The sequence below is a fragment of the Sandaracinobacter sp. genome (assembly GCF_041909755.1).
Classification (GTDB): domain Bacteria; phylum Pseudomonadota; class Alphaproteobacteria; order Sphingomonadales; family Sphingomonadaceae; genus Sandaracinobacteroides.
In genome coordinates this window covers 18,540-63,734 of sequence record NZ_JAYRCW010000001.1, presented here as the reverse complement: position 1 = coordinate 63,734, position 45,195 = coordinate 18,540, and the positions used below count along the sequence as shown (strand labels likewise).

The window sequence follows — 45,195 nt, the reverse complement described above, 5'->3', positions numbered from 1 at the left end:
CGAAGCGGTGGAGCGCGCCATCGCAATGGCCCGGGAAGCAACCGAGGACAGGTTCGCGGGCCTTGCCCCCGGCGACCTGCTGGCAAGCGGCCCCTTCGCGGATTTCGACCTGTTCGACCCCGCCACCGAGGCACTCAGCCCCGAAACGCTGAAGGCCATGGCGCTGGAGGCAGAAGATGCAGCCCGCGCGATCAAGGGCATCACCAACAGCGAGGGCGGATCGGCCAGCGCTGGCCTCAGCGTCTCGGCGCTCGCCACATCGCACGGCTTCCGGGGGGCAGCACGCGGCACGTCTGTCTCTACCTCGGCGGTGGTGATCGCCGGCGAAGGGGCAGACAAGCAGCGGGACTATGAATGGCATCAGGCCCGCCACCTTTCCGATCTCGAATCGCCCGCCGCCGTCGGCCGCCGCGCCGCCGAACGCACCCTGGCCCGGCTGAATCCGGGCAAGGCCCCGAACGGGCAGATGACGGTGGTGTTCGATCCCCGCGTCTCGGCCAGCCTGATCGGCCATCTGCTGGGCGCCATCACCGGCAGCAGCATCGCCCGCAAGACCAGCTTCGTGCTGGGGCATGAAAGCCAGCCCCTGTTCGGCCCCGGCATCACCATTCGCGATGATCCGCACCGGTCGCGCGGTCTGCGATCCCGCGCCTTCGATGGCGAAGGGCTGCGCACCGCGCCGCGCGCCATCGTCGACAAGGGGATGCTGACGGGCTGGCTGGTGGACAGCGCGTCCGGCCGTCAGCTTGGCCTTGCGCCCACCGGCCACGCCAGCCGGGGCAGCAGCGGCCCGCCCGGCGTCTCCACCTCGAACCTGTGGCTGGAACCGGGCAGCAGCACACCCGTTCAGCTGATGTCAGATATAAAGGACGGCCTCTATATCAATGAATTGATTGGAATTGGCGTCAATCTGCTGACCGGTGATTACAGCCGCGGCGCAGGCGGATTCCGCATCCGCAACGGCCAGCTCGCAGAGCCGGTGACGGAAGCGACCATTGCCGGCCACCTGCGCGACATGTTCAAGGCGCTGATCCCCGCCAACGATCTGCGATTCCGCCACGCCACCGACGCGCCGACGATCCGCGTGGATGGAATGACCGTCGCGGGGCAGTAGGATCAGCGGCTCAAAGCGTCAGCTGAGTGGCGATCCGCGCCGCGACTGTATCCAGACCTGCGGCAATCGAGCCGGTCTCGATCGGCGTCCCCGCATCGGAAGCGGCGACCACGGCCGGGTCCAGCGGCAGGCTTGCGATGGTGTCCGCCCCCAGCCCGGCGTCGGCCGGCGCTTCACCAAAGGGGTGAACAACCTGCCCGTCCGGCATCACCATCCCCGCCATGTTCATCACCACGCCCAGCACGGGCACCTTCAACTGCTCGAAGAAGGCGACTGCGCGGCGGGCGTCTGCGCGGGCCAGCGCCTGCGGCGTGGTGACGACCAGCGCGCCGGACGGGGTCAGTTTCTGCGCGAGAGACAGGTGGATATCGCCGGTGCCGGGCGGCAGATCCACCACCAGCACGTCCAGTTCGCCCCAATCGGCGACCGTCGCCATCTGCACCATGGCCCCCGCCACCATCGGGCCGCGCCAGGCGACCGCCTTGTCCGGATCGGCCATCACGCCCATGCCCAGCATCTTCAGACCATGGCATTCCAGCGGAATCAGCCGCTTGTCCGCCGTGGCCCGCGCCCGTTCCCGGATGCCCAGCAGGATATGCGCGGACGGCCCCTGAATATCCGCATCCAGCAGGCCCACCTTCAACCCGCGCCGTTTCAGCGCCAGCGCCAGCCCAACGGCGACGGTGGATTTGCCCACCCCGCCCTTCCCGGCGCCGACGCCGATGATGTGGCGAACCCCCGGAACGGTGGCGCCCTGCGGCCGGGGCGCATCGCCGCGCTCCGCCGTCTGGATGACGCGGACAGAGGTAAATCCGGCCAGCTTCAGCGCCCTGTCGATCCGGCCTTCCAGCGCCTGGGCGGCCGCCTTCGCCAGATCGTCGACTGCCAGCACAAGGCCCGCCGCCTGCTCATCGCGCACCACCAGGCCGGAAACCCGTCCGCTTTCCAGCAGGTTGCCGGGGCGAACCGGATCCTCGATCGCCTGCAATGCGCGTTCCGCAGCGTCTCTGCCTGGCATGCTCGCCCCTCGCTTTCCTTGAAGGCTGCCCCTATATCCCCTTCAAGAGCTGCTGCAATCTGGTAACAATTCCTGCGGCAATGCGTGCAGAACATGGGGACGGAAAGGCCTACATGCCCTGGCAGAACAACGAGGACGGCGAAGGTTCAGGTGACAAGGGCGGCGGTGGCCGTCGGAATCCCTGGGGCGGCGCCAGTGGCGGACCTTCGAACCAGGGCAAGGATGGCCCCCGGAACCCCTGGGGGGATGCCCCCCGCCCAAAGGGGGGAGACGACCGCCCGCGCGGCAACGGCACCCCCGATTTCGATGAATTCATCCGTCGCAGCCAGGAACGGCTGCGCGGCCTGGGCGGCGGCCAGGGCGGCGGCGGCAACCGCGGCACCGGCCGCGGCATGCCCGACATCCCCTGGGGCCTTGTGGCCGGCGGCCTCGCGCTGGTGCTGATCGGCATGACGTCGGCCTATCGCGTGGATGCCGGCGAGCGGGCCGTGGTGACGCGGTTCGGGCAATATTCCTCCACCAGCGGCCCCGGCTTCCACATGAAGCTGCCGGCCCCGATCGACCAGGTCACCAAGGTCCAGTTCGAGGATATCCGCACGGATCTGATCGGCGCCACCGACGGGGATGCGGAAAATCTGATGATCACGGGCGACGGCAATGTGATCAACATCGCCTATGCCGTGCGCTGGCGCGTGAAGAATGCGGAAGATTTCCTGTTCCAGATCGCCGATCCCAACGCGACCGTGCGCGACGCAACGGAAAGCGCCATGCGCGAGATCGTCGGCCGCTCCACGCTGAACAACGCCATCGGCCCGGAACGCGCGGCAATCGCGGAACAGGTGCGCGAACGGGTGCAGGAAATCCTCGATTCCTATGGCTCCGGCGTGCTGATCCAGGGTGTGGACATCAACAAGGCCGACCCGCCCGCAGCGGTGGACGAAGCGTTCAAGGACGTGTCCGCCGCCCAGCAGGACGCGCAGCAGTTCCTGAACCAGGCCCGCGCCTATGCGCAGCAGGTGCAGGCGCAGGCCGCCGGCGCCACCGCCGCGTTCGACAAGGTCTATGAGCAATATCGCCTAGCCCCAGAGGTGACCCGCAAGCGCATGTATCTGGAAACGATGGAATCCGTGCTCGGCAAGGTGGACACCACCGTGATCGAGGCGCCGGGCGTGCAGGCCTATCTGCCGCTGCCCGAAGTGCAGCGCCGCAACCGCCAGGCGCAGGAGGCGCAGCAATGATCAGTCAGCGCGCCCTCCTCACCGGCGGCATCGGGCTCGCCGCGCTCGCCGTCCTGGCGGCCGTCTCCGTCGTCCGCGTGCCAGAGGATCAGCAGGCGATCATCCTGCAGCTCGGCCGCCCCGTGGCGACCGTGAACACCTATCAGCCGAACCAGAAGTTCGGGCAGACCGGCGCCGGCCTCGTCCTGAAGACGCCGTTCGTCCAGAACACGGTGTTCGTGGACAAGCGGATCATGTCGCTCGACATTCCGCCACAGACGGTGCTGTCGACAGACCAGCTGCGGCTGGTGGTCGACGCCTTCGCCCGCTTCCGCATCGTCAACCCCGTCCGCATGTACCAGACGGTGGGCAGCGAGGAACGGCTGCAGCAGGAACTGTCGCGCATCCTTTCGTCGCGGATCCGCAACGAACTGGGCAAGCAGCGCTTCGACGCCATGCTGTCGCCCGAACGCGGGCAATCGATGGATGCGATCCAGCTGGCGGTGAACCGCTCGGCGCTCGCCTATGGCGCGGAAATCATCGACGTCCGCATCAAGCGCGCCGACCTGCCGCCAGGAAGCCCGCTGGAAGCCGCCTTCGAACGGATGCGAACCGCCCGCCAGCAGGAGGCGCTGACAATCCGCGCGCAAGGGGCGAAGAACGCGCAGATCATCCGCGCCGAAGCGGATGCGGAAGCGGCGCGTGTCTATGCCGAAAGCTTCGGCAAGGATCCCGATTTCTATACCTTCTATCGCTCGATGGAGGCTTATCGGAAGAGTTTCGCGCAAGGGAACAGCAATGTCGTCCTCAGCCCCAGCAATGAATTCCTGCGGGAATTCCAGGGCCGGCGCGGCGGTTGATTTCGGTTCGGCGGCAATATTGAACAGTTCAGCCACCATTCAATCGCCGCACCGTTAGAACCGGGCGTGAGAGGACCCTTTGGAGTAACACACGTGCAAGACAGCTCGAACAAGAGCCGCTTCCTGACTGCCGGTCTTTCGGCCGGCATTGCCGCTGTCGTCGCAACCGCCATTCCGGTGCTGGCACAGGCCCCGGCCGTGCAGGCGCCGGCCATGCAGGCGCCCGCAGCCCCGGCAACCGCAGGCCCCGTGCAGGCGCTTCCCCCGCGCGGTGCGCCCGTCAGCTTCGCGGACCTGACGGCCCGGCTGCAGCCGGCCGTGGTGAACATCTCCACCACCCAGCGCGTGGAAGTGGGCCGTTTCCCCCGCTTCGGCCCCGGCACCAACCTCGAGGATCTGTTCCGCCGCTTCCAGGAGCAGCAGACAGAGGACGGCCAGCCCGTCACGCGGGAGGCAACCTCGCTCGGCTCCGGCTTCGTCATCTCGCCGGATGGCTATATCGTCACCAACAACCATGTGATTTCCGGTCGTGACGGGCAGAAGCTCGTCGACACAATCACCGTCACGCTGTCCGACCGGCGCGAATATACCGCCCGCGTGATCGGCCGCGATCCGCTTTCGGATCTCGCGCTGCTGAAGATCGACGGCGAGAACCTGCCCTATGTGCAGTTCGGCAATTCCGAAGGCACCCGCGTGGGCGACTGGGCGATCGCCATCGGCAATCCCTTCGGCCTGGGCGGCACCGTTACCGCGGGCATCGTTTCGGCCCTGCATCGCGGCATCCAGGGCGGCGGCGCCTATGATCGCTATATCCAGACAGACGCGTCCATCAACCAGGGCAACTCCGGCGGCCCGCTGTTCGACCTGAACGGCAATGTTATCGGCGTGAACACCGCCATCTTCTCGCCCACGGGCGGCAATGTCGGCGTGGGCTTCGCGATCCCGTCGGAATTGGCGAAGCCCGTGATCGATCAGCTGCGCGCCACCGGCAAGGTGAAGCGCGGCTATCTGGGCGTGCAGATCCAGAACATGACGCCCGCGATCGCCTCGTCCCTGGGCCTGCCCAAGGACAGGGGTGAAATCGTCGCCTCGGTCGAGCCGTCCGGCCCGGCCCGCGCTGCCGGCGTGCAACAGGGCGACGTGGTGGTGAAGGTGGCCGGGCAGGAGGTGTCGCCCGATACCAGCCTGTCCTACATCGTCGCCAACACGCCTATCGGATCCCGCGTGCCGATCGAGGTGATTCGCGGCGGCAAGCGCCTGACGCTGACGGCAACGATCAGCGAGCGTCCCTCGGAAGCTTCGCTTCTGGGTCAGCCCGAGCAGGCCGACAGCACCGACAAGGAAGAGGGCGACCAGCCCGGCGCCGAAGCCGCCCGGAAGTCGCTGGGCCTGACGCTGCAGGCGCTCAGCCCGGAAATCCGCCAGCAGCTGCGCCTGCCCGATACCGTGCAGGGCGTCGTCGTCGCGAAGGTGAACCCGTCGTCCAACGCGGCCGAGGAAGGGCTGCAACGCGGGGACATCATCGTCTCGGTGAACCAGCAACCGGTGAAGACGCCGCAGGAAGCCGCCGATGCGGTGGCCGCCGCGCGCAAGGCCGGGCGCGACACCGTTCTGCTGTTCGTGCAGCGCGGCAACACGCCGGGCCGCTTCGTGGGCGTGAAGGTCCAGTAAGCGATATGAGGCACCTGCCGGGCCATTATCCGGGCAGGTGCCTCGCACTGAAGTAGTTAACAGTCCGGAAAAATTCGTGAACTTCCTTGTCCCCCAGTCAATGGGCTGTTAGGCTGCATCAGTTCATTATTGGGGGATAATTACATGATTGGTTCGTCCGCGCGTTTCGCGGCTGTGGCTGCCGCAGCCAGCCTTGCATCTGCCAGCTTTGCGGGAACACTGGTCGCATCGGGCGATGAATGGCAGTTGTCGAACCACGCCTATGAGGCACCATACGCCGCCGGCACCATGCAGTTCGTGAACAGCCTTGCCGCAACTTTCGGCGGGTCCAACTATCTGCTTCTGACTGGTAACGGAAATGTTTCCCAGTCGATGCTAAGCTTGGCTACGGCGCAGTTCCAGTCTCTTGGCAAGACCGTCAGCTACGCCACCACTTTTGATTTGGCCAGCGCATCGGCCTATGATGCCGTCTTCCATTTCGGGCAGAGCGTGAACACGGCAGACTTCGCGGCCTATGTGAGTGGCGGCGGTAACGCCTATGTCTCACTGGGTGCGGGCTGGTGGGGTACAGCGGCCGCGGAGGCTGCGGTGTGGAACCCTGTGCTCGCGCAGTTTGGTCTGGTTGCCGGCAGCGAATGGTTCCCGGTCGCTGGCTTCGCGAAGGCAGATGTAACCGTCGGGCCATCGGATTCGCTGCTCTGGGGTTATGGCCAGTCCATCGAGAAGCTTACCCCCCAATCCTCCAGCCAATCCTATGTGCGCGGCACATTCTTCGGCGGCCCGGAAATCGGGCTGATCGGTTCAAGCGCGGTCTTGGGCGGCGGTGTTTCAGGCGTACCGGAACCGGCCACCTGGGCGCTGATGATCGCCGGCTTCGGGCTTGTCGGGGCAGCAACCCGCCGGAGGCGTCCCATCGCCTGCTGAACCGGGCGGTTCAAGGATTCAGCCATTTCACTGGTTGCGCGATTTGCTCTACCGATAGGATAACATCCGGGAATCAGGGGCTATCGGGAAATGGCTGACATCTTCATCGGCGCGCAATCGGGCGGAACGAACCAGCAGATGCTGGTTCTGAAGCGCGCAAACCGCCACGGCCTGATCGCTGGCGCCACCGGCACCGGAAAGACCATCACGCTTCAGGTCATGGCGGAAGGCTTCAGTCGCGCCGGCGTGCCCGTGTTCCTGTCCGATGTGAAGGGCGATCTCGCTGGCATGGCCCTGCCCGGCTCCGCCACATCGAAACTGCACGAGCCCTTCCAGACCCGCGCGGCCGACATCGGCCTTGGCGCCTATGCCTATGCCGACACGCCCACCGTCTTCTGGGATCTGTTCGGGGAACAGGGCCACCCTGTCCGCACCACCGTTACCGAAATGGGGCCGCTGCTGCTCGCGCGTTTGCTGGGCCTCAATGAAACGCAGGAAGGCGTCCTCGCCATCGCCTTCAAGGTCGCCGACGATCAGGGGATGCTGCTGCTGGATCTCAAGGATCTGAAGCAGATGCTGGCCTGGTGCGCCGACAATGCCAAGGACCTCGCCACCCGCTACGGCAATGTCACCTCGGCCTCCATCGGCGCGATCCAGCGCCAGCTGCTCTCGCTCGAATCGCAGGGCGGGGACCGCTTCTTCGGGGAACCGGCGCTGGCGATGACGGACATGATCAAGGTGGGCGAGGACGGACGCGGGCAGGTGAACATCCTGGCCGCCGACAAGCTGATCTCCAGCCCCAAGCTTTATGCCACCTTCCTGCTGTGGATGCTCTCCGAACTGTTCGAGGAGCTTCCCGAAGTGGGTGACCCGGACAAGCCGAAGCTCGTCTTCTTCTTCGATGAAGCCCATCTGCTGTTCGATGAGGCTCCGAAGGCCCTGCTGGACAAGGTGGAACAGGTTGTCCGGCTGATCCGTTCGAAGGGCGTCGGCGTCTATTTCATCACCCAGAACCCCATCGACGTGCCCGACGCGATCGCCGGGCAGCTGGGGAACCGGGTGCAGCATGCCCTGCGCGCCTTCACCCCGCGCGACCAGAAGGCCGTGAAGGCCGCCGCCACCACCTTCCGCCAGAACCCGGCCGTCAATGTGGAAACCGCCATCCTGGAGCTGAAGACCGGCGAGGCGCTCGTTTCGCTGCTGATGGCCGATGGCGCGCCCTCCCCCGTCGAGCGCGTCTTCATCCGCCCGCCCGCATCCCGCGTGGGCCCGCTGGAGCCGGGCGAGCGCAAGGTGATCCTCTCCAGCTCCCCGGTTGCGGGGAAATATGAGGAAGCGGTGGACCGGGAATCTGCCTTCGAGATCCTGTCCGCCAAGGTCGCCGCGCAGGCAGACGCCCAGTCGGCCGAAAAGGAAGCCGCCGCCGCAAAGAAGGCCGCCGCGCTGGAGGCGAAGGAAAAGGCCGCCGCCGAGCGCGCCTATCGCAACTCCACCATGGGCAAGATGGAAAAGGTTGCCGTCGCCACCGCAACGGCCGTCGCCGTGCAGGCCGGCCGCAGCCTGGTGCGCGGGATCCTGGGCGGGTTGTTCAAGAAGCGCTGATGGAGATCGAAGGGGCGCCGCTCCTTCACCCCGGCAGGGCGCCGTGCGCCCTGCACCCACATCCAAAGCCTGCTCAACAGATTGCGCAGGCGGCAGAACCTTTACCCCCCGCTCAGGCTGAGCCTGTCGAAGCCCCATCAAGCAGGCCACAACCTCCGCAATGCACTTTCAAATTCCGCGCTTCGGCAAGCTCAGCCCGAGCGGGTGAAAGCAAGGCGGGCAACGCCTGTTTGCAAAGCAGATATTTGCCAGATCATGTCCCTGCCTGCCGGTGGCACATGCCACGGCTGGCCTGATCAGGCCCCCGGAACGGTCACCTTCGCGATGTCCGCGTTGCGGGTGCCGGCGGGCGCGTCCAGCAGTTCGCGCAGGAAGGTGCCTTTGTCCACCGTCTGCGTGCCGGGCTGGCCCGGCATGTCGGCGACCGTGCTGCGGATGGACGAATCCACCCGGGCGGCCTTCGCGTCAGACAGCAGCTGGCTTTCGATCTGGGATTTGGGCGGCAGCTGCACGCCGGGGCCGAACAGGGCTTCCAGCGCCTGTTGCTGGCTGTCTGCGCCGATCGGGCGAGGCGCGCCGGGGCGCGGCGGGGCCATGCTGTAATCGGGCGGGATCACCAGCGGGGCCTGCTTGCCGATGGCGAACTCGTCCGGGCGCTTGCGGTCGGCGATGTCGTTGCCGCCACAGGCCGCAAGAAGGAGCGAGGGGGCGACGACGAGGATCAGGCTACGCATTGGGAAGTCTTTCCGAGCTGGCGTCTGAACGGCCGATGAGCGCGCGAAACAGCAGGATGACAACCCCCGCCGTGATCGCCGCATCGGCAATGTTGAACACATAGAAGGACCAGGGGCCCCAGTGCAAATGCACGAAGTCCACGACATAGCCGAAGCGCACCCGATCCACGATATTGCCCAGCGCCCCGCCCAGGATCAGGCCCAGCGCCAGCGATTCCGGCCAATGCCGCTCGCGGCGGATCCACACCGCGACGACCGTTGCGATCACCCCGGTCAGGCCCACCAGCAGCCAGCGGCCCACATCCGTGTCCGCCGTCAGCATCCCCATGGAAACGCCCCGGTTTTCCACCCAGGTAAGCGAAAAGAAGGGCAGCACCGGCACGCTGACCTTCTGTTCCAGCTCCACCACATGGATGATCCAGTATTTCACCAGCTGGTCGGCCAGGAACACGATCGCGGCCAGCGCATAGGCAAGGCGCCTCATTCGTCCATCTCCGCCACCACCTCGTCGCAGCGTCCGCACAGGTCGGTATCGGCCGAAACGTCGGGCAGGTGCCGCCAGCAACGGGCGCAGCGCGCCTTGTCGCTTGCGGCGGCCGCCACGCGGGCCTCTCCCTCCGCCACCAGCACGTCCACCGATGAAACGATGCAAAGCTCGGCAAAGTTCAGGGAGTCGACCAGCGCCTTGTCTGCGGCGGGCGCATGGATCGTCACCGCCACTTCGTTGGACGATCCCACCACCTTCTCGCGCCGCATCGGCTCGATCGCCTGCGTCACCAGCGCGCGCAGCTCCCGCAGCCGCTCGAACCGCGCATCCAGCGCCTCGTCGCGCCAGCTCGCGGGAATGTCGGCATAGGTACCATGGTGCACCGAGGTGCCGTCGCCATGGCGCTGCTCATGCGCTTCCTCGGTGGTGAACACCAGCACGGGGGCCAGCCAGTGGTTCAGCGCGTCGAACAGCGTCGCCAGCACCGTGCGATAGGCCCGGCGCTTGGGCGCGAACGCCGCATCGCAATAGAGGCTGTCCTTGCGCACATCGAAGAAGAAGGCGGACAGGTCCACGTTCACGAAGCTGAAGATCGCCGCCATCATCCGCGCATAGGCATGCTGCTCCAGCGCGGCGCGGATTTCGGCATCGAGGCCGGCGAGGCGGGAGAGGATATAGCGCTCCAGCTCCGGCATTTCGGCCACCGGAACCGCTTCCTCCGCGCTGTACCCTTTCAGCGCACCCAGCAGATAGCGCAGCGTGTTCCGAAGCTTGCGGTAATTGTCCACGCTGGTCTGCATGGAAAGCTTGCCGAAGCGCTGGTCTTCCGAGGTGTCGGTGGAGGCGACCCACAGCCGCAGCACGTCCACCCCGGATTCGCCGATGATCTTCTGCGGATCGACCACATTGCCCAGCGACTTGGACATCTTGCGACCCTTGTCGTCCAGCGTGAAGCCGTGCGTCAGCACGCCCTTGTAGGGCGCCCGCCCCCGCGTGCCGCAGGATTCGAGCAGCGAGGACTGGAACCAGCCCCGGTGCTGGTCCGAGCCTTCCAGATAGAGGTCGGCCTGTTCGGCGCGCAGCCGCGCTTCGGTGACGAAGGCGTGGGTGGAGCCGCTGTCGAACCAGACATCCAGGATGTCCGTCACCTGCTCATAATCCTCGGCCTTGTAGGCACTGCCGAGGAACTCCTGCGGGTCGCGCGTCCACCAGGCGTCTGCGCCGTCGGTTTCGAAGGCGGTCTTGATACGGGCGTTCACCTCTGCGTCAACCAGATAGTCGCCCGTGCCCTTCTGCACGAACAGGGTGATGGGCACGCCCCATGCGCGCTGGCGGGAAAGCACCCAGTCCGGGCGGCCCTCCACCATGGCGCGGATGCGGTTTTCGCCTTGCGCGGGGAACCAGCGGGTATCGCCGATCGCTGTCAGCGCCCGGCCGCGCAGCGTGGTGCCGTCGCCAAGGTCGCGGTCCATCGCCACGAACCATTGCGGCGTGCAGCGGTAGATCAGCTTCGCCTTGGAGCGCCATGAGTGCGGATAGCTGTGCTTGTAATCGGCGGTTGCCGCCAGCAGCGCGCCCGCTTCCCTCAGCGCAGCGCAGACGGGACCATCGGGCGCGTTCACCTTATAGACGTGCATCCCGCCAACAACGGGCCAATCCGCCTGATAGGTGCCATCGGGGCCGACAACGAACTTCGGATCAACGCCATGCGCCTTGCAGAGATAGAAATCGTCCTCGCCATGATCGGGGGCCATGTGGACGAGGCCGGTGCCCGCATCGGTGGTGACGAAATCGCCAGCGAGCAGTGGGCGGGGTTCAGCGAAGAAACCGCCCAGCGCGTGCCACGGGTGGCGGGCGATGGCGCCTGAAAGAAGCGAGCCCTTAAACAGCTTCCCTTCAGTTTCCCATTTTTCAGGAACATGTTGATCTTGATAGACCCCGTCGATCTTCTCGTAGGCCACTCGAAGCCAAAACTCATGGAGCAGTGGTCTGGCTACGATAAACGTGCGCGCCTTCCAAGTGAGCGCAACATACTCAACGTCCTCTCCATACGCCAAAGCCCGGTTCACGGGCAGCGTCCAGGGCGTCGTCGTCCAGATCACCGCATAGGCGCCAACCAGGTCCGGAGCGTTCGGCGCCTCAACAATCTCGAACGCCACATCCACCTGCGTGGAGGTGATGTCCTCATACTCCACTTCCGCCTCGGCCAGCGCGGTCTGCTCCACCGGGGACCACATCACCGGCTTGGCGCCTCGATACAGCTGGCCGCTCTCGGCGAACTTCATCAGTTCTGACGCAATCACAGCTTCTGACGAGAAATCCATGGTAAGATAGGGATTTTCCCAATCTCCCCAGATGCCCAGCCGCTTCAACTGCTCGCGCTGCACCCCCACCCAATGCCCGGCATAGTCCCGGCATTGCTGGCGGAAGGCGATGAAATCCATCTCGCCCTTCTTGATGCCTTTTTCGCGGTTCAATTCCTCCACTCGCCATTCGATGGGCAGACCGTGGCAATCCCAGCCGGGGATATAGGGGCTGTCGAACCCCATCTGCGTGCGGCTGCGGACCACGAAATCCTTCAGGATGTGGTTCAGTGCATGGCCAAGGTGCATGTCCCCGTTGGCATATGGTGGGCCGTCATGCAGGATCCAGCGCGCCGCGCCGGTGCGGAGTTCGCGCAATTTCGCATGCGCGCCCTCCTCCGCCCAGCGCGCCAGCAGGCGCGGCTCGGTCTGGGCAAGGCCAGCCTTCATGGGGAAGCCCGTTTCGGGCAGGAACACGGTGTGGCGGTAATCTGCCGCCCTGGATTGCTCTGTCATGGCGGGCGAAGGCTTTAGAGCATCGGGGCGGCCATGCAACCCTTTGCCGGGCTGCGAATGCTGGGCAAATTCGTTTGCAACTAAATATCTGGATTTGTTTGACTTTTATCAATGACGCCTGTAGACAGCCCCTGATTCCCGAACAGAATGAGGCTGCCATGAAGGGCGACAAGAAGGTCATCGACTATCTGAACCAGGCGCTGAAGGGCGAACTGACGGCCATCAACCAGTATTTCCTGCACTATCGCATGCTGGACAACTGGGGCGTGAAGAAGCTCGCCGATTATGAATATCATGAGTCGATCGACGAGATGAAGCATGCCGACAAGCTGATCGAGCGCATCCTGTTCCTGGATGGCCTGCCCAACCTGCAAACGCTGAACCGCCTGCGCATCGGCGAAAATGTGCCCGAAATCCTGCAGGCGGATCTGGATCTCGAATATGAGGCGCTGGCCCTGCTGAAGGAAGCCATCCCCCATTGCGAGAGCGTGCGTGACTTCGGCACCCGCGAGCTGCTGGTCGAGATCCTGGAGGCCGAGGAGGAGCATGTCGACTTCATCGAGAAGCAGCAGCAGATGATCCGCGACCAGGGGCTGCAGAACTATATCCAGCTCCAGTCGGAAGCAGCTGGATCGTAGGCGGCCAGGATCAGGGCAAAGCCGGGACTGACGGCTTTGCCTGACACCACCCCGGAAGCCCCCATTGCAGCCCCGCGCACGGCAGCCTATCTTTCGCCCGTGCATATGACCCTGTCCGAGACCCGCTGAAGCCTCACCCCGCGGGGTGAGGCGCCAGACATGAGCCCCCTGCCCGCCCCTTTGGCGCGCAGGGCCGTTTGGCTTGGGCCGCCCCTCGCGGCCCGCTGCACCGGACAAAATCCATGGATATCTCCCGATCCGAACAACGGATCCTCCACCTGCTCGCACAGGGCGGCTCGATCGCGCCCGTCAAGGATGCGCGCGGCCGCATCATCGGCGCGGAATGCTTCACCCGCGAAGGGTGGCGGCTGTCCGCCTTTGATCTGCCGCTGTTCCGGAAACTGAAGCGCCGCCGGGCCATCTCGTCGGCCGGCAGCCAGCCCTACCGCATCACCCGGCGCGGGCTGGAGCTGGTTCGAAGCCAGCCCGACAACCGGTGAACCGAAAGCGGAGGCGGGGCGGAGCTGCGCCCCGCCTCAATCCTCGCCGAACTTGCCCTGCACCAGCTCGACCAGCGCCGTCAGCGCCTCGCCGGCCTGCGGGCCGTCTGCGCGCACTTCGATGCTCTCGCCCATCCCGGCCGCCAGCATCATCAGCCCCATGATGGAGGTGCCAAGCACGTCGGAGCCATCCTTGGAAACGGTGACGGTCGCGTCATACTGGCTGGCCAGCGTCACGAACTTGGCGCTGGCCCGCGCATGCAGGCCGCGCCTGTTGGTGATCGGAACAGAAACCGGCCCGGCGCTCACCCGTTAAGACCGTCAGGCAGCTTCGCCAAGCAGGCGACTGGCAACGCTGATATATTTGCGTCCAGCTTCCTGCGCCATATCGACGGCTTCGCCTACCGTCTTCGCCTTGCGCACGCTGGCCAGCTTGATCAGCATGGGCAGGTTCACGCCTGCAATCACCTCCAGATTGGGCCGGCCCAGCAGCGAAATCGCAAGGTTGGAGGGGGTGCCGCCGAACATGTCCGTCAACAGGATCACGCCGGCGCCCTTGTCCACTTCGGCAGCGGCTCTGGCGATGTCGGCCCGCCGCTCTTCCATGTCGTCATTGGCTTCGATGCAGATCGCCTGGCACTGCGCCTGCGGCCCGACGACATGCTCCATCGCCGCCACGAATTCGGCAGCCAGACGGCCATGCGTCACCAGAACCAACCCGATCATTCCAGACCTTTCCTTTCGCCTTCGGCCGATACCGCCTCCGGCAAATCCTCTTCAGCGCCGATCGCCCTGTCCCGGTGGACGACCGCGTTGGGCCAGCCCGCCTCCACCAGCGCCGCAGATGCCGCCTCCGCCACCGCGACGGACCGGTGCTTGCCACCGGTGCAGCCGAACGCAACCGTCAGATAGGCCCTGCCCTCCTTCGCATAGCCGGGCAACAGCAGGGTTAGAAGCCCCACGATTGTCTCAAAGGCTGACGCATAGGCCGGATCGGACTTCACATGATCGCTCACCGCCCTGTCCAGCCCGGTCAGCGGCCGCAACTCGGGCACCCAATGCGGATTCTTCAGGAAGCGCATGTCGAACACCAGATCGGCATCGCGCGGAACGCCGCGGGAATAGCCGAAGCTCATCAGTGTCAGCGTCAGGGATTTGTGGCCCGCCGCGCCAAAGCGCATTGAAACCGCCCGCCGCAGGTCGTTGGTGGAAAAGTCGCTGGTGTCGATCACCACGTCTGCCACGCGGCGCAGTTCCGACAGCAGCTCCCGCTCCATCGCGATCCCGTCGCCGGCGGGCCTGTCCAGCGCCAGCGGATGCCGTCGCCGCGTTTCCGAAAAGCGGCGCACCAGTTCATGCCCGCTGCAATCCAGATAGAGGATGCGGATCGGCCGTTCGGGCGTCGCATGTTCCGCCATCGCCTGCAGCACCAGCTCCGGGCTGAAGGCCCGCGTCCGCGCGTCGATCCCGATTGCCAGCCGGTGCCCGCCCGGCACCGCCAGCAACGGCCCCAGCAGCGAAAGCGGCAGATTGTCGACCGCCTCATAGCCCAGATCCTCCAGCACCTTCAGCGCCGTGGACTTGCCCGCACCCGACAGGCCCGTCACCAGCAGCACGGGGGCCGGCGGTTCATCCTTCACCTGCAGATCATCGGGCATGGGCTGTCTCTAATCGCTCGGCAGCCCGTGCGCCACCGCCAGTTCAACCTTGATCGGCGCCGAAGCCTCGAACGGCGCCAGGCGCAACAGCGGCACGCGCGCCTCCCCCACCTGCAGCGTCGCCGGCAGCGGCAGACGGTCGGGCGCGGCGGACAGGTCCACCGCCAGCCGCGCCGGCACGCCATCCGCATGCGGCATCGGCAACAGCCCCACGCCGCGCACCTCCATCCGCCCGGCGATCGCCGCCGGGGCCGACAGCAGCGCCGGGTCACCGCCGGAAACCGCCACCCGGTCGTCCGCGATCAGCACGGCGCCCCTGTCGATCAGCCTGAGCGCCAGATCGGATTTGCCGCTGCCGGGCGGCCCCAGCAGCAGCACCCCCTGCCCCCGGATCGAAACGGCGGTCGCGTGGATCGTCGGTGTCCCGGCGCGGGTCGGCGTCACAGCGCGGGCAGGCTCACGCGGAACAGCGCACCGGGCTTCCCGTCCGCCCGGTCCTCCACCCGGATCTGGCCATCCATTGCCTCCACAATGGCCCTGGCGATGGAAAGGCCCAGCCCGCTGTGCTTCCCGAACTCCTCGCCCTCGGCCCGCTCGGAATAGAAGCGCTCGAAAATGGACTGGCGCACTTCCGGCGGCACGCCCGGCCCTTCATCGGTGACCGCCATGTTCACCACCGGCCCCTGCCGCCAGGCCGAAATCGTGATCGTCCCACCTTCGGGGGAAAAGCTGATCGCATTGTCCACCAGGTTGTTCAGCACCTGCGCCAGCCGGTCCGCATCGGCCATCACCATCGCCGTGCCCGGCGGCGGCAGGTCCATCCGGAAGTTGACGCCCCGCCGCGCGGGCCCGCCCGCCGTCTGCGTGGACATGATCGCCTCGGCCAGTTGCGCCACGTCCAGCGGTTGCAGCCGGGCGCGCGAAAGCTCTGCATCCAGCCGGGAGGCCGCCGAAATGTCGGTGATCAGCCGGTCGATCCGCCGCACATCCGCCTCGATCACGGCGAACAGCCGCTCGCGCACCGCCTCGTCGCGCACATTGCCCAGCGTCTCCACGGCGCTTCGCAGGCTCGCCAGCGGGTTCTTCAGCTCGTGCGCCACGTCGGCCGCGAACGCCTCCGTCGCGTCCATCCGCTGCCTCAGCGCGGCCGTCATGTCGGCCAGCGCCCGCGCAAGCCCACCCACCTCGTCGCGCCGGTGCGGCAGGCGCGGCACCACCACGTCGCGCTGCCGCCCCAGCCGCACGCGGTGCGCGGCCAGCGCCAGCTGCCGCAGCGGCACCACGATGGTGCGCGCCAGATAGAGGCTCAGCGCCAGGCTGAAGCCCAGCACCACCAGGAACACCAGGAAGGATGTCATCCGCTCCCGCCGCACCAGGTCGATCACGTCGGGCGTATCCACCGTGAGCAGCACGACGGGCCAGGGCGCCGCCGCGCCCTTGGGCCGCACCGGCACGGCAGCCTGCAACACCACCAGCCTGTCCTCGGTCTGGCGCGCCTGCGTCACCGCGCTGCCGGACCGGGCCGCCGCCTCCGCCTCGCTCCATGCCTGCCGCCTGTCGATCGCAGGCTCCCCCAGCATCGGCGGTTCGGCCTGCCCGGTCAGGAAATCGATCATCCGGTCGATCAGGATGGCGCTTTCCCGCCGGAATCCTTCCGTCGTGGGGTCAACCAGCTGGAAGCGCGTGACGGCCGGATTGCTCCAGTTGTCCGCGATCAGCGCGCCCTGCCGGTCGAACAGGCGGATGCGGGTGCCGCGCGTGCTGGAAATGTCCAGCACGGCCTCGCGGCCCTTCTCCACCCCCTGCGCTTCAAGGAACTGGGCCATGATCTCGCCCTGGCGCAACAGCTCCTGCTCGCGCGTCTCCAGCAGCCGGGTGCGGAAGCTTTCGATATAGAGAAGCGCGCCCGCGAGCGCGAGAAGCGCCACCAGGTTCACGACCAGGATGCGGGTGACCAGCGAAGACCATCCCGAAAAGCGGGGCGCGGCGCCCGCCCGCCGCGCCGCCAGCTGCGCGTCGCGAAAACTGGCCTCGGCGTTCACGCCTCAGTCTTCCTCGTCGAAGCGATAGCCCACGCCATACAGGGTCTCGATGGCCTTGAATTCCGAATCCACCGCACGAAATTTCTTTCGCAACCGCTTGATATGGCTATCTATCGTGCGATCATCCACATAGCTGTCATGGGCATAGGCCACGTCCATCAGCTGGTCGCGGGATTTCACGAACCCCGGCCGCTGGGCCAGCGCGTCAAGGATCAGAAACTCCGTCACCGTCAGCGGCACATCCCGCCCGCCCCAGCGGACACGATGGCGGGCCGGGTCCATCTCCAGCTTGCCGCGCACGATCGGATCCGACGGCGGCTCGTCGGCTTCGGCGGGCGCGCGCCTGTTGGCCGTGCGGCGCAGCACAGCGCGAATCCGCTCGATCAGCAGCCGCTGGCTGAACGGCTTGCCGATATAGTCGTCCGCCCCCATCGCCAGGCCAAGCGCCTCGTCGATTTCAGTGTCCTTGGATGTCAGGAAAATCACCGGCACGTCGGATTTCTCGCGCAGGCGGCGCAGCATCTCCATGCCGTCCATCCGGGGCATCTTGATGTCCACCACGGCAAGATCGGGCGGATTTTCCAGCACGCCCTTCAGCCCCGCTGCGCCGTCCGCATAGATTCGCGTCGTGAACCCCTCGGCCTGCAACGCAAGACTCACCGATGTCAGGATGTTCCGGTCATCATCGACCAGCGCGATCGTGGGGGTCATGTCCGCGGCCATGCGCCTGCCGGGTCTGCTGCACGCTTCGTCATGCGGATGGTGTATAGCTGCTAACGCTGGTTCCGCCAAAGCTTCATGCTTCAATAGCTTCACATGCGGTGCGAGCTTCGTGTAGGGAGCTTGCATACGTATGCGGCGGCCGCATGGCTGCCCTGCGCAAACATCGGCGCCGAAGAGGAAGCGGCGCCGAACCGGCGAACGGCCGGCACAGCAAGAACGCCGGCCAAAGCCGGTATCGGGATGAAGGGACAAGTCTGGTGGGCACATCGACCGGGAATGGACTGGAAGCGCTGGGCGTGAAGGCCGGGGCAACCGTCCACAAGAACCTCGGCACCGCGCCGCTGATCGAGCTGGCGGTCAATCGCGCCGAAGGTCTGCTTTCGAAGGACGGCGCCTTCGTGGTGGAAACCGGCCAGCACACCGGCCGCTCCGCGAACGACAAGTTCACCGTGAAGGACGCGGAAACGGAAAACAGCGTCTGGTGGGGCAAGTCGAACAAGCCCATGGATCCCGCGCACTTTGCCGCGCTGAAGGCCGATTTCCTGAAGGCCGTGGGCGAGAAGGACACGCTCTTCGTGCAGGAGCTGTTCGGCGGCTCGCAGCCGGAATATCGCGTGAACGTCCGCGTCGTCACCGAATTCGCCTGGCATTCGCTGTTCATCCGCACCCTGCTGGTGCGCCCGACGGCCGCCGAGCTGGCGAACTTCGCCACCGAATACACGATCATCGATCTGCCCAGCTTCCGCGCCGATCCGGCCCGCCATGGCTGCCGTTCGGAAACGGTGGTGGCGGTGAACTTCACGGAAAAGCTGATCCTGATCGGCGGCACGAAATATGCCGGCGAAATGAAGAAGTCGGTGTTCGGCATCCTGAACTATCTGCTGCCCACCAAGGGCGTGATGCCGATGCACTGCTCTGCCAACATCGGCGCCAAGGGCGACACCGCCGTGTTCTTCGGCCTGTCCGGCACGGGCAAGACCACCCTTTCGGCAGATGCCAGCCGCACCCTCATCGGCGATGACGAGCATGGCTGGTCCGACACGGCCGTGTTCAACTTCGAAGGCGGCTGCTATGCGAAGATGATCCGCCTGTCCGAGGCCGCGGAACCGGAAATCTACGCCACCACCAGGCGCTTCGGCACCGTTCTTGAAAATGTGGTGATCGATCCCGAAACCCGCGTGATCGACCTGGACGACAACCGCCTCGCCGAAAACAGCCGCGGTTCCTATCCGATCGATTTCATCCCGAACGCCTCGAAGGAAAATCTGGGCCCGGTTCCGAAGAACATCATCATGCTGACGGCCGACGCCTTCGGCATCCTGCCCCCGATCGCGAAGCTGACGCCCGATCAGGCGATGTATCACTTCCTGTCCGGCTATACCGCGCGCGTGGCCGGCACCGAGATCGGCGTCACGGAACCGGACGCCACCTTCTCCACCTGCTTCGGCGCGCCGTTCATGCCGCGCCACCCCAGCGTCTATGGAAACCTGCTGAAGGATCGGATCGCCAAGGGCGGCGTGGACTGCTGGCTGGTGAACACCGGCTGGACAGGCGGCGGCGCCGGCACCGGCGGCACCGGCAGCCGGATGCCGATCAAGGTGACCCGCGCGCTGCTGAACGCCGCGCTCGACGGCAGCCTGAAGAATGCGGAGTTCCGCAAGGATCCCTTCTTCGGCTTCGACGTGCCCGTCAGTGTGCCGGGCGTCGAACCCGGCATCCTCGATCCACGCAGCACCTGGCCGAGCGCGGCCGACTATGACGAAAAGGCCCGCGCGCTGGTGCGGATGTTCGTGGAGAATTTCGCCCAGTTCGAGGATCATGTCGAACAGGGCGTCCGCGAAGCCGCCCCGAAAGCCGCCTGACGTGACACACGGGGCGGACGAGTTTCCGCCCCGGCTTTTCGAGGCGGACAAGAAGATCAGGCGCATTGCCGCCGGATTGCTGACATGCACCCTGCCCCGCGCGGCATGGACGCATGAAGCGCATCTGGCGGCCGTCGTCACCCTGATCCTGGAACATCCGGAACTCGATCTGGAACAACAGCTTCCGGGTATCATCTCACGCTTCAACGAAAGCGTGGGCGGCGTGAACGACGACACGCAGGGCTATCACGAAACCCTCACGCAATTCTGGATCGCCAATGCGCGCGCGCATCTGTGCGCCAATCCCGGCAGATCGCTGCTCGATCGGGTGAACGGCTTCATCGCGTCCGAACAGGGCCGGCGCGATGCGCCGCTCAGGCATTACAGCCGCGACCGGCTGTTTTCGGTTGAAGCCCGCCGCCATCTGGTGGAACCGGATCTGATGCGATTCGAATGGGCCATGCAAGATGACGCGCCAGCGCCGAAGCTCTGACTGGGGCTTCCCCCGCTGGCGTGCCTATGAAGGCGCGGGCAAGGCGCCCGAAACGCAGCGCCTGTGCGACAGGGCCGGCTGCACGAACCCCGGAAACTGCCCCGCTCCAAAGGCCCCGAACCGGCCTGAGCGCTGGTATTTCTGCGAAGCCCACGCCGCCGAATACAACAAGGGCTGGAACTATTTCGAAGCGCTGACGGACGAGGAAGCCGCCGAACAGGAAACGCGCGAACAGCAGGGCCAGCGCAGCTATCAGCGATCCCGCCATTGGGATTGGGGCGAAGGCGATGGCTCCCGATCCCGTGCCGAGCTGGACGCGCTGCGCCTGTTCGACCTTCCACCCGATGCAGACGAAGCCGCCATCAAGGCCGCGCACCGCCGCTGGGCAAAGGAAAACCACCCGGACGTCACGGGCGGAGACGCAGAGGCAGCCAAGCGCTTCCAGGCCGCGCAGGCTGCCTATGAAGTGCTGAAGTCGGCGGCAGAACGCCGGGCAGACCAGCAAAAGGCCTGATCTCTTCAACAATATCTGAATAGCTGTTAACCTTATCCCAACAAAATGCCGGGGCCGCATCGCCTGCACCTCTTCCTGGAGAGCATGGGATGTCGAATTCAGCTGGAATCCTGTTACATCGGCGGTCTCTTCTCGCCTCGCCGCTGGCGCTGCTGCCAGCCTGCCATCCGGGGGAAACACCGGCCCCCTGCCCCGCCGATCCCTCTGCCGCCGGGCCTGTCAGCTGGATCCCCGATGCAGGCCACCCCGTGGCCTGGGGCGAGGAACATCTGACGACCGCCGATGGCCCACCGGCCAACCTCAGCATCTACTATCCCAGCGCGCGCTTTGTTCCACCCCGCCCCATGCTGCAACGGTGCGCCTGGCGCTGGCCGCTTGTGATCCTGTTACACGGCCAACCGCCTTCCGGGGTGCCGTTCGCAGGCTACCACCGGGCCTGGTGGCGCATTCCCGTGGCGCTCGCCCGCAGCGGCCATGTCGTGCTGGTACCGGGCCACTCACCGGGTCCGGACACGCCGGCCTCCACGGTGGATCCGATCGTCGAATGGTTGTTCAACGCCTGGCATGGCGCACCTTGGGTCAACCGGCGGATCCAGTCGCGCGCGGTCATCGGCCACAGCTATGGCGCGCTGCTGGCCGCCCGCTATGCGGCCGCCAATCCCGGAATAGCCGCGCTCGCCAGCCTCGGCGGCGTGTTCACCGAGGTGACGCCAAGCCCGGCCGCGCTGCTAAGCGCTATTCCCTGCACCAGCTTCTTCATGTTCGCCCACAGGGATCCATACGAGGATCTGGAACAGCCTGAATCCTCTCCGTTGATCCTGAAGACACGGGTGAACCGCTACGCCTGTATCTATGAGGGCCAGCATTTCGATTATCTGGAACCGGATTTTCCCGGCAGTTTCGAACGCGGCCCCTGCCCCGCCATCCCGCAGATCACGGCAGACCTTCTGGCTCTGTTCATGGGGTCGCAGCTCCATTCCCTCACGCAGATCCCCATCGATCTCCGCCCGCCGCAGCCCGCGCTGACGCCCGCGCAGGAACCATTCGCGATCCAGTGGCAGCAAAGCCAGCAGCGCATCTGCAATGACCGCCAGTGCAAAGTCACGCTGCAATGGATGTTCGACAACCAGGCCCATCACCGCGAAATCGCGCCCTGCAACTGAAGCCGCCGCGGCAAACCCGCAATTCCGCCACTTCCCCTTGCCGCCATTGTTCGGCAATAGGCAGGGCATGATGGATTTCGAAGCCCTCATTGATGGTTATCGCCGCTTCCGGCTGGGCGCCTATCGCGAACAGCGCGAGCGTTACGATCAGCTGGCGCAGGCCCAGGCGCCGGCCGTCATGGTCATCGCCTGTTCCGACAGCCGGGTCGATCCCACGCGCGTGTTCGATTCCGGCCCGGGCGAGCTGTTCGTCCTGCGGAATATCGCCAATCTGGTGCCGCCTGTATCCGCCATTTCCGGCCAGTCCTCGGTCGCGGCGGCTGTGGAATATGCCGTCACCGGGCTGAAGGTGCGCCATATCGTCGTGTTCGGCCACGCCCGTTGCGGCGGCATCCAGGCCGCACTGGCGGGCGATTTCGACAATCCGGTGGCGGGCAAGCATGTCCACGCCTGGATGGAATTCATCGCCCCCGCGCGGGATTCGGTGAAGGCCGCTGCCGCGCTTTCCCCTGATATCGATGCCCAGCGCGCGCTGGAGCAGGCCAGCGTGCGGCTCAGCATCGAAAACCTCGCCAGCTATCCGTTCGTGGCAGAGGCGCTGAAGGCCGGGCGGTTGCAGCTGCATGGCGTGATCTTCGATATCGCCGAAGGGTCGCTGCGCATCCTCGACGCCAAGGCGGGCCAGTACCAGGCCGTTCCGATCGACCTATAGCGCGGCCTCGCCCCGCTGCATGTAGACCACATCCAGCAGCTGCCCGAACTTTTCGCCTACGCCGGTCAAGGTGCCGACATGGCGGAATCCAGCCGCCGAATGCAGCGCGATGGAGGCGTGATTGCCGCTGTCGCCGATCACCGCCACGAACTGGCGGAAGCCTGCGGCCCGGCCGGCGGGGATCAGGGCCTCCATCAACTGGCGGCCTACGCCCAGCCCCCGCGCGCCAGAGGCGACATAGACGCTGGTTTCCGCCGTGTGGGCATAGGCCGCGCGATCGCGGAACTGGTTCAGATAGGCATAGCCAAGGATCTGCCCGCCCTCGCCTTCCAGCACCAGCCAGGGCCAGCCCCGATCGATGCAGCGCCCGATCCGATCCGCCATTTCCCCGGCACTGGGCGGCTCCGTCTCGAAGCTCGCGGTGCCATGCGCCACTTCCGGCCCATAGATCGCCGCAACGGCGGGCGCATCCGCCCGCGTCGCGGCACGGATGCGTTCAGATGTGGAGGACGCGCCCATAAGCGTCCAGCACGCTTTCGTGCATGGTCTCGCTCAGCGTCGGGTGCGGGAAGATGGTCTGCATCAGTTCGGCTTCCGTCGCCTCACACTGGCGCGCGATCACATAGCCCTGGATCAGCTCGGTCACTTCCGCGCCCACCATATGCGCCCCCAGCAGCGCGCCCGTCTTGGCGTCGAACACGGTCTTCACCAGGCCCTCGGCCTCGCCCAGCGCGATGGCCTTGCCGTTGCCGATGAAGGGGAACTTGCCCACCTTCACCTGATATCCGGCTTCCTTCGCCTTCGCCTCCGTCAGCCCCACACTGGCCACCTGCGGCCGGGCATAGGTGCAGCCGGGAATGTTGGACTTGTCCATCGGGTGGGCATGGGCCACGCCCGCGATCTTCTCCACCGCGACAACACCCTCGTGGCTCGCCTTGTGCGCCAGCCAGGGGGCGCCCGCCACATCGCCGATCGCCCACAGGCCCGGCACGTTCGTCTGCCCCCACTCGTTGGTAACGATATGGCCGCGATCCAGCGCGACGCCCAGCGCCTCCAGCCCCAGATTTTCGGTGTTGGGCGAAATGCCGATGGCCACGATCACATGGCTGAACGTCTGCGCCTCGCCGCTGATCGTTGCCACCACGCCGTCCGCCTTCACCTCCAGCTTGTCGACAGAGGCCTTGGTGCGGATCGTCATGCCCTGTTTCGTCAACGCCTTGTGGACGAAGGCGGAAATGTCGGCATCTTCCACGGGCAGAATCCGGTCCACCATCTCCACGATGGTCACATTCGATCCCATATCCTTGTAGAAGCTCGCAAATTCTACGCCGATCGCCCCGGAGCCAATCACAAGCAGATCGGTCGGCATCGCCGGCGGCACCATGGCGTGGCGATAGGTCCAGACGCGGTCGCCATCAGCCTTCAGGTGCGGCAGTTCCCGCGCCCGCGCACCGGTGGCAACGATCACATTCTTCGCCTGCAACGTCCGCTCGCCCACCTTTACGGTGGTGGCCGAAGCCAGGGTGGCGGCGCCTTCCACCACCGTCACCTTGTTCTTCTTCATCAGGCCCTTCACGCCCGCGTTCAGCTGGTTCGCAACCTTGCGGCTGCGCTCCGTCACCTTTGCAAGATCGAACCCGGTTGTTCCGGCGATAAGGCCATAATCACTCGCATGATCCAGATAATGCTTGATTTCCGCCGAACGCAGCAGCGCCTTGGTCGGGATGCAGCCCCAGTTCAGGCAGATGCCGCCCAGCCGCTCCCGCTCCACGATGGCGGTCTTCAGGCCCAGCTGCGCCGCCCGGATCGCCGCGACATAGCCGCCGGGCCCGGATCCGATGATGACAAGGTCGAAGGTCTCCACGCTCATGCCAGCATCCCCATCGGGCTTTCGACAAGGCGCTTGAAGGCCGCCATGAACTCAGCCCCCACCGCGCCGTCGATCGCCCGGTGGTCGAAACTGCCCGTCGCGCTCATCACGGTCGCGATCGCCAGCGCGTCATTCACCACATAGGGCCGCTTCTCGCCCGCCCCCACCGCCAGGATCAGGCCCTCGGGCGGATTGATTACGGCGTCGAACTGCTTGATGCCATACATGCCCAGGTTGGATATGCTGGCCGTGCCGCCGGTATATTCAGGCGGCTGCAGCTTCCCGTCCCGCGCCCGGGCCGCCAGATCCTTCATTTCCGTCGCGATCTGGCTCAGCCGCTTGTTGCCCGCGTCGCGGATCACCGGGGTGATCAGCCCGCCCGGAATAGCGACCGCCACGGAAATGTCGGCGCGGCTGAATTTGCGCAGGGTGTCGCCCGCGAAGCTGACGTTCGCATCCGGCACTTCCATCAGCGCCAGCCCCTGCGCCTTCACCAGAAGATCGTTGACGGACAGCTTGATGCCACGCGATTCCAGCGACTTGTTCAATTCCGCTCGCAGCTTCAGCAAGGCATCCAGCTGCACATCCACCGTCAGGTAGAAGTGCGGCACCTGCGTCTTCGATTCGGTCAGCCGCCGCGCGATGGTCTTGCGCATGTTGCTCAGCTTCACGGTTTCGAACGGCACGTCCGTCGGCGCTGCGGCGGGCGCTGCCTGCACGGCCGCCTTCGCAGGCTGCGCTGGTTCGGGCACGGCCGACTGTGCCACAACCGGCGCCTTGCCGGCGGCCGCTTCCACATCGGCCTTCACGATCCGCCCATGCGGCCCGCTGCCGGTTACCGTGGCAAGATCCACCGACATCAACTGCGCCACCCGCCGCGCCAGCGGGCTGGCGATATGCCGCGCGCCGTGGGACGGCGCAGGCGGTGCAGCGGCCGGTGCCGCAGGCGGTGCAGCGGCAGGGGCGGTCGCGACCGGCGCAGCCGTCTTCGGTTCCGTCTCCACCGGCCTGGCGGGGGCCGGGGCGGGCTTTGGCGCCGGCGCCGCCGCCTCACCCTCTTCCAGAAGCCGCGCAATCACGGCGTTCACCTTCACCTCTTCGGTGCCCTCCGGCACCAGGATCTCGCTGATCGTGCCTTCATCCACGGCCTCCACCTCCATGGTGGCCTTGTCCGTCTCGATCTCCGCGATCACGTCGCCCGGCTTCACCCGGTCGCCGGGCTTCACATGCCATTTTGCCAGCGTGCCCGTTTCCATCGTGGGCGAAAGGGCCGGCATGGTGATATCGATTGCCATGTTTTCAGCCCCTTACAGAATGGATTTCACAGCAGCCACCACATCGGCCGCCTTCACCAGCGCCGCCTTTTCCAGATTGTTGGCATAAGGCAGCGGCACATCCTTGTTCGTCACCCGCAACACCGGGGCATCCAGATCGTCGAAGCCCTTCGTCATGGCGATGGCGATGATCTCGGAAGAAATGCTGCACACCGGCCAGCCCTCCTCCACCACCACCATGCGATTGGTCTTCTTCAGGCTCGCCAGCACGGCCGCCTCGTCCAGCGGCCGCAGCGAACGCAGGTCCAGCACTTCGGCCTCGATCCCCTCCGCCGCCAGCGCCGCGGCCGCCTCCAGCGCGATTCCCACCCCGATGGAATAGGAAACGAGCGTCACATGGCTGCCTTCGCGATACAGCCGCGCCTTGCCGATCGGCACGACATGCTCGCCTTCCGGCACGTCGAAACTATGCCCGTAAAGAAGCTCATTCTCCAGGAACACCACCGGATCGGGTGAACGGATCGCCGATTTCAACAGCCCCTTGGCATCCGCCGCATCATAGGGCGACAGCACGATCAGCCCCGGCACGCTGGCATACCAGGGCCCGTAATTCTGGCTGTGCTGGGCCGCCACGCGGGATGCCGCACCGTTCGGCCCCCGGAACACGATGGGGCAGCGCATCTGCCCGCCCGACATATAGTTGGTTTTCGCGGCAGAATTGATAATATGATCAATGGCCTGCATGGCGAAGTTGAAGGTCATGAACTCCACGACCGGCTTCAGGCCGCCCATCGCCGCGCCAACGCCAAGCCCCGCGAAGCCATACTCGGTGATCGGTGTATCCACCACGCGCCGTTCGCCGAATTCCTCCAGCAGGCCCTGCGTTACCTTGTAGGCGCCCTGATACTGGGCGACTTCCTCACCCATCACGAACACCGTCTGGTCCGCGCGCATTTCCTCCGCCATCGCGTCGCGCAGCGCCTCGCGCACGGTCTGCTTGCGCGTCGGCCCTTCAAAGGCCGCAACGGTCGCAGGCGACAGCGCCACGGGCTTCGGCGTATCCACCGCGGCAGCGGCCGGGGCGGCAGCGGGCGCAGCGGCCGCCGGCGACGGTGCGGGCGCGGCAGGCGCCGCTTCCTCGCCCTCCAGCGCAATCACCGCGATGATCGTCCCCACCTTCACGCCGTCGGTTCCGGCCGGCACATCCAGCGAAACCACCGTTCCGCCCTCGTCCGCCTCCAGTTCCATGGTCGCCTTGTCGGTCTCGATCTCGGCAATCACCTGGCCCGGCTTCACCACGTCGCCCGGCTTCACATGCCAGGCCGCAAGCGTCCCTTCCTCCATCGTGGGGGACATCGCAGGCAGCTTCAGTTCCATCAGTAAGTCCCCACCAGAACGTCCGTATAAAGCTCGGAAAGTTCCGGCTCCGGCGCCTGTTCCGCAAAGTCGGCGGATTCCGCGACGATCTTCTTGATCTCCTGCTCGACGGCCTTGAACCAGGCCTCGTCGGCATCCCCCCGTTCCATCATCTCGCGCTTCGCATGATCCAGCGGATCGCGGTTCTCGCGCATGTTCTGAACCTCTTCCCGGCTGCGATACTTGGCCGGGTCAGACATTGAATGGCCGCGATAGCGATAGGTCTTCATTTCCAGAAGGATCGGCCCGCGCCCGCTCTTCACCCAGTCCAGCGCGACGGTCGCGGCGCCCCGCACGGCCAGCACGTCCATGCCGTCCACCTGCATCCCCTCGATCCGGAAGCTCTCGCCCCGGCGATACAGCTGATCCTCGGCAGACGCCCGGTTCACCGAGGTGCCCATCGCATATTGGTTGTTCTCGATCACGAAGATCACCGGCAGCTTCCACAGCTCGGCCATGTTGAAAGCTTCATACACCTGGCCCTGGTTCGCCGCCCCGTCGCCGAAATAGGCCAGCGCCACGCCGCCCTCGCCGCCCAGCACGTCGGCGCGATACTTGTGCGCAAAGGCCAGCCCCGCCCCGATCGGCACCTGCGCGCCAACGATGCCATGTCCGCCGAAAAACCCCTGCTCGACAGAGAACATGTGCATGGATCCGCCCTTCCCCCGGCTGATCCCGGCGGCGCGGCCCGTCAGTTCGGCCATGATCGCCTTCGGATCGATATGGCAGGCCAGCATATGGCCATGATCCCGGTAGCCGGTCACCACGCTGTCCTTGCCCGGCGTGATCGCCGCCTGCAGGCCGGTCACCACCGCTTCCTGCCCGATATAGAGGTGGCAGAAGCCGCCGATCAGCCCCATGCCATAAAGCTGGCCGGCCTTTTCCTCGAACCGGCGGATCAGCAGCATCATGCGAAAAAAGTCGCGATACTCCTCTGCCGTCGGTTCATGCCGCTTCATGTTGGGCAGATCCTGCAGCCGCCCCTTCGCGGCCGGTGTGCGAGCCTCGCCGGCCGCTGCACCCTTTGCCTTTGCCACTGGCAATCCCCTCGATCCACTCGCGCGGCCCCATGGCGGCCGCCCCTCGGGCATCAGCGCCCTCACCCGGCCGTTCTACCGGGGGCGTCCCAAGTTTCAACTGCCGGGTCGCCCCGCTTGCCATCCGCCGAATACGAATTCTGCCTTCCGGCAGCAGAAGCCTAGCGCGCAGAGCCCCCGGGCTGCCGGCCGCTCTCCAGCGGAACGATCACTTCATCAGGCCGAATCACGCCCAGGTGCCGTCGCACCAGCTCGTCCGCGAAATCCGGATCGGCGCCCTTGGGATCCAGCAACCCGATCTTGCGGTCCAGCATGTCCCGCCGCGCGGCGAGCCGCGCCTGCTCGTCCGAAAGCTGCTGCTTCGACCGGCGGATGTCATCCAGCGCAAAAATGCCGGACGATCCGAACAGGGCATGCATCCCAAAATACAGCATCACGAGCAGGCACAGCGCCGGGAGCGCGGCACGCTTCATGAGATCGACGAGAGGGGCAGGATGCATGATTCACAGAATCACGCGCGCGTGAGTCAGTCAAGGCCGCACGTTCCGAAACCGCATCGGCGAATCACATGCATCCCGCCTGAACCGCAACCCCACCAGTTCCGGCCAGAACGCCACCTCTTCGCAGGCCCGACGAATCAGAAATTGACACCGATTCGGACGCAACCCCATCGCCATCCGCAGCGAAAGGGTCGCCAAACAGTTAAACAGCCTGAACCCGATCGTCTGCCAGGGATATATACGCAAACCCAATATCTTGTGGGCGGTTTCGTTAACATCTTGTGTGAAGATGTTCTTAACACACTATATGAAGATACCGGGGTCGTGGCACGACTGTTGCAAATATGCCGCACCGCAACCGCATCCAACGTGAACGAATGTAAACAGCTAATTTCACATCTTTAACGATCGCTCGTTCCCGGATATCTCAGCGTTAACGGGCGAAAACGATAACAAGGGTCGCCCAGATAAAAAGTCGGAGTAACGCCATGTTAAGCCAATATGTGAAGGCAGGCGCCGCGCTCGTTTTCCTCTCGGCTGGAGGAAATCCGGCATTTGCGCAAACCCTGGCAGAAGTCCCGGGAGCGAATGCAACAGCCGCAACACAGATCGTCATCGTAAAGACGACACCAGAGAAAGTCGCTTTTGTTCAACCAGATCGAGTCGCTTTCAAACAACCGAGCGGTAGTCAACTGCCGCCACTGCCGGACACCGGCAACCTTGCAATGCTGATCACAGGCATCTGCCTGGCCGGCGTTGCAGCGAGCAGGCGTAAGGTCGCTGCCTGATCGCAACTTCCAACCCTAGAGACAAGCAACCCTGGGGGCCCGGCTTCTAACGAAGCCGGGCCCCTTTCTCATTGGATGCCGATGCAGGCGCGCGCCCTCAGGAAGGGCGGGCAAGGCTCTTGAATTACAGGGAAATGAGGCGTCCTGCGTAAACAGCCGTCTCGCCCAGTTCACCTTCGATGCGAAGAAGCTGGTTGTACTTCGCCAGTCGGTCTGAACGGCTCAGCGACCCGGTCTTGATCTGCCCGCAGTTGGTGGCCACCGCCAGATCCGCAATGGTGGAATCCTCGGTCTCGCCGGAACGATGGCTCATCACCGCCGTATAGCGCGCGCGATGCGCCGTGTTCACTGCCTCCAGCGTTTCGGAAAGCGTTCCGATCTGGTTCACCTTTACCAGGATCGAGTTTGCGACGCCCTTCGCAATCCCTTCGCGCAGGCGAACGGCATTCGTCACGAACAGGTCATCACCCACCAGCTGCACCTTCGCACCCACCTTGTCGGTCAGCGATTTCCAGCCGGCCCAGTCGTCCTCGCCCATGCCATCCTCGATGGACACGATCGGATACCGTGCACAAAGGTCAGCAAGGAATGCTGACATCTCGTCTGAAGAAAGGGTTTTCCCTTCTCCTTCCATAACATAGGTACCGTTCTTGAAAAACTCAGTGGAGGCGCAATCCAGCGCCAGCTTCACATCCTCGCCCGGCTTGTAGCCCGCCTTCTCGATTGATTGCAGAATCACGTCCAGCGCCTCGGTCGCGCTGGACAGGTTCGGCGCAAAGCCGCCTTCGTCGCCAACCGCCGTCGAAAGGCCCCGGTCGTGCAGGATCTTCTTCAGCGTATGGAAGATCTCTGCCCCCCAGCGCAGCGCTTCGGAAAAGCTCTCTGCCCCCGTGGGCATGATCATGAATTCCTGGAAGTCGATCGGGTTGTCGGCATGCGCGCCGCCGTTGATGATGTTCATCATCGGCACCGGCAGCAGCCGCGCAGACGTCCCGCCGACATAGCGATACAGCGGCAGCCCGCGCGCGTCGGCTGCGGCCCGCGCCACCGCCAGGCTCACGCCCAGGATCGCGTTCGCCCCCAGCCGCGCCTTGTTCGGCGTGCCGTCCAGTTGCAGCATCGCCGCGTCGATCCCTTCCTGCTCCTCGGCGTCCTCGCCGATCAGCACGTCCGAAATCTCGCCGTGCACGGCCGCCACGGCTTCCCGCACGCCCTTCCCCATATAGCGCGACTTGTCCCCGTCGCGCTTCTCAACCGCTTCATGCGCCCCGGTCGAGGCGCCCGACGGCACGGCGGCCCGGCCAAAGCTGCCATCTTCCAGGATGCAGTCCACTTCCACCGTGGGATTGCCCCGGCTGTCGAGGATTTCGCGGGCGATAAGGTCGACGATCGCGGTCATGGGGGCTCCCTGCTGCTCAGCTTCTGCGGTTCAATCGGTCAGGCGTCGCTTACAGGCGCTCAGCCCCAAAGTTCAACCTCCGGCGGGCACACATCGCTGCCGTTAAACATCAAGCCGTGCGGCCGGTCCTTCGCCAGCAGCAGCGGGCCATCCAGATCAGCAAAGCCAGCCTGCATCGAGGCGACAAAGGCCGGCGCAATCCCAAGGGAGGTAGAGAGCATGCAGCCCGTCATCACTCCCAGCCCGCGTTGCCGGGCGGCATGGATCAGCGCCAGCGCCTCCGTCAGGCCCCCGCACTTGTCCAGCTTCACATTCAGGAACCGATAACGCCCGATCAGCTCGCCCAGTTCCGCGCGGCTGTGCAGGCTTTCGTCGGCACACAGCGGCACCGGGGACTTCACATGCAGCAACCCTGCATCGCGCCCGGCCGGCAACGGCTGCTCCACAAGTTCCACGCGAAGGGCATGTAGGTCATGGCATATTTTTTCAATATCAATATGTTCCCAGCTTTCGTTTGCATCTGCTATCAAGCGCGCATCCGGCGCGGCCCGCCGCACGGCCGCTACCCGATCCAGATCGCCCTCCCCGCCCAGTTTCAGCTTCAGCAATTCGCGCCCGGCCGCCTCTTTCGCGGCGGCGGCCATCGTGCCGGGGTCGCCCAGGCTGATCGTATAGGCTGTCAGCATCGGCTGCGGCTGCGGCAGCCCCGCCAGCGCCCAGGCCCGCTCGCCACGCACCTTCGCCTCCAGGTCCCACAGCGCCGAATCGATGGCGTTTCGCGCCGCGCCGGGCGGCATCAGGTCGAGCAGATCGGCCCGCCCTGCCCCGGCGGCGATCGCACCGGCCTGCGATTCGATCGCTGCCAGCGCAAGTTCGGGTGTATCCCCCTTGTAATAGATGGGCGTTCCTTCGCCCCGGCCCAGGCGCCCATCCTCGCGGATTTCCGCCACCACCACGTCCACATGGCTCTTGGAACCGCGGGAAATCACGAACGGCCGCGCCGTTTCCCATCGCTCGATGCGGGCAATCAGGTTTCGCATATTCGCCGCCTAGCGCCGCCTGCCCCGCACCGCTAGGTTGAACGCATGGGATTGATGAACAAGGCCAGAGAAGCCTCCCACCGGTTGCGGCGTGACGCGCACATGCTGTGGATCGCCGCGCGCGATTCGCGCACTCCGTTCGTCGCCAAGGCAGTCGCCGGATTCGTGGCGGCCTATGCCCTGTCTCCCATCGATCTGATCCCCGATTTCGTGCCCCTGTTCGGCCTGCTGGATGAACTTGTCATCGTGCCGCTGGGGCTGGCGATCGCGATCCGGCTGGTTCCGGCGGACCTTCTTGCAGAGTTCCGCCACAAGGCCGACCTTGCCGTCGAACGCCCTGTCAGCCTTGCAGGCGCGGTGCTGGTGATCGGCCTGTGGGTGACGATCGCTGTCTTTCTGGCGCTCCAGCTCTGGGCGCTGCGATACTGGTAGGGGGCCTGGCCGATGTCCGACGAACAGCCGCAGGAACAGATCGAGCTGGACCCGGTGGTGGTCGTGGCCCGGATCACCACGCTGGAGATGCTGGTGCGCCAGATGATGGTGGTGCAGCTGCGGCTTCTGGCGGAACGCGGCCATATCGAGCTGACGCCCAGCTATGTGCAGAATCTGGCCAACGCCTATGCGGAAAAGGTCGATGAATCGACCATCATCGAAAGCAATTCGGCCGACGTGAACTACGCCTTCAAACTCAACGTCCTTCACCAGCTGGAACGCTTCTTCGACGAGATCGGGGCCCATCTGAAGGCCAATCCCTGAGCGCATTGGCCGGGCAACCCAGTATGGGTTCGCAATTATTTCCCCTGCAAACAAGCGATGCCCTACTTCCTTCCCCCCGCTCAGGCTGAGCTTGTCGAAGCCCCATGAAGCAGGCCACAGTATCCGCCATCGTGCTTCCAAACTCCGGGCTTCGACAAGCTCAGCCCGAGCGGGAGGAAGAGGCGCGGCGGAAGAGGCCGACGGGTTTGCAAAGAATGGAATCGTCAAAGGGTTTCCATCCGACAAAGCCCCTGCTAGACGGCGCCTCCGCGCTGTCGGGGCCCGATGGCGGAGTGGTTACGCAGAGGACTGCAAATCCTTGCACGCCGGTTCGATTCCGGCTCGGGCCTCCATCCTTCCAGCGCCGTTCCCAGCCCCCTCCATTCCCCGCCGCCAGGCGCCGAGCAGCGCATGGCCCGTGGCGAACGATGCTGTTGTGTTGATATTTTACATGAAGAACAAAATTAAATAATAGACTGTTTTATATTGTTTTTCTGCTTTTACTTTGGTTTTACAAACTTGATATTCCAGCTCAAGTCGATGCCGAATCTGCGTCAGGACAAATCCGGAAGCTGCCAGTCAACCTGGCCCTGCCCCGCTGCTTCAAGGAAGGCGTTCGCGCGCGAGAAGGGCCGCGAGCCGAAAAATCCGCCATAAGCAGACAAGGGGGATGGATGCACCGATTTCAGCACCAGGTGCCGTGAACCATCCACGAATCCGGCCTTGCGCTGGGCATGACTGCCCCACAGCATGAAAACCGCCGGTTCGGGCCGATCGGCCACGCGGCGTACGACCGCATCGGTGAATCTCTCCCAGCCCCGCCCGGCGTGAGAGGCAGCCTTGCCATCCTCGACGGTCAACACGCTGTTCAGCAGCAGCACCCCCTGCCCCGCCCAGCCTTCCAGAAAGCCATGGCGCGCAGGCTCGATCCCCAGATCGCCCTTCAGTTCCTTGTAGATGTTCACGAGCGAGGGCGGAATTTTCACGCCGGGCTGCACGGAAAAGCACAATCCATGCGCCTGCCCCGGCCCATGATAGGGATCCTGCCCCAGAATCACCACGCGCACCTTGTCCAGCGGGGTCAGGTCCAGCGCGCGGAACCAGTTGGATGCGCGGGGATAGATGCGCTTCCCAGCGTCCCGCTCCGCCACCAGAAAGGCGCGCAGGTCGCGCATGTAAGGCTGGTCGAACTCTCCGGCCAGCGCGTGGCGCCAGCTGTCCTCCAGCCTGATCCCGCCGCTCACGCCAATGCCGCAGCGGCCTCGGCTGCGGCACGGATGGCTGCCCGGTCCGGCGCACCCTTCCCCACCAGCCAGCTTCCACCCACGCACAGCACAGCTTCCTCCGCCAGCCAGTCCGGCGCAGAGGCCTGGGTGATCCCGCCAGTTGGGCAGAAGCGCACATTGCGGAACGGCGCCGCCAGCGCCTTCAGCGCCTTCAGGCCACCCGCCGCCTCTGCCGGAAAGAATTTGAACCGGTCCAGCCCCATGTCCAGACCGCGCATGATGTCGCCTGCATTGGCGACGCCGGGCAGGAAGGGAATCTCACGGTCCATCGCGGCATGCGCCAGCTTTTCCGTCAGTCCCGGCGAAACGATGAACTCCGCGCCCGCCGCGATCGCCGCATCCAGATCGCGCACGTTCAGCACGGTTCCCGCCCCCACAATGACGCCGGGCACCTGCTTCATCGCCCGGATCACGTCCAGCGCACCCGCAGTCCGCAAGGTCACTTCCAGCACGCGCAGGCCGCCCGCCACCAGCGCCTCTGCGATCACCACACCATCAGCGGGCGATTCGATCACCAGCACGGGAATCACGGGCCCCATCCGCATGATGGATTCAATCGGGTTCATGCCATTTCCTTTGCAAACCAGGCCGCCGCCGCGCCCAGCAGCCCCGGCTCAGGGTGCGTGATGTGAAGAATGGGGATCGCCGCCATGCGGGTTTCGAACCGCCCCTTGGCGATGAAGCGCGAATGAAAGCCGCTTTGCCCCAGCAGGTGTCGCACCCGCGGCAGCATGCCGCCTGCCAGCACCACGGCTTCGGCCCCCTGCGCCAGCGCAAGGTCGCCCGCCACGCTGCCAAGCGCCAGGCACCAGCGGTCGAACGCGGCTTCGGCCAGCACGTCCTTTTCTTCCAGCGCGGCGGCCCACAGGGCCTTGTCGTCGCGGTGCGGAACCGCCCGGCCCTCGATCGCGGCCATCGCGCCATGGATGTTGGCAAACCCCGAGCCAGACACGATCCGCTCCACCGAAACCCGCCGAAACCGGGTCCGCAGTTGCTGCAGGATATTGTCTTCCAGGCTGTCCAGCGGGGCGAAATCGATATGTCCGCCCTCGGTCGCCACCACGCGGGGCGGCGCGCCCGTCAGCAGGATGGCGACACCCAGCCCCGTGCCCGGCCCGATCACACTGACGACACCGCCCGCCGGCAATCCGCCCTGCGGGCCCGCAATCCATTCCAGCTGGCCGTTTCCGCACGCCGCAACGGCATGGGCAACCGCCGCGAAATCATTGATGAACATCACGGATTCAAGGCCCAGCCGCTCCGCCGCCAGCGCCGGGCGGATCACCCAGGGGTTGTTCGCCAGCGTGATCAGTTCCACATCGGTCGGCGCTGCCAGCGCAATCGCCGCCTGGGCAGGCACGGGCCGCGCCAATCCCTGCCGATAGGTTTCGAACGCGCCCTGCAGGCTGGCGTGATCCGCCACCTTCAGCTTCACGATATGCTCCAGCGCGATCCCGCCGTCGGGCCCGCGCCCGGCGATGGCAAAGCGGCAATGCGTGCCGCCGATATCGGCCACCACCAGGTCCATCACAGCCCCGCCGCCGAAAGGATCGGCGAAGCGCCGGATTCCGCCGTGCCGGCCGCCTGCCGGAACAGCGCAAACAGTTCGCGCCCGGTGCCGTCGGCCGCCGCCGGCGCGGCCGCAGGCTCCCGCGCGCGGAATTCGGTTTCGTTCATCAGCACGTCGATGGTGCCGTTCACCGCGCACAGCCGGATCATGTCGCCGTCGCGCACCCGTGCCAGCGGCCCGCCGCCCAGCGCCTCCGGGCTCATGTGAATGGCAGCCGGCACCTTGCCGGACGCGCCAGACATGCGGCCATCCGTCACCAGCGCGACCTTGTATCCCCGGTCCTGCAACACGCCCAACGGCGGGGTCAGCTTGTGCAACTCCGGCATGCCGTTGGCGCGCGGCCCCTGGAATCGCACCACCACCACTACGTCGCGGTCCAGTTCGCCCGCCTTGAAGGCGGCGTTCACCTGCGCCTGATCCTCGAACACCCGCGCCGGGGCCTCGATCGTCCAGCGCGCGGGGTCAACGGCGCTCGTCTTGAAGGTGCCGCGCCCCAGATTGCCCTGCACCAGCCGCATGCCGCCATCGGGCCGGAACGGCGCGGCAACGGGGCGAAGGATGCTCTCGTCGCGGCTAGTCTCCGGCGCGGGCGTCCACACCAGCGCATCGCCCTCCAGCCCCGGCTCGGCCGCATAGGCGGAAAGCCCCCCATCCGCCACGGTCAGGATGTCGCCATGCACCAGCCCCGCGCCCAGCAGTTCGCGGATGGTGAAGGCCATGCCGCCCGCCTGGTGGAACTGGTTCACATCGGCCTGCCCCGCCGGATAGACATTGGCGATCAGCGGCACCGCCGCGCTCAGCCGGTCCATGTCTTCCCAGTCCAGCTGGATGCCCGCCGCCCGCGCGATCGCCGGCAAGTGCAGTGCATGGTTGGTGGAGCCGCCCGTCGCCAGCAGGCCCACCACCGCGTTCACGATGGCCTTTTCGTCCACCACATGGCCGATCGGCCGCCAGTCGTTGCCGCCATGGCCGATCTCCGTCAGCCGGCGCACCGCCGCCCGGGTCAGTTCCTGCCGAAGTTTCGTGCCCGGCTGCACGAAGGCCGCGTTCGGCACATGCAGGCCCATCATCTCCATCATCATCTGGTTGGAGTTGGCGGTGCCGTAAAATGTGCAGGTGCCGGGGCTGTGATAGCTGGCGGATTCCGCCTCCAGCAGCTCCACCTGCCCCACCTTTCCTTCGGCATGCAGCTGGCGGATGCGCTGCTTTTCCTTGTTGGGCAGGCCAGAGGGCATCGGCCCTGCCGGGATCAGCACGGTGGGCAGATGGCCGAAGCGCAGCGCGCCGATCAGCAGCCCCGGCACGATCTTGTCGCAGATGCCCAGCATCGCCACGCCGTCATACATGGCGTGGCTCAGAGAAACGGCGGCGGAAAGGGCAATGGTGTCCCGGCTGAACAGCGACAGCTCCATGCTGCTCTGTCCCTGGGTCACCCCGTCGCACATGGCGGGCACGCCGCCCGCCACCTGCGCGGTTGCGCCTGCCTCGCGCGCGAAGATCTTCATCTGTTCCGGGTACCGGCCATAGGGCTGATGCGCCGACAGCATGTCGTTATAGGCGGTGACGATCCCGATGTTGAACGCCTTGCCCGCCATGATCGCGGGCTTGTCCCCCTCGGCCGCGGCAAAGGCATGGGCCAGGTTCGAACAGCCGAGGTTGTGGCGGTTGAGGCCCTTCTCCGCCTCGCGCGCCACCAGGTCCAGATATCGGCCGCGGCTGTCGCGCGAACGGGCGATGATCCGGGCCGTCACGGCCTCGACGATCGGGTTCAGCGTCATCGCAGCCTTCCATTCATGGTCAGGGGCACCAGTGGATGTCGATCGCCTGCGAGGCATCCGCCAGCAGGCGACCGATCGGATAGTTCGAACCTGCGCCGTCCTTCAGCGCCTTTTCCAGCACCTTGCGCTTCTTGTCGCCGCTGATCTGGATCAGGATGGCGCGCGCGCCCAGAATCGCGGATTTCGTCAGCGTCACGCGCGCAACCGGCGCGTCGGCGGGCAACGGATCAGGCGTCACGCCGATCGCGCGATGCGGGGCCGACAGGGCCGCCTCCAGGTCCGCGCCGGGGAAGATCGAGGCCGTATGCCCGTCCTCACCCATGCCCAGCCACACGAAATCGAGCGGCCAGTGGATGGCCTGAAGCCGGGCATCCGCCGCCTTGCCGGCCGCATCCACCGGCAGGTCGCCGCCCGTCAGCGGGATCACCCGCGCCCCCAGCGGCAGGAAGCGTTCGGCAAGGCCCCGCACATTGGAAAGCTTGTCCTGCACGGGCACCAGCCGGTCGTCCGTCGGAACGATGGTCACATCCTTCCACTTCAGCTTTCGGCCGGCCAGCAGCGCCTGCGCCGCGGCAGGCGTTCGCCCGCCCGCGAACGCCACCACGGCATCGCCGCGCGCATCCAGCGCGCTTTCGATCACGAACTGCGCGTCGCCCGCCACAGCCTCGGCCAGTTCTTCCGCCGAGTCATATTCCCACCATTCCGCGTCGATCATCCGAATCTCCTTTGCCGACGCGGCTAGTCGTTCCAGCTGGCATTGTCGCGCTCGATCAGCGCGATTGCGGCGGATGGCCCCCAGCTTCCGGCGGTATAGGGCCGCGGCTCCGTGCCGTTTTCGGCCCAGGCCTTGCGGATGGCATCGATAAAGGCCCATTGCGCCTCCACCTCGTCGCGCCGCACAAACAGGGTCTGCCGCCCCTCGATCAGGTCCAGCAGCAGCTGTTCATAGGCGATCCGCCGCCGCGTATCCGCAAACGCATCCTTGCGGCCGATATCCAGCGCCACGGGCCGCATCGAAATCCCCCCGCGCGAAAGGCCGGGCACCTTCGACATCAGCTGCAGCTGGATATTCTCCTGGGGTTGCAGGCTGATCAGCAGGCGGTTGGGCTGCATCCCCTTCACACCGTCCCCGAAGATGTTGTGCGGGACATCCTTGAAGGCGATCAGGATCTCGGACTTGCGCGCGCCCAGCCGCTTTCCGCTGCGCAGATAGAATGGCACGCCCTTCCAGCGCCAGTTGTCCACATGCGCCTTCAGCGCCACGAAGGTCTCGGTCGAACTCGCGCGGCCCAGCTCCTCGGCATAGCCCTTCACCGGTTCGCCGTTCACAGCGCCGGCCGCATACTGCCCCGTCACGCAGCAGGCCGCAGCCGATTTCCCGTCGATCGGGCGCAGCGCGTGCAGCACCTTCACCTTCTCGTCGCGGACGGCAGAGGCGGTGAAGGTTCCGGGCGGCTCCATCGCCACCAGCGCCAGCAGCTGCAGCATATGGTTCTGCACCATGTCGCGCAGCGCGCCCGCGCCATCATAGAAATCGACCCGGCCTTCCAGCCCCACGGTTTCCGCAACCGTGATCTGCACATGGCTGATCCAGTGGGCGTTCCATTGCGGCTCGAACAGCAGGTTGGCGAACCGCAGCGACAGCAGGTTCTGCACCGTCTCCTTGCCCAGATAGTGATCGATGCGGAAAATCTGTTGCTCGCTGAAGGCGCTGGCAACCGCGTCATTGATTTCCGCCGAACTTGCCAGATCGGATCCCAGCGGCTTTTCCAGCCCGATCCGGACATTGGGGCCGGTCAGTCCGGCCGCCGCCAGCCCCTCGATCGTCGGCTTGAACAAGGACGGCGCGGTGGACAGGAAGATCGATATGGACTGATCCGCGCACCGGCCGCCATCGGCGCAGGTGGCATCGGCCAGCCGCCGGTATCCGCCAAGGTCGGTCGCATCCAGCGGCACATAGGCCAGCTGCTTCAGGAAGGCGTCCGCCTTTGCCTGATCGCCCAGCCCGTTCGCCACATGGCTCGCCAGCGCCTCCGCCGCCATGGCGCGGAAGCCTTCGTCATCCAGCTGGGATCGCGCCGTGCCCACGATCCGCACATCGGCAGGCAGCAACCCGTCAACCGACAGGCCGAACAGCGACGGCAGCAGCATGCGACGCGAAAGGTCGCCGGTCGCGCCGAACAGAAGAACCGCAGTCATGGGCATGTCCTAGCAAGGCTTTGCGCGGTGAACAGGGATGAATTCGTATTCCCGCCGCCCGCCGATTTCACAGCGCCCTGAAGCGGATGGCAACCCCTCCACCGGCGCCCATGCGGATCGGAATCCTGTCGGCAGAAGTCACGATGCGCTTCGTGATCGCGATGTCGGCCCGGCCCTCGGTGCGATAGTCCGCCGTCGGCCCGTCGGCATAGATCTGCGCTTCGTATCGCCGGCCCTTGTCCAGAAAGGCCAGCGGCAGCTCCGCTTCGCGCGGGCTTTCGTCGGTGCCGCCGCCCACATACCAGTCGCGGCTGTGCCTGTCCTTGCGGGCGATCAGGGCAAAAGCCCCCACCTCGCCTGCCAGCATCTCCGTCTGCTCCCAGTCGGCGGGCACATCCTTGATGAACCGGAACGGCCCCGGATGCCGGGCGTAGTTTTCCGGCAGGTCCGCCGCCATCTGGATCGGGGAATACAGCAGCACATACAGCGCCAGCTGCCGCGCCATCGTGCTGGGGATCGGCGCGCCGCCCTTCCCCGTCAGGCTCAGGATGCCCGGGGTATAATCCATCGGGCCAGACAGCATCCGGGTGAAGATCAGGTTGACCTCATGCGCCGGCGGGTTCTTCGGATTGCCCCAGGCGTTGTATTCCATGCCCCGCGCACCTTCGCGCGCCACCCAATTGGGCCAGGTGCGGCGCAGGCCGGTATCCTTGATCGGCTCATGCGGGTTCACCGCGATCCGCCGCTTCGCGGCCTCTTCCACCACCTTCAGATGATGGCGGCTCATCACCTGCCCGTCATGCCACTGATAGCTGCCGTCTGGCGCCAGGATTCCGCCCGCGTCCGCCACATAGCCGGTCTTCACGCTGTCCACGCCCAGCCGCTGGTAAAGGTCCAGCGCCGCGCCCAGCTGCGCCTCATACACCCGGATATTTCCGGCCGTCTCATGATGCCCCATGATCCGGACGCCCTTGCCCCGCGCATAGCTGCTCAGGCCCTGAAGGTCGAAATAGGGGGTCGGCCGGGTGAAATCGAAATCATGGCCGGTTGCGAACCAGTCCCCGTCCCAGCCGGGGTTCCAGCCCTCCACCAGCACGCTGCGGAAGCCGTTTGCGGCCGCGAAATCGATATAGCGGCGGGTGTTCGCCGTCGTCGCACCCAGCTTCGGCCCGGTCGCCCAGCTGGCCGTCTCCAGGTGCATTTCCCACCAGACGCCCACATATTTGTGCGGCCTGAACCAGGTGCCGATATCGGGCAGCTTCGATGGCTCGTTCAGGTTCAGGATGATGTCCGATGCGGCGTACAGCTTCGCGGCATCGGGGGCCACCAGCATCACCCGCCAGGGCGTCGCGAACGGCAGGTCGCGCACGACGCTCGGCCCCGTTCCCGAAGGCGACAGCCGCGCCTTGAAGCGCTGCCCTTCCACGCGCCGCAGCCACATGCCGGCATAATCCACCAGCGCCGCTTCATGGATGGAAAGATGCAGGCCCGCATCGGTCCGGAAGGTGATCGGCGTATGCGCCTGCCCCACCCCCTCGATCGGTGTGCGGTTGTACAGATATTCGTAGCGGTTCCATTCCCCGCCCGGAATCCACCAGGCCGTGCCCGGCTGCGCCAGGTCGAACTCGGTCAGTTCCTCCACGATCCGCGCCGTCGTCAGGTTCGGCTGCTGCGGAAACTCGATGCGAAAGCCCAGCCCGTCGTCGAACAGCCGCACGCGCAGGCGCAGCAGCCGCTTCAGTGGGGTCTTCTCGCGCAGCGTCACCACCAGCTCGTTGTGCCGGTCCGTCACGAAACGCCGCTCGCCCCATGGCTGTTCCCAGCGGCTGTCGGCGCTGTGCCGCGCGACCTCCACGATCTCGAAATTCCGCTCCAGCTTCGGCGCGTCGCCCAGGATGAACCCCAGCCGCGACGGATTCACGACCGCCCCGCCCTCCCGCGCCAGCGACCAGACCGGCCGCCCGTCGGGATCGGTATCCAGCGTGAAACGCAAGGCGCCCGAAGGGGACACCACCGTTTCCGGTGCAGCCTCCGCCCGTGCCGCCGCCAGCATCAGCATGCCCGCCATCAGCCAGAACAGGTTCCGCATCCTCAACCTTCCACCGCAATCGCCCCGAACGCGGGCAGAGATGTTCCCGTCGCGCCGTTCACCTCCGCGATCACCTGGCCCTCCAGCGCAATGGTGACCGGCTTCGTGCCGAAATTGAAGGCCAGCCGGATCCGCCGGTTCTCGTACCAGCGCTCGAAGCTCAGCAGGTCGCCCTCCGCCTCGATCCGCTCGAGCCGACCCAGCCGAAGCGCCGGTTCCGCCTTGCGAAGCGCAACCAGCCGGCGCGTCAGGTGCAGCAGGGACTGCGGGTCCGCTTCCTGAAGGTCCACCGCCATGGCGGCATGGTCCGCGCCCGTGCGCAGCCAGGGCGTACCCGAAGAGAAGCCCAGGTTCGGGGCGCCCGCCTCCCACGCCATCGGCGTCCGCGCCCCATCGCGCGACAATGTCAGCGGCCAGTTGGCGATCGCTTCGGGATCCTGAAGCTCCTCGAACGGAATTTCCACCTGCGTCAGCCCCAGTTCCTCCCCATAATAGAGGAAGGGATTGCCGCGCAGGCTCATCAGCAACAGCATCGCCATCCGCGCAAAGGCCTGCCGCTCTGCGGGTGCGGCCCAGCGCGAAAGACCGCGCGGGCTGTCGTGGTTGGTCAGCGCCCAGCCCGGCCAGCCCAGCCCCGGCTCGTCCGGCCAGTCCGCCAGCGCATGGGCCACCACCTGCGGCGTCAGCCGCTCCGCATACAGGAAGGCAAAACTATAGGCGGAATTCAGATGCGTCTCGCCGGCGGTGAAGGCCCGCATTTCCGGGATCGGATCCGCCCCGCCGACCTCCGCCACCGTATAGGTCGCGCCATAGCCGTCCAGCAGCGCACGCAGCCGCGCCAGGAACTTCGGAATGTCGGGGTGGGACTGGTTGTGCAGCCGCAGCTGATAATCGAACGGCCGCGTGCGCGGGCCCGGCGGCGCCGGCGGATTGTCGCGCAGCAAAGGGTCGTGCATCGCGAAGTTGATCGCATCCACCCGGAAGCCGTCCACCCCGCGATCCAGCCAGAATTTCGCGGCGGCCAGCAGTGCATCCTGCACCGCCGGATTGTGCACGTTCAGCTGCGGCTGCTCGCGCAGGAAATTGTGCAGATAATATTGCCGCCGCCGCGCATCCCAGGTCCAGGCCGGGCCGCCGAACACCGATTGCCAGTTGCTGGGCGGGCTGCCGTCGGGCTTGGGATCGGCCCACACATACCAGTCGGCAAAATCCCCGTTCCGCCCTTCCCGGCTGGCCCGGAACCAGGCGTGCTGGTCCGAACTATGGGCATAGACCTGATCGATGATCACCTTCAGGCCCAGCGAGTGGGCCCGCGCCACCAGCGCGTCGAAATCCGCCAATGTGCCGAATATCGGATCAACATTGCAGTAATCTGCAATATCATATCCGAAATCCTTCATAGGAGATGTGAAGAATGGGGAAAGCCAGATCGCATCCACCCCCAGGCTCGCCACATGCCCCAGCCGCCGGGTGATACCCGGCAGGTCGCCCACCCCGTCTCCGTTCGAATCCTGGAAGCTGCGCGGATAGATCTGGTAGATCACCGCCCCCTTCCACCAGGGCGTCGTTTCGCTCATCGCACCGCCACCGCGCCCGCGCACACAAGCGTGCCGAAGGGCTCGATCTCCACCGTCAGCGTGCCCGGCGCAGATGGCATCGGGCAGGTGCCCAGCAGCGATTTGGTCACTTCGATGCGCGGGTCGATCATCACATTCGCCTTCAACGGCTTCGATGACGTGTTGAAGGCAATGATCGTGTCGATGAACGGTGCGCGATTGCCTTCGGGCAGCCGCCGCGCCACTGCGAACAGCCCCGGCCCTTCCGTATCGGCCGCCAGCACCCGCTGCGCGCCCCGCCGCAACGAAGGCTCGGATTGCCTCAGCTTCGCCAGCGCCGCCACATACCGGTACAGCGGATGCGCGGTGTCGAAATTGGCGTCCGCCGCCGTCGCCGTCGTCCCCAGCAACCGGTTGTCGTTATAAACTGCCACCTTCGATGGAAACAGCGGCTCGCGCGCATCCTGGTCTCCGCCGTCGCCCACGAACCCCTGCTCGTCGCCGGAATAGATGGTGGGCACGCCGCGCAGCAGCATCAGCATCGCATGCGCCAGCTTCACCCGCGCCAGCTGCTCCGCATCGCCGGCCGCCGGGTTCGCCTTGCGCACGAAGGTGGAAATCCGCCCCATGTCATGATTGCCCAGGAAGGTGGGCAGCTGCAGGGCTGCGCCCTCCCCCCCGGCATAGAGCGGGTCCTTGAAGAAGGTCTGCGCCAGCACCAGCGGCGGCTCGTTTTCGGCCACCACCCGCTGCACGGCGGACTGGAAGGCGAAATCCAGCACCGCCGGATAGCGATCCACATGGGTGAAGCGCGCAAGATTTCCGGCGTCCGGGTCGAACACCTCGCCGAAAATGTGGAAGTTCGGAATGCCCTTCGCCTTCGCCCGCGCCAGCATTGCCGGCACGAAGGCCTGCCAGAATTCCGGGTTCACATGGCGCGCGGTGTCGATCCGGAAGCCGTCGACGCCAAAGCGGTCGATCCAGCTACCATAGATGTCGATCATCCCCTCCACCACGCGGGGATTGGATGTCATCAGATCGTCCAGCCCGGAAAAATCGCCCCAGATGGCGCTCTCGCCCTTCCAGAAGCTGTCGCCCCGGTTGCTGTAATAGATGGGATCGTTCAGCCAGACCGGCGTTTTCGCCCTTTCCTCACCCTTCGGCACGAACGGGGTATAGGCAAAGCGCGGGTCGGTCAGGCGGGCGAAGTTCTCAGCCGTCTGATGCTCGGCCGCATCGCCCAGGAAGCGTTCGTTGATCGGCTGCCCCTCAGGGCCGCCCATCCGTGTCCAGGGGTAATCGCCCCGGCTACGATAGGCGCAATCGTTCGCCGGGCATTCGCGATAGCGGATCACGTCGGCGGTGTGGTTGGTGATGATGTCCAGATACACCTTCATCCCGCGCGCGTGGGCCGCATCGATGAAGGCCTTCAGGTCGGCCTCGGTCCCGAAATGCGGATCGACCGTGGTGAAATCGGTGATCCAGTATCCATGATAGCCGGCGGATTCCCGCCCCGGCTGCCCCTGCACGGGCTTGTTCCGGTAAATCGGCCCCAGCCAGATCGCCGTCGCCCCCATGCCCTGGATGTAATCCAGCCGCGCCGTCAGACCCTTCAGGTCGCCACCAAGATAGAAGCCCTTGTGCGCAGGGTCATGCCCATGCGCCAGCCGCCCGCCCCGGATGCCACCCGTGTCGTTTCCGGTGTCGCCATTCGCGAACCGGTCCGGCAGCAGGAAATAGATCACTTCCTCTGTCGGCGCCCGTTCGCGCACGTCCTGCGCGATGGCAGGCGGGCAAAGCCCCGCCATCAGCATGGTTGCAGCCAGCAACACCTTCATCCGTCTGTCCCCTGCGCCGTCGGTTCCCGATGGGCGGGCGCCCCCCCC

At 65.7% G+C, this 45,195-nt stretch carries 43 protein-coding genes and 1 tRNA gene; 17 read left to right on the top strand and 27 right to left on the bottom strand.

The features are described from left to right. Positions 1 to 1,114: TldD/PmbA family protein (locus tag ACE3O8_RS00300; RefSeq protein WP_374385549.1), on the top strand; the 1,114-nt coding region annotated here is incomplete at its 5' end. 10 nt (positions 1,115 to 1,124) lie between these two features. Here ACE3O8_RS00300 and ACE3O8_RS00295 read toward each other — a convergent pair. Then, positions 1,125 to 2,132: a P-loop NTPase gene (locus ACE3O8_RS00295; RefSeq protein ID WP_374385547.1), complete on the bottom strand. Its 1,008-nt coding sequence runs from the start codon at positions 2,130 to 2,132 to the stop codon at positions 1,125 to 1,127. Between the two features lie 113 nt (positions 2,133 to 2,245). Here ACE3O8_RS00295 and hflK point away from each other — a divergent pair, with 113 nt between their 5' ends. From hflK to ACE3O8_RS00270, 5 genes are all read left to right on the top strand, one after another. Next, on the top strand, positions 2,246 to 3,370 hold the full coding sequence (gene hflK, locus ACE3O8_RS00290) for an FtsH protease activity modulator HflK (RefSeq protein ID WP_374385545.1): 1,125 nt from the start codon (positions 2,246 to 2,248) through the stop codon (positions 3,368 to 3,370). Continuing rightward, entirely contained in the window at positions 3,367 to 4,209 is an 843-nt protein-coding gene (hflC, locus tag ACE3O8_RS00285; protein WP_374385543.1) for a protease modulator HflC, read from the top strand. The genes hflK and hflC overlap by 4 nt, the downstream gene beginning before the upstream one ends. A gap of 93 nt (positions 4,210 to 4,302) precedes the next feature. Beyond that, entirely contained in the window at positions 4,303 to 5,880 is a 1,578-nt protein-coding gene (locus tag ACE3O8_RS00280; protein WP_374385540.1) for a Do family serine endopeptidase, read from the top strand. A 144-nt stretch (positions 5,881 to 6,024) separates the two neighbouring features. Further along, positions 6,025 to 6,804 carry a PEPxxWA-CTERM sorting domain-containing protein gene (locus tag ACE3O8_RS00275; protein ID WP_374385538.1) on the top strand — a complete coding sequence of 260 codons (780 nt, stop codon included), beginning with the start codon at positions 6,025 to 6,027 and terminating at the stop codon, positions 6,802 to 6,804. 90 nt (positions 6,805 to 6,894) lie between these two features. After that, the gene (locus tag ACE3O8_RS00270; RefSeq protein WP_374385536.1) at positions 6,895 to 8,406 is read left to right on the top strand and encodes a helicase HerA-like domain-containing protein; all 1,512 of its coding nucleotides are present in this window, start codon (positions 6,895 to 6,897) and stop codon (positions 8,404 to 8,406) included. A gap of 296 nt (positions 8,407 to 8,702) precedes the next feature. Here ACE3O8_RS00270 and ACE3O8_RS00265 read toward each other — a convergent pair whose 3' ends face one another. The 3 genes from ACE3O8_RS00265 to ileS are packed head-to-tail and all read right to left on the bottom strand — an operon-like array spanning position 8,703 to position 12,446. Further along, a complete protein-coding gene (locus ACE3O8_RS00265) occupies positions 8,703 to 9,140 on the bottom strand; it encodes a DUF3035 domain-containing protein (RefSeq protein WP_374385534.1) in 438 nt (145 codons plus the stop codon). Continuing rightward, positions 9,133 to 9,624 (bottom strand): signal peptidase II, encoded by a 492-nt coding sequence (gene lspA / locus ACE3O8_RS00260; protein ID WP_374385531.1) that lies wholly within the window; start codon positions 9,622 to 9,624, stop codon positions 9,133 to 9,135. Before lspA ends, ACE3O8_RS00265 begins: the two co-directional genes overlap by 8 nt. Next, positions 9,621 to 12,446, bottom strand: coding sequence for an isoleucine--tRNA ligase (ileS, locus tag ACE3O8_RS00255; protein WP_374385529.1), 2,826 nt, complete (start codon positions 12,444 to 12,446; stop codon positions 9,621 to 9,623). The genes lspA and ileS overlap by 4 nt, the downstream gene beginning before the upstream one ends. A 158-nt stretch (positions 12,447 to 12,604) precedes the next feature. Here ileS and bfr point away from each other — a divergent pair, with 158 nt between their 5' ends. Together bfr and ACE3O8_RS00245 are read left to right on the top strand one after the other, a co-directional pair. Beyond that, positions 12,605 to 13,084, top strand: a complete 480-nt coding sequence (gene bfr / locus ACE3O8_RS00250) for a bacterioferritin (protein WP_374385527.1) — start codon at positions 12,605 to 12,607, stop codon at positions 13,082 to 13,084. Positions 13,085 to 13,326: 242 nt separating this feature from the next. Beyond that, positions 13,327 to 13,584, top strand: coding sequence for a YjhX family toxin (locus tag ACE3O8_RS00245; RefSeq protein WP_374385525.1), 258 nt, complete (start codon positions 13,327 to 13,329; stop codon positions 13,582 to 13,584). Between the two features lie 36 nt (positions 13,585 to 13,620). On the opposite strand, the gene ACE3O8_RS00240 is transcribed toward ACE3O8_RS00245, so the two are convergent. The 6 genes from ACE3O8_RS00240 to ACE3O8_RS00215 are packed head-to-tail and all read right to left on the bottom strand — an operon-like array spanning position 13,621 to position 17,995. Continuing rightward, positions 13,621 to 13,893: an HPr family phosphocarrier protein gene (locus tag ACE3O8_RS00240; protein WP_374385523.1), complete on the bottom strand. Its 273-nt coding sequence runs from the start codon at positions 13,891 to 13,893 to the stop codon at positions 13,621 to 13,623. Between the two features lie 12 nt (positions 13,894 to 13,905). After that, complete coding sequence (locus ACE3O8_RS00235; RefSeq protein WP_374385521.1) at positions 13,906 to 14,310, bottom strand: PTS sugar transporter subunit IIA; 405 nt, start codon at positions 14,308 to 14,310, stop codon at positions 13,906 to 13,908. Beyond that, a complete protein-coding gene (rapZ, locus tag ACE3O8_RS00230; RefSeq protein WP_374385519.1) occupies positions 14,307 to 15,242 on the bottom strand; it encodes an RNase adapter RapZ in 936 nt (311 codons plus the stop codon). Before rapZ ends, ACE3O8_RS00235 begins: the two co-directional genes overlap by 4 nt. A gap of 9 nt (positions 15,243 to 15,251) precedes the next feature. Further along, entirely contained in the window at positions 15,252 to 15,686 is a 435-nt protein-coding gene (locus tag ACE3O8_RS00225; RefSeq protein WP_374385517.1) for an HPr kinase/phosphorylase, read from the bottom strand. Next, complete coding sequence (locus ACE3O8_RS00220; RefSeq protein WP_374385515.1) at positions 15,683 to 17,284, bottom strand: ATP-binding protein; 1,602 nt, start codon at positions 17,282 to 17,284, stop codon at positions 15,683 to 15,685. The genes ACE3O8_RS00225 and ACE3O8_RS00220 overlap by 4 nt, the downstream gene beginning before the upstream one ends. Positions 17,285 to 17,287: 3 nt before the next feature. Further along, on the bottom strand, positions 17,288 to 17,995 hold the full coding sequence (locus ACE3O8_RS00215) for a response regulator transcription factor (RefSeq protein WP_374385605.1): 708 nt from the start codon (positions 17,993 to 17,995) through the stop codon (positions 17,288 to 17,290). A 269-nt stretch (positions 17,996 to 18,264) separates the two neighbouring features. On the opposite strand from ACE3O8_RS00215, the gene ACE3O8_RS00210 reads away from it, so the two are divergent. From ACE3O8_RS00210 to ACE3O8_RS00190, 5 genes are all read left to right on the top strand, one after another. Then, positions 18,265 to 19,869: a phosphoenolpyruvate carboxykinase gene (locus ACE3O8_RS00210; protein WP_374385513.1), complete on the top strand. Its 1,605-nt coding sequence runs from the start codon at positions 18,265 to 18,267 to the stop codon at positions 19,867 to 19,869. A 1-nt stretch (position 19,870) separates the two neighbouring features. Further along, positions 19,871 to 20,362: a hypothetical protein gene (locus tag ACE3O8_RS00205; protein WP_374385511.1), complete on the top strand. Its 492-nt coding sequence runs from the start codon at positions 19,871 to 19,873 to the stop codon at positions 20,360 to 20,362. Next, complete coding sequence (locus tag ACE3O8_RS00200; protein WP_374385509.1) at positions 20,337 to 20,876, top strand: J domain-containing protein; 540 nt, start codon at positions 20,337 to 20,339, stop codon at positions 20,874 to 20,876. Before ACE3O8_RS00205 ends, ACE3O8_RS00200 begins: the two co-directional genes overlap by 26 nt. Before the next feature lie 89 nt (positions 20,877 to 20,965). Next, a complete protein-coding gene (locus ACE3O8_RS00195; RefSeq protein WP_374385507.1) occupies positions 20,966 to 22,039 on the top strand; it encodes a hypothetical protein in 1,074 nt (357 codons plus the stop codon). 67 nt (positions 22,040 to 22,106) lie between these two features. Continuing rightward, positions 22,107 to 22,751 (top strand): carbonic anhydrase, encoded by a 645-nt coding sequence (locus ACE3O8_RS00190; protein ID WP_374385506.1) that lies wholly within the window; start codon positions 22,107 to 22,109, stop codon positions 22,749 to 22,751. Here the strand turns inward: ACE3O8_RS00190 and ACE3O8_RS00185 are convergent. The 6 genes from ACE3O8_RS00185 to ACE3O8_RS00160 form a co-directional block, all read right to left on the bottom strand. After that, complete coding sequence (locus ACE3O8_RS00185; protein WP_374385504.1) at positions 22,746 to 23,270, bottom strand: N-acetyltransferase family protein; 525 nt, start codon at positions 23,268 to 23,270, stop codon at positions 22,746 to 22,748. The two genes, ACE3O8_RS00190 and ACE3O8_RS00185, sit on opposite strands and share 6 nt — an antisense overlap. Continuing rightward, positions 23,248 to 24,621 carry a dihydrolipoyl dehydrogenase gene (gene lpdA / locus ACE3O8_RS00180; RefSeq protein WP_374385502.1) on the bottom strand — a complete coding sequence of 458 codons (1,374 nt, stop codon included), beginning with the start codon at positions 24,619 to 24,621 and terminating at the stop codon, positions 23,248 to 23,250. The genes ACE3O8_RS00185 and lpdA overlap by 23 nt, the downstream gene beginning before the upstream one ends. Then, positions 24,618 to 25,916, bottom strand: coding sequence for a pyruvate dehydrogenase complex dihydrolipoamide acetyltransferase (locus tag ACE3O8_RS00175; protein ID WP_374385500.1), 1,299 nt, complete (start codon positions 25,914 to 25,916; stop codon positions 24,618 to 24,620). Before ACE3O8_RS00175 ends, lpdA begins: the two co-directional genes overlap by 4 nt. 12 nt (positions 25,917 to 25,928) lie before the next feature. Further along, positions 25,929 to 27,272 carry a pyruvate dehydrogenase complex E1 component subunit beta gene (locus ACE3O8_RS00170; RefSeq protein WP_374385498.1) on the bottom strand — a complete coding sequence of 448 codons (1,344 nt, stop codon included), beginning with the start codon at positions 27,270 to 27,272 and terminating at the stop codon, positions 25,929 to 25,931. After that, positions 27,272 to 28,270: a pyruvate dehydrogenase (acetyl-transferring) E1 component subunit alpha gene (pdhA, locus tag ACE3O8_RS00165; protein ID WP_374385602.1), complete on the bottom strand. Its 999-nt coding sequence runs from the start codon at positions 28,268 to 28,270 to the stop codon at positions 27,272 to 27,274. Before pdhA ends, ACE3O8_RS00170 begins: the two co-directional genes overlap by 1 nt. A gap of 239 nt (positions 28,271 to 28,509) precedes the next feature. Next, complete coding sequence (locus tag ACE3O8_RS00160; RefSeq protein WP_374385496.1) at positions 28,510 to 28,848, bottom strand: septum formation initiator family protein; 339 nt, start codon at positions 28,846 to 28,848, stop codon at positions 28,510 to 28,512. 488 nt (positions 28,849 to 29,336) lie between these two features. Between ACE3O8_RS00160 and ACE3O8_RS00155 the strand changes: the two genes are divergently transcribed. Beyond that, complete coding sequence (locus ACE3O8_RS00155) at positions 29,337 to 29,636, top strand: hypothetical protein (RefSeq protein ID WP_374385494.1); 300 nt, start codon at positions 29,337 to 29,339, stop codon at positions 29,634 to 29,636. Positions 29,637 to 29,760: 124 nt separating this feature from the next. Here the strand turns inward: ACE3O8_RS00155 and eno are convergent, their stop codons facing one another. Continuing rightward, the gene (gene eno / locus ACE3O8_RS00150; RefSeq protein ID WP_374385492.1) at positions 29,761 to 31,035 is read right to left on the bottom strand and encodes a phosphopyruvate hydratase; all 1,275 of its coding nucleotides are present in this window, start codon (positions 31,033 to 31,035) and stop codon (positions 29,761 to 29,763) included. A gap of 59 nt (positions 31,036 to 31,094) precedes the next feature. Continuing rightward, positions 31,095 to 32,075 carry an N-acetyl-D-Glu racemase DgcA gene (gene dgcA / locus ACE3O8_RS00145; protein ID WP_374385491.1) on the bottom strand — a complete coding sequence of 327 codons (981 nt, stop codon included), beginning with the start codon at positions 32,073 to 32,075 and terminating at the stop codon, positions 31,095 to 31,097. A gap of 54 nt (positions 32,076 to 32,129) precedes the next feature. On the opposite strand from dgcA, the gene ACE3O8_RS00140 reads away from it, so the two are divergent. The 3 genes from ACE3O8_RS00140 to ACE3O8_RS00130 all read left to right on the top strand — a co-directional run bounded on the left by ACE3O8_RS00140 (position 32,130) and on the right by ACE3O8_RS00130 (position 33,184). Beyond that, positions 32,130 to 32,507: a YkvA family protein gene (locus ACE3O8_RS00140; RefSeq protein ID WP_374385490.1), complete on the top strand. Its 378-nt coding sequence runs from the start codon at positions 32,130 to 32,132 to the stop codon at positions 32,505 to 32,507. 12 nt (positions 32,508 to 32,519) lie between these two features. Beyond that, positions 32,520 to 32,831 carry a hypothetical protein gene (locus tag ACE3O8_RS00135; protein ID WP_374385488.1) on the top strand — a complete coding sequence of 104 codons (312 nt, stop codon included), beginning with the start codon at positions 32,520 to 32,522 and terminating at the stop codon, positions 32,829 to 32,831. A gap of 279 nt (positions 32,832 to 33,110) precedes the next feature. Beyond that, positions 33,111 to 33,184 (top strand) — tRNA-Cys (locus ACE3O8_RS00130). A gap of 201 nt (positions 33,185 to 33,385) precedes the next feature. On the opposite strand, the gene ung is transcribed toward ACE3O8_RS00130, so the two are convergent. The 9 genes from ung to ACE3O8_RS00085 form a co-directional block, all read right to left on the bottom strand. Next, positions 33,386 to 34,075, bottom strand: coding sequence for a uracil-DNA glycosylase (gene ung / locus ACE3O8_RS00125; protein ID WP_374385486.1), 690 nt, complete (start codon positions 34,073 to 34,075; stop codon positions 33,386 to 33,388). Next, a complete protein-coding gene (gene eda / locus ACE3O8_RS00120) occupies positions 34,072 to 34,683 on the bottom strand; it encodes a bifunctional 4-hydroxy-2-oxoglutarate aldolase/2-dehydro-3-deoxy-phosphogluconate aldolase (protein WP_374385484.1) in 612 nt (203 codons plus the stop codon). The genes ung and eda overlap by 4 nt, the downstream gene beginning before the upstream one ends. Beyond that, positions 34,680 to 35,645 carry a glucokinase gene (locus tag ACE3O8_RS00115; protein ID WP_374385481.1) on the bottom strand — a complete coding sequence of 322 codons (966 nt, stop codon included), beginning with the start codon at positions 35,643 to 35,645 and terminating at the stop codon, positions 34,680 to 34,682. Before ACE3O8_RS00115 ends, eda begins: the two co-directional genes overlap by 4 nt. Beyond that, positions 35,645 to 37,465 carry a phosphogluconate dehydratase gene (gene edd / locus ACE3O8_RS00110; protein WP_374385479.1) on the bottom strand — a complete coding sequence of 607 codons (1,821 nt, stop codon included), beginning with the start codon at positions 37,463 to 37,465 and terminating at the stop codon, positions 35,645 to 35,647. The genes ACE3O8_RS00115 and edd overlap by 1 nt, the downstream gene beginning before the upstream one ends. Before the next feature lie 19 nt (positions 37,466 to 37,484). Beyond that, the gene (pgl, locus tag ACE3O8_RS00105) at positions 37,485 to 38,180 is read right to left on the bottom strand and encodes a 6-phosphogluconolactonase (RefSeq protein ID WP_374385477.1); all 696 of its coding nucleotides are present in this window, start codon (positions 38,178 to 38,180) and stop codon (positions 37,485 to 37,487) included. 23 nt (positions 38,181 to 38,203) lie between these two features. Next, complete coding sequence (zwf, locus tag ACE3O8_RS00100; RefSeq protein WP_374385475.1) at positions 38,204 to 39,670, bottom strand: glucose-6-phosphate dehydrogenase; 1,467 nt, start codon at positions 39,668 to 39,670, stop codon at positions 38,204 to 38,206. 61 nt (positions 39,671 to 39,731) lie between these two features. Then, complete coding sequence (locus ACE3O8_RS00095) at positions 39,732 to 41,753, bottom strand: glycoside hydrolase family 97 protein (protein ID WP_374385473.1); 2,022 nt, start codon at positions 41,751 to 41,753, stop codon at positions 39,732 to 39,734. A 2-nt stretch (positions 41,754 to 41,755) separates the two neighbouring features. After that, positions 41,756 to 43,330: an alpha-amylase family glycosyl hydrolase gene (locus tag ACE3O8_RS00090; RefSeq protein WP_374385471.1), complete on the bottom strand. Its 1,575-nt coding sequence runs from the start codon at positions 43,328 to 43,330 to the stop codon at positions 41,756 to 41,758. Beyond that, positions 43,327 to 45,147, bottom strand: a complete 1,821-nt coding sequence (locus ACE3O8_RS00085) for an alpha-amylase family glycosyl hydrolase (RefSeq protein WP_374385470.1) — start codon at positions 45,145 to 45,147, stop codon at positions 43,327 to 43,329. Before ACE3O8_RS00085 ends, ACE3O8_RS00090 begins: the two co-directional genes overlap by 4 nt. Between the last annotated feature and the right edge of the window lie 48 nt (positions 45,148 to 45,195).

Coding starts and splice junctions, on each gene's coding strand:
- ACE3O8_RS00295 (WP_374385547.1), bottom strand. CDS start 2,132: ATGCCAGGCAGAGACGCTGCGGAACGCGCATTGCAGGCGATCGAGGAT.
- hflK (WP_374385545.1), top strand. CDS start 2,246: ATGCCCTGGCAGAACAACGAGGACGGCGAAGGTTCAGGTGACAAGGGC.
- hflC (WP_374385543.1), top strand. CDS start 3,367: ATGATCAGTCAGCGCGCCCTCCTCACCGGCGGCATCGGGCTCGCCGCG.
- ACE3O8_RS00275 (WP_374385538.1), top strand. CDS start 6,025: ATGATTGGTTCGTCCGCGCGTTTCGCGGCTGTGGCTGCCGCAGCCAGC.
- ACE3O8_RS00270 (WP_374385536.1), top strand. CDS start 6,895: ATGGCTGACATCTTCATCGGCGCGCAATCGGGCGGAACGAACCAGCAG.
- ACE3O8_RS00265 (WP_374385534.1), bottom strand. CDS start 9,140: ATGCGTAGCCTGATCCTCGTCGTCGCCCCCTCGCTCCTTCTTGCGGCC.
- lspA (WP_374385531.1), bottom strand. CDS start 9,624: ATGAGGCGCCTTGCCTATGCGCTGGCCGCGATCGTGTTCCTGGCCGAC.
- ileS (WP_374385529.1), bottom strand. CDS start 12,446: ATGACAGAGCAATCCAGGGCGGCAGATTACCGCCACACCGTGTTCCTG.
- bfr (WP_374385527.1), top strand. CDS start 12,605: ATGAAGGGCGACAAGAAGGTCATCGACTATCTGAACCAGGCGCTGAAG.
- ACE3O8_RS00245 (WP_374385525.1), top strand. CDS start 13,327: ATGGATATCTCCCGATCCGAACAACGGATCCTCCACCTGCTCGCACAG.
- ACE3O8_RS00235 (WP_374385521.1), bottom strand. CDS start 14,310: ATGATCGGGTTGGTTCTGGTGACGCATGGCCGTCTGGCTGCCGAATTC.
- rapZ (WP_374385519.1), bottom strand. CDS start 15,242: ATGCCCGATGATCTGCAGGTGAAGGATGAACCGCCGGCCCCCGTGCTG.
- ACE3O8_RS00215 (WP_374385605.1), bottom strand. CDS start 17,995: ATGACCCCCACGATCGCGCTGGTCGATGATGACCGGAACATCCTGACA.
- ACE3O8_RS00200 (WP_374385509.1), top strand. CDS start 20,337: ATGACGCGCCAGCGCCGAAGCTCTGACTGGGGCTTCCCCCGCTGGCGT.
- ACE3O8_RS00195 (WP_374385507.1), top strand. CDS start 20,966: ATGTCGAATTCAGCTGGAATCCTGTTACATCGGCGGTCTCTTCTCGCC.
- ACE3O8_RS00190 (WP_374385506.1), top strand. CDS start 22,107: ATGATGGATTTCGAAGCCCTCATTGATGGTTATCGCCGCTTCCGGCTG.
- ACE3O8_RS00185 (WP_374385504.1), bottom strand. CDS start 23,270: ATGGGCGCGTCCTCCACATCTGAACGCATCCGTGCCGCGACGCGGGCG.
- lpdA (WP_374385502.1), bottom strand. CDS start 24,621: ATGAGCGTGGAGACCTTCGACCTTGTCATCATCGGATCCGGGCCCGGC.
- ACE3O8_RS00175 (WP_374385500.1), bottom strand. CDS start 25,916: ATGGCAATCGATATCACCATGCCGGCCCTTTCGCCCACGATGGAAACG.
- ACE3O8_RS00170 (WP_374385498.1), bottom strand. CDS start 27,272: ATGGAACTGAAGCTGCCTGCGATGTCCCCCACGATGGAGGAAGGGACG.
- pdhA (WP_374385602.1), bottom strand. CDS start 28,270: ATGAAGCGGCATGAACCGACGGCAGAGGAGTATCGCGACTTTTTTCGC.
- ACE3O8_RS00160 (WP_374385496.1), bottom strand. CDS start 28,848: ATGCATCCTGCCCCTCTCGTCGATCTCATGAAGCGTGCCGCGCTCCCG.
- ACE3O8_RS00155 (WP_374385494.1), top strand. CDS start 29,337: ATGTTAAGCCAATATGTGAAGGCAGGCGCCGCGCTCGTTTTCCTCTCG.
- eno (WP_374385492.1), bottom strand. CDS start 31,035: ATGACCGCGATCGTCGACCTTATCGCCCGCGAAATCCTCGACAGCCGG.
- dgcA (WP_374385491.1), bottom strand. CDS start 32,075: ATGCGAAACCTGATTGCCCGCATCGAGCGATGGGAAACGGCGCGGCCG.
- ACE3O8_RS00140 (WP_374385490.1), top strand. CDS start 32,130: ATGAACAAGGCCAGAGAAGCCTCCCACCGGTTGCGGCGTGACGCGCAC.
- ACE3O8_RS00135 (WP_374385488.1), top strand. CDS start 32,520: ATGTCCGACGAACAGCCGCAGGAACAGATCGAGCTGGACCCGGTGGTG.
- eda (WP_374385484.1), bottom strand. CDS start 34,683: ATGAACCCGATTGAATCCATCATGCGGATGGGGCCCGTGATTCCCGTG.
- ACE3O8_RS00115 (WP_374385481.1), bottom strand. CDS start 35,645: ATGGACCTGGTGGTGGCCGATATCGGCGGCACGCATTGCCGCTTTGCC.
- edd (WP_374385479.1), bottom strand. CDS start 37,465: ATGACGCTGAACCCGATCGTCGAGGCCGTGACGGCCCGGATCATCGCC.
- pgl (WP_374385477.1), bottom strand. CDS start 38,180: ATGATCGACGCGGAATGGTGGGAATATGACTCGGCGGAAGAACTGGCC.
- zwf (WP_374385475.1), bottom strand. CDS start 39,670: ATGCCCATGACTGCGGTTCTTCTGTTCGGCGCGACCGGCGACCTTTCG.
- ACE3O8_RS00095 (WP_374385473.1), bottom strand. CDS start 41,753: ATGCGGAACCTGTTCTGGCTGATGGCGGGCATGCTGATGCTGGCGGCG.
- ACE3O8_RS00090 (WP_374385471.1), bottom strand. CDS start 43,330: ATGAGCGAAACGACGCCCTGGTGGAAGGGGGCGGTGATCTACCAGATC.
- ACE3O8_RS00085 (WP_374385470.1), bottom strand. CDS start 45,147: ATGAAGGTGTTGCTGGCTGCAACCATGCTGATGGCGGGGCTTTGCCCG.